The sequence below is a fragment of the Flavobacterium anhuiense genome, assembly GCF_001705175.1.
Classification (GTDB): Bacteria; Bacteroidota; Bacteroidia; order Flavobacteriales; family Flavobacteriaceae; genus Flavobacterium; species Flavobacterium anhuiense.
Window position 1 is genome coordinate 3,863,990 of sequence record NZ_CP016907.1, and the last position, 57,671, is coordinate 3,921,660.

Annotated in this window: 35 protein-coding genes; 26 read left to right on the forward strand and 9 right to left on the reverse strand. The window is 35.0% G+C overall.

From position 1 onward, the window contains the following. Positions 1–25: 25 nt before the first annotated feature. The 7 genes from BB050_RS16570 to nagB all read left to right on the forward strand — a co-directional run bounded on the left by BB050_RS16570 (position 26) and on the right by nagB (position 12,721). Positions 26–3,547 carry a malectin domain-containing carbohydrate-binding protein gene (locus BB050_RS16570; RefSeq protein WP_066034339.1) on the forward strand — a complete coding sequence of 1,174 codons (3,522 nt, stop codon included), beginning with the start codon at positions 26–28 and terminating at the stop codon, positions 3,545–3,547. Positions 3,548–3,760: 213 nt separating this feature from the next. Beyond that, positions 3,761–6,181, forward strand: coding sequence for a glycoside hydrolase family 2 TIM barrel-domain containing protein (locus BB050_RS16575; protein ID WP_066034340.1), 2,421 nt, complete (start codon positions 3,761–3,763; stop codon positions 6,179–6,181). Between the two features lie 108 nt (positions 6,182–6,289). After that, positions 6,290–7,069 carry a hypothetical protein gene (locus tag BB050_RS16580; RefSeq protein WP_066034341.1) on the forward strand — a complete coding sequence of 260 codons (780 nt, stop codon included), beginning with the start codon at positions 6,290–6,292 and terminating at the stop codon, positions 7,067–7,069. Positions 7,070–7,158: 89 nt separating this feature from the next. After that, a complete protein-coding gene (locus BB050_RS16585) occupies positions 7,159–7,716 on the forward strand; it encodes a YdeI/OmpD-associated family protein (RefSeq protein WP_066034342.1) in 558 nt (185 codons plus the stop codon). A 47-nt stretch (positions 7,717–7,763) separates the two neighbouring features. Further along, positions 7,764–8,408, forward strand: coding sequence for a Pr6Pr family membrane protein (locus tag BB050_RS16590; RefSeq protein ID WP_066034343.1), 645 nt, complete (start codon positions 7,764–7,766; stop codon positions 8,406–8,408). An 86-nt stretch (positions 8,409–8,494) separates the two neighbouring features. After that, positions 8,495–10,588, forward strand: a complete 2,094-nt coding sequence (locus tag BB050_RS16595) for an alpha-L-fucosidase (protein WP_066034344.1) — start codon at positions 8,495–8,497, stop codon at positions 10,586–10,588. Between the two features lie 219 nt (positions 10,589–10,807). After that, entirely contained in the window at positions 10,808–12,721 is a 1,914-nt protein-coding gene (nagB, locus tag BB050_RS16600; protein ID WP_066034345.1) for a glucosamine-6-phosphate deaminase, read from the forward strand. Between the two features lie 346 nt (positions 12,722–13,067). Here nagB and BB050_RS16605 read toward each other — a convergent pair whose 3' ends face one another. Together BB050_RS16605 and BB050_RS16610 are read right to left on the reverse strand one after the other, a co-directional pair. Continuing rightward, positions 13,068–13,781, reverse strand: coding sequence for a LytR/AlgR family response regulator transcription factor (locus tag BB050_RS16605; protein WP_008467437.1), 714 nt, complete (start codon positions 13,779–13,781; stop codon positions 13,068–13,070). A gap of 72 nt (positions 13,782–13,853) precedes the next feature. Continuing rightward, positions 13,854–14,912 (reverse strand): sensor histidine kinase, encoded by a 1,059-nt coding sequence (locus BB050_RS16610; protein WP_008467436.1) that lies wholly within the window; start codon positions 14,910–14,912, stop codon positions 13,854–13,856. A 130-nt stretch (positions 14,913–15,042) separates the two neighbouring features. Between BB050_RS16610 and BB050_RS16615 the strand changes: the two genes are divergently transcribed. From BB050_RS16615 to BB050_RS16685, 15 genes are all read left to right on the forward strand, one after another. Next, positions 15,043–17,283 (forward strand): GH92 family glycosyl hydrolase, encoded by a 2,241-nt coding sequence (locus BB050_RS16615; protein ID WP_066034346.1) that lies wholly within the window; start codon positions 15,043–15,045, stop codon positions 17,281–17,283. Positions 17,284–17,305: 22 nt separating this feature from the next. Then, positions 17,306–19,183, forward strand: coding sequence for a sodium:solute symporter family protein (locus tag BB050_RS16620; protein WP_066034347.1), 1,878 nt, complete (start codon positions 17,306–17,308; stop codon positions 19,181–19,183). 270 nt (positions 19,184–19,453) lie between these two features. Further along, positions 19,454–20,419, forward strand: a complete 966-nt coding sequence (locus BB050_RS16625) for a glycoside hydrolase family 130 protein (RefSeq protein ID WP_066034348.1) — start codon at positions 19,454–19,456, stop codon at positions 20,417–20,419. 7 nt (positions 20,420–20,426) lie between these two features. Beyond that, entirely contained in the window at positions 20,427–21,494 is a 1,068-nt protein-coding gene (locus BB050_RS16630) for a carbohydrate-binding family 9-like protein (RefSeq protein WP_066034349.1), read from the forward strand. Next, positions 21,469–22,587: a putative glycoside hydrolase gene (locus tag BB050_RS16635; protein ID WP_066034350.1), complete on the forward strand. Its 1,119-nt coding sequence runs from the start codon at positions 21,469–21,471 to the stop codon at positions 22,585–22,587. The genes BB050_RS16630 and BB050_RS16635 overlap by 26 nt, the downstream gene beginning before the upstream one ends. A gap of 91 nt (positions 22,588–22,678) precedes the next feature. After that, positions 22,679–23,701, forward strand: a complete 1,023-nt coding sequence (locus BB050_RS16640) for a glycosylasparaginase (RefSeq protein ID WP_091135044.1) — start codon at positions 22,679–22,681, stop codon at positions 23,699–23,701. Positions 23,702–23,972: 271 nt separating this feature from the next. Further along, positions 23,973–26,285: a beta-N-acetylhexosaminidase gene (locus tag BB050_RS16645; protein WP_066034351.1), complete on the forward strand. Its 2,313-nt coding sequence runs from the start codon at positions 23,973–23,975 to the stop codon at positions 26,283–26,285. Positions 26,286–26,297: 12 nt separating this feature from the next. Then, the gene (locus BB050_RS16650; RefSeq protein WP_066034352.1) at positions 26,298–28,151 is read left to right on the forward strand and encodes a glycoside hydrolase family 35 protein; all 1,854 of its coding nucleotides are present in this window, start codon (positions 26,298–26,300) and stop codon (positions 28,149–28,151) included. Between the two features lie 258 nt (positions 28,152–28,409). After that, complete coding sequence (locus BB050_RS16655) at positions 28,410–29,894, forward strand: alpha-L-fucosidase (RefSeq protein ID WP_066034353.1); 1,485 nt, start codon at positions 28,410–28,412, stop codon at positions 29,892–29,894. A gap of 11 nt (positions 29,895–29,905) precedes the next feature. Further along, positions 29,906–32,146, forward strand: coding sequence for a GH92 family glycosyl hydrolase (locus BB050_RS16660; RefSeq protein ID WP_066035207.1), 2,241 nt, complete (start codon positions 29,906–29,908; stop codon positions 32,144–32,146). 13 nt (positions 32,147–32,159) lie between these two features. Continuing rightward, entirely contained in the window at positions 32,160–34,820 is a 2,661-nt protein-coding gene (locus BB050_RS16665; protein WP_066034354.1) for a glycoside hydrolase family 3 protein, read from the forward strand. 263 nt (positions 34,821–35,083) lie between these two features. Beyond that, positions 35,084–38,170 (forward strand): SusC/RagA family TonB-linked outer membrane protein, encoded by a 3,087-nt coding sequence (locus tag BB050_RS16670; protein WP_066034355.1) that lies wholly within the window; start codon positions 35,084–35,086, stop codon positions 38,168–38,170. A 16-nt stretch (positions 38,171–38,186) separates the two neighbouring features. Next, positions 38,187–39,773 (forward strand): SusD/RagB family nutrient-binding outer membrane lipoprotein, encoded by a 1,587-nt coding sequence (locus BB050_RS16675; RefSeq protein WP_066034356.1) that lies wholly within the window; start codon positions 38,187–38,189, stop codon positions 39,771–39,773. Positions 39,774–40,084: 311 nt separating this feature from the next. Beyond that, positions 40,085–41,131 carry a sialidase family protein gene (locus BB050_RS16680; protein ID WP_066034357.1) on the forward strand — a complete coding sequence of 349 codons (1,047 nt, stop codon included), beginning with the start codon at positions 40,085–40,087 and terminating at the stop codon, positions 41,129–41,131. A gap of 284 nt (positions 41,132–41,415) precedes the next feature. Continuing rightward, positions 41,416–42,369 carry a M20/M25/M40 family metallo-hydrolase gene (locus BB050_RS16685; RefSeq protein ID WP_236940348.1) on the forward strand — a complete coding sequence of 318 codons (954 nt, stop codon included), beginning with the start codon at positions 41,416–41,418 and terminating at the stop codon, positions 42,367–42,369. A gap of 117 nt (positions 42,370–42,486) precedes the next feature. On the opposite strand, the gene BB050_RS16690 is transcribed toward BB050_RS16685, so the two are convergent. After that, positions 42,487–42,852: a winged helix-turn-helix transcriptional regulator gene (locus BB050_RS16690; RefSeq protein ID WP_066034358.1), complete on the reverse strand. Its 366-nt coding sequence runs from the start codon at positions 42,850–42,852 to the stop codon at positions 42,487–42,489. An 80-nt stretch (positions 42,853–42,932) separates the two neighbouring features. Between BB050_RS16690 and BB050_RS16695 the strand changes: the two genes are divergently transcribed. Beyond that, positions 42,933–43,808 (forward strand): NmrA family NAD(P)-binding protein, encoded by an 876-nt coding sequence (locus tag BB050_RS16695; protein WP_066034359.1) that lies wholly within the window; start codon positions 42,933–42,935, stop codon positions 43,806–43,808. A gap of 169 nt (positions 43,809–43,977) precedes the next feature. On the opposite strand, the gene BB050_RS16700 is transcribed toward BB050_RS16695, so the two are convergent. The 4 genes from BB050_RS16700 to BB050_RS16715 form a co-directional block, all read right to left on the reverse strand. Continuing rightward, positions 43,978–44,970, reverse strand: a complete 993-nt coding sequence (locus BB050_RS16700; protein WP_066034360.1) for an FAD:protein FMN transferase — start codon at positions 44,968–44,970, stop codon at positions 43,978–43,980. Positions 44,971–45,085: 115 nt separating this feature from the next. Beyond that, complete coding sequence (locus tag BB050_RS16705) at positions 45,086–47,269, reverse strand: PepSY domain-containing protein (protein WP_066034361.1); 2,184 nt, start codon at positions 47,267–47,269, stop codon at positions 45,086–45,088. A 132-nt stretch (positions 47,270–47,401) separates the two neighbouring features. Next, a complete protein-coding gene (locus tag BB050_RS16710) occupies positions 47,402–47,884 on the reverse strand; it encodes a DUF2271 domain-containing protein (protein WP_066034362.1) in 483 nt (160 codons plus the stop codon). A gap of 113 nt (positions 47,885–47,997) precedes the next feature. Continuing rightward, on the reverse strand, positions 47,998–49,488 hold the full coding sequence (locus BB050_RS16715) for an ankyrin repeat domain-containing protein (protein WP_066034363.1): 1,491 nt from the start codon (positions 49,486–49,488) through the stop codon (positions 47,998–48,000). Positions 49,489–50,226: 738 nt separating this feature from the next. On the opposite strand from BB050_RS16715, the gene BB050_RS16720 reads away from it, so the two are divergent. The 3 genes from BB050_RS16720 (at position 50,227) to BB050_RS16730 (ending at position 54,828) form a co-directional block, all read left to right on the forward strand. Continuing rightward, on the forward strand, positions 50,227–51,201 hold the full coding sequence (locus BB050_RS16720; RefSeq protein WP_066034364.1) for a ribonucleotide-diphosphate reductase subunit beta: 975 nt from the start codon (positions 50,227–50,229) through the stop codon (positions 51,199–51,201). A gap of 16 nt (positions 51,202–51,217) precedes the next feature. Then, positions 51,218–52,912 (forward strand): ribonucleoside-diphosphate reductase subunit alpha, encoded by a 1,695-nt coding sequence (locus BB050_RS16725; protein WP_066034365.1) that lies wholly within the window; start codon positions 51,218–51,220, stop codon positions 52,910–52,912. 311 nt (positions 52,913–53,223) lie between these two features. Then, positions 53,224–54,828 carry a Na+/H+ antiporter gene (locus BB050_RS16730; RefSeq protein ID WP_008467399.1) on the forward strand — a complete coding sequence of 535 codons (1,605 nt, stop codon included), beginning with the start codon at positions 53,224–53,226 and terminating at the stop codon, positions 54,826–54,828. 76 nt (positions 54,829–54,904) lie between these two features. Here BB050_RS16730 and BB050_RS16735 read toward each other — a convergent pair whose 3' ends face one another. Continuing rightward, on the reverse strand, positions 54,905–56,677 hold the full coding sequence (locus BB050_RS16735; protein ID WP_066034366.1) for a MutS-related protein: 1,773 nt from the start codon (positions 56,675–56,677) through the stop codon (positions 54,905–54,907). A 60-nt stretch (positions 56,678–56,737) separates the two neighbouring features. Further along, positions 56,738–57,571, reverse strand: coding sequence for a universal stress protein (locus tag BB050_RS16740; protein WP_066034367.1), 834 nt, complete (start codon positions 57,569–57,571; stop codon positions 56,738–56,740). Positions 57,572–57,671: the final 100 nt, after the last annotated feature.

A 57,671-nucleotide genomic window follows, 5' to 3' on the forward strand; every position in this document is an offset into this window, starting at 1 on the left:
ATATAGCTTATATGGTTTAGAAAATATGAATAAAATAGTTTTTTTTATTTTTTGTTTTTTCTCAAGTTTTTGCTCTGTTTGGAGTCAGAGCAAAGATTCGGGGAAGTTTCGTAAAGAAATTTCGCTGAATTCATCTTGGGAGACCGTAATACTGGATAATCTTCCGCTGAAAGAAGAAGATTTTGTAGAAAATCCAAAAACTGGTTCCAATTGGCAAAAGGTTAGTGTGCCTCACAATTGGGATCAGTATTATGGTTTCAGAAGAACAAAACATGGAAATTTGCACGGTACTGCTTGGTACAAAAAAACATTGAAACTCGACAAAACTGCTGCTGGAAAAAGACTTTTTTTGTTTTTTGAAGGCGTTAGTTCTTACGGAACAGTTTGGGTAAACGGCAAAAAAGTGGGCGAGCACAAAGGTGGGCGAACCACTTTTACGCTTGATATTACCAAAGCTGTTTCTTTAGAAAAAGAAAATCAGATTCTGGTAAAAGCATCGCATCCTTCCTTTATTGCCGATTTGCCTTGGGTTTGCGGAGGCTGTTCGGGTGAATGGGGATTTTCAGAAGGTTCTCAGCCAATGGGAATTTTTAGGCCAGTCACTTTGGTCATTACAAACGATGTTAGAATTGAGCCTTTTGGCATTCATATTTGGAATGATAAATCGGTTTCAAAACAAAAAGCAATTCTTAATACTACAACTGAAATAAAGAATTACGGTACTTCACAGCGAAATTTGACTATCGAAAATATTCTTTTGGATGCCTCAGGAAAGAAAGTTGCTATTATAAAAAGCGACAACAAAATCAATTCGGGAGAAACAAAAGAAATAGCACAGACACTTCCTGAGATTCAGAATCCAAAATTATGGTCGCCATCCAGTCCGTATTTGTATAAATTGGTTACTTCAGTTTATGAAAACGGAAAAATAATCGATCAGTTGACAACTTCTTATGGAATCCGTTGGGTGAGCTGGCCAGTAAGTCGTGATGGAAAAGACAATCGTTTTTTCATTAATGACGAGCCTGTTTTTATAAACGGAGTTTGCGAATACGAACATTTGATTGGAAAAAGCCATTCGTTTTCAGATGAAATGATTCATTCCAGAATCGAACAAATTAAAGCTGGCGGATTTAATGCTTTTAGAGAAGCACACCAGCCTCATAATTTATTATATCAAAAAGAATTAGACGAAAACGGAATCTTATTCTGGAGTCAGTTTTCAGCACATATTTGGTACGATACGCCCGAATTCAAAGAAAATTTTAAAACTCTGTTGCGAGAATGGATTAAAGAACGCAGAAACAGTCCATCTGTCGTAATGTGGGGATTACAGAACGAAAGTACAATTCCAAAGGAATTTGCGGAAGAATGCACACAGATAATTCGTGAAATGGATCCGTTATCAGCTTCACAAAGAATTGTAACGACTTGTAATGGAGGAGAAGGAACAGATTGGAATGTCGTTCAAAATTGGTCAGGAACGTATGGAGGAGATCCGTTAAAGTATCATTTGGAAATGACCACTCAATTGCTAAATGGTGAATACGGAGCATGGCGTTCTGCCGATTTGCATACAGAAGGCGAATTTGACCAAAAAGGAATTTTAAGCGAAAACCGTTTTTCTCAGCTAATGGAAATTAAAGTCCGTGAAGCCGAATCGGTAAAAGATAAAATTGCTGGTCAGTTCAACTGGCTTTTTGCTTCGCACGAAAATCCGGGACGTGTACAAAACGGAGAAGGTTTTAGAGATATTGATAAAGTTGGACCCGTAAATTACAAAGGGCTTTTTACGATTTGGGGCGAGCCTTTGGATGCGTTTTACATGTATCGAGCGAATTATGTTTCCAACAAAACGAATCCGATGGTTTATATCGTTTCGCATACTTGGCCAAGCCGTTGGGAAAAACCGGGAATCAAAAACGGAATCGATATTTACTCGAATTGCGACGAAGTAGAATTGTTCAACGATGTGAATAAAGTTTCACTTGGAAAACTTAAAAATCCAGGGATTGGACAGCATTTTCAATTTAATAATGTCAATGTTCAGTACAATGTTTTATATGCGGTTGGATATGTAAACGGAAAAGCGGTTGCAAAAGATTATATTGTTTTGAATAATCTGCCTAAAGCGCCAAATTTAGAATCTCTGGTTGCTGATAAAAATGATATTTTAAAACCCAATAAAAGTTACAATTACCTTTACCGAGTAAACTGTGGCGGTTCTGAATTGAGAGATAGTTCTGGAAATGTTTGGTCTGCAGATAGACATAAAAGCGGACAAAATACCTGGGGTTCGTTATCATGGACCGATAATTTTGAAAAATTGCCAGACTTTTTTGCAAGCCAAAGAAAAACTTTTGACCCAATAAACGGAACAAAAGATCAGGAATTATTTCAAAGTTTTAGATACGGAGTTGATAAACTGCGTTACGAATTTCCTGCGCCTGACGGAGAATATTTAGTAGAATTATACTTTACAGAGCCGTGGTACGGAACTGGTGGCGGAATGGACTGCAAAGGCTGGCGTTTGTTTGATGTAGCAATCAACAATAATGTAGTTTTAAAAGATTTTGATATTTGGGCAGAAGTTGGATACGACAATGCCTTGAAGAAAATATTCGTAGTAAAAAGCGTTAACGGAAAAATTGTGATTTCGTTTCCAAATGTAAAAGCTTCACAAGCGATAATTTCTGCGATTGCGATTGCTACGAAAGATAAAAATGTTAAACCTGTTACAGAATCTCCAAGCAATATTCAAAATGTGAGTTTAGATGCTAAAGATTTTAAAATTGCGTCTTGGTTAGATATTAATTCGAAGCAATATGCTGATTCAGAAGTGAGTTTTACCGAATTGCCTGCAGAAGTTTTTGGCGCGGATTATTTGCAGTTTTCAGTTAATTCAAAAAATAAAGGTTCATTTACTGCAAAAGAAGAATCGACGATTTATGTTTTACTTGACAGTAAAATCAAAACAGTAAACGGACTTTCGGATTATAAAAAAACAGAAGAAAAAGCGAAAAATAGCAACGGAGTTTTATTTAATGTTTTTATTAAAAAAGTAAATAAAGGCGAGAAAGTTCTTTTTGATAATGGAGAAACAATCTCTACCATTGTGGTCGTTCCAACTTACGATATGGGCGAGAAAGACGATTCAAGACCTGTCGTAATCATCGAAGCTGAAAAGACAAAAACGACCGGAGACGGAATCGAAAAAGGAAATTTCAAAAAAGCTGATTATGTCGAATTCACAAAAAAGACCAATAATAGCATCGAATTTGAAGTAAAACCTGGCGTTGCAGGAATCTATTTAATGCGTTTCCGTTTTATGAATCGGAATGAAGTGCCGATGAAAGTGAAATTCAAAATGGAAGATGCCTACGGAATTTTAATGCGAAATGATACTATTGAATTTTTCCCTTCACCTGAAAAATGGAAGATTTTGAACACAACATCAGGAGGTTATATCAATGCGGGAACTTATAAAATTACTTTAGAAGGAGATGATTTGAAAGGATTGATGTTGGATAATTTCGAATTTCAGTAGGTTTTTTTAGAGGGACAAAGTGACAGAGTAACAAAGTGACAAAGGTTTTCTCATTTTGCTATGTTCGCCTAGTTTGTCATTTCGAGGAACGAGAAATCACACGCGGGATTCTACAAAGATTGGAAATAACTGTACGGAGTTTCTAGTGTGATTTCTCCCTTCGGTCGAAATGACAAAACGATGAAAAATACGATTAGAATAAAAAACATATTTATGATAAAACATAAAAACATATTTCAAAAAATTACAATTGCCTTATTGTTTTCAGTATCAGTTTTTGCACAAAAACAGGCCAGAATTGTAGAAGACTTCAACAAAAACTGGAATTTTAAATTGGGTGAGCATCCAGAGGCTATAAACGCTAATTTTAATGCTTCGGATTGGAGAACACTTCAATTGCCTCATGATTGGAGTATTGAAGGCGTTTTTGATAAAGATGCTAAAACGAAACAAGCTCAAGGATTTTTGCCTGCAGGAAAAGGCTGGTATCGCAAAGTTTTTACAGTTCCTGCGAATTGGAGAAATAGAACGATTTCAATTGAATTTGATGGTGTTTTTAAGAATAGCGAAGTTTTCATTAATGGAAAATCGGTTGGAGTTCGTCCTAATGGATATATTTCTTTTGGTTATGATTTGACTCACTATTTAAACTTCGGAAAATCAAATACTATTGCTGTAAAAGTAGATAATGATTCACAACCTAATTCAAGATGGTACACAGGTTCTGGGATTTATAGAAATGTGCGTTTAGTTGCGAGTGAAAAACTGCATGTTGGAAAATGGGGAACTTTTGTAACTACTCCAGAAGTTTCAGCCGAAAAATCAAAAATACATTTAGAAGTTACCATTGATAATGATAATGCTTCTGCGAAAGAATTTAGACTAGTTACGTCGATCGTAGATTCAAAAAATATTGAAGTGGCAAATATGACTTCAACAGAAAAAATCGGAGCTAAAACCTCAGAAAAAAAGATACATAATCTAGAAGTAAAACAGCCAAAATTATGGAGTCCAGAAAATCCGTATTTGTATAAAGTCATTACAAAAATCTACGAAAAATCGAAGTTGGTTGACAATTATGAGACGCCGCTTGGATTTAGATTTTTTAATTTCGACTCAGAAAAAGGATTTTCATTAAATGGAGTTCCAACTAAAATATTAGGAGTTTGTCTGCACCATGATAATGGTGCTTTGGGCGCTGTTGAAAATATTCATGCGCTTCGCAGAAAGCTGACTTTGATGAAAGAAATGGGAGCTAATGCCATTAGAATGTCTCACAATCCGCATTCTTTAGAAATGATGCAATTATGCGACGAAATGGGATTCATCGTTCAGGATGAAGCTTTTGACGTTTGGAAAAAGAAAAAAGTAACCAACGATTACCATAAAGATTGGGATGCTTGGCATAAACAAGATTTAGAAGATTTTATCAAAAGAGACCGCAATCATCCGTCGGTTATGATGTGGAGTATTGGAAATGAAATCAGAGAACAGTTTGATTCGACAGGAATTGCAATTACTAGAGAATTGGCTAAAATTGTGAAATCATTAGATACGACACGTCCTGTAACTTCAGCTTTGACAGAGAATGTAATTGAGAAAAACTTTATTTATCAATCTGGAGCTTTAGATCTTTTAGGTTTCAATTACAAACATGAAGATTACAAAGATTTCCCAACTAAATTTAAAGGACAAAAAATCTTGGCTTCAGAAAGTGTTTCGGCTCTAGAAACTCGAGGGCATTACGACCAATCGGATGTTATAAAAGCTTGGCCTACCAAACATGGTGCTCCATTTGATGGAAATGCAGATTGGACGGTTTCGGCTTACGATCAGGTGAAATCATATTGGGGCGCAACGCACGAAGAAAACTGGAAGACGATTAAAAGTCAGGATTTTATGGCGGGAACGTTTATTTGGACGGGGTTTGATTACATTGGCGAACCAGATCCATATCCATATCCTGCGAGAAGTTCTTACTTCGGAATTGTAGATTTAGCCGGACTTCCAAAAGATGTGTATTATATGTACCAAAGCGAATGGTCGAACAAAACCGTTTTGCATATTTTACCTCATTGGAACTGGACAAAAGATCAGGAAATCAACATTTGGGCGTATTACAATAATGCCGATGAAGTAGAATTATTTTTAAATGGAAAATCGCTTGGCAAAAAATCAAAACAAAATGATGATCTGCATATTTCATGGAAAGTGAAGTTTGAGCCTGGGACATTAAAGGCCGTTTCCAGAAAGAACGGAAAGGTAGTTTTAGAAAAAGAAATCCGTACAGCAGGACAAGCTTCTAAAATTGATTTAAAAGTAGATAAAAATACAATCAAAAACGATACTTACGATTTGGTTTATGTAACCGTTTCAATGTTAGACAAAGATGGAAATTTGGTTCCAAATGCTATGGATTTAATTAATTTTGAAGTAACTGGCGGAGGAAAATTAGTGGGAGTTGATAATGGTTATCAGGCTAATCTAGATTCTTTTAAAGCGAATTCTTGTAAATTGTTTAATGGGAAATGTATTGTGATTATTCAATCGAATGGGGAGAAAGAGAATATTCAGTTGAAGGCAACGCCAGTGAATGGAATTTCAGGTTCGACTGTCAAAATTAAAATAAATTAAGCATTATGAAAACTTAAAATCTTTCATTACATATAGAGTTTTTTTTGAATTGTAATTCTTTAATTCATTCTTTTTTATAACTTTCTCATAATTAAGAAAAGATTGATTATGAGAAAAATATATTTTCTATTTTTTGCATTCTGTATTTCATGTACAAACAAAACTGATAACCAAATAATAGATAATTCATTTAGCCTTAAAGAAGTTAATGTGGCAATGATTTATTCAAAAAAACTAGATAATCTTCGATGTCTATTGTACAACGTAACAGATACTATAAAAGAACATAAAAAGCTTGGTGTTGTATTCACATTTGATATTAAAATCAATCATATTGCTAAATTTTCTAATTCTTCTGGCTGTGGTTGTGCTATTGAACCGGGGCTTGGAGGTTCCGCTGATAAAATAAAAAGTCTCAAAATTTTATTGAAGAATGATAAAAATGAAATCGATATTACTAATATGCTAGTTAATTCTGAAGAATCAGTTCTTTACAATTCATTTGAGAATTTTGACAAAAGGCGATTTGATAAAAATGATTTTAGTTGTGTTTGTTTAGATAAAAAAAGTAATCAATATGTTGAATATTTAAACAAAAATTATTTAGGAGGAAAAGTTTATCGAAAAGTCCACTCGAAAAGAGTTCCTATTTTAAAAAATCCAAAAGATTTCATTTCTTGGTTTAATAACTTTAATAATGATAAATTTCAAGTTGGATTTTCCTCTAAAAATATAACTTCGGGTAGAGGTTTTTTACACACTAATTTTCCATTTTGGCTTCCAGATCATTTTTTTAAGATATTAAAAAATTATAATGTCATAAAGATTGAGGTGGAATTGGAAAATGGATTGTTTTTAGAGAAAACTAGAGAATTGAAAATGATATAGGTTTATAAGATTAAAGAGAAAAATCCGTTTCAAACGTGAAGAGGATTTTTGTTTGGAATACTATTTATTTATATAAAAAATCAGAATAAATGACACCAACATTCTTTGCAGATCAAAAAGATTTTAGAAAATGGTTAGAGAAAAACCATCAGAAAGAAAAAGAGCTTTTGGTTGGTTTTTATAAAGTGACAAGTGGAAAACCTTCTATGACTTGGTCGGAATCTGTAGATCAGGCACTTTGTTTTGGCTGGATTGATGGTGTTCGCAAATCTATTGACAAGGATAGTTATACAATTCGTTTTACCCCGAGAAAATCCTCCAGTATTTGGAGTGCGATTAATATCCAAAAAATGGAAGATCTGACTAAAGCGGGTTTGATGACTGATGCTGGTTTGAAAGCTTTTAGTTTTAGAACTGAAAATAAATCCAAAATCTATTCTCACGAAAAAGAACCCGTTCCACTTTTGGAATCATATGAGGAGGAATTTAAAGGCAACAAAATTGCATGGGAGTTTTTTGAGAAACAAGCTCCTTCATACAAGAAAGTGATGATTCATTGGATTATGAGTGCCAAACAAGAAAAAACACAACTGTCAAGACTTGAAAAAACTATTTTGGAAAGTGAAAAACAAAAAAGGGTCGTGTAAATCTTTAGAATAAAATTGCTTACCTTAGTAAGCTGACTTTGAATAATATGGAAAAAGAAAATACCACAACAATTAAAGGGGAAATTTTGCTGGGTATTATTTTTGCCCTCGAATTGTACGCCTTGCCCATGCAGTTTTATTTATTGTTACAAGGTGATGGATTTACCTTTTTTAGCGCTGCAGTCCGCTTTTTTAGTTTCTTTACCATTACAACAAATTGTATAGTTTTCATTTGCACTGCCATGCTGCTGTTTGGCGGAAAAAACGCTATGAATGCTTTTTTTCGAAAATGTACAACCATTACTGCAATCACAGTTTATATTTTGATTGTTGGAATCGTGTTTAATCTCCTTCTGCGCTCCATTGTTGATTTACAAGGGCACCATAGTATAGTTAGTGAAATCTTTCATGTTGTTGTTCCCATTTTATTTTTCTTTTATTGGCTTTTTTTCGTTAGCCCAGAAAAAATATCATTTAAAACCATTTGGTTTTGGCTGTTATACCCTATTATTTACATGATTTATACCGTATTTCATGGTTTTATATCCAACTTTTATCCTTATCCTTTTATTGATGTTACAAAATTGGGATTAGAAACTGCGCTTACAAATGGGGTTTTTGTTCTAATTGCTTTTGCGGTTTTGTCTGTGATTTTGATTTCGATTTCGAAAATTAGAACCAAAACGGTTTAAAAATTGCTGTTGGTGGAAATTCTAAACGATGGATTTCAATTTATACTACATTTATGCTGTATAGACTATTTTAAAGCAAATCAGCAATGAAAAAAATATTCCTTTCCTTATGTCTTTTTGGCGTAATTTCTAATGCTTTGAGTCAAGAATTTACCAACGCGCCAAAGCCTTTTGGACCAGTTCCGACGCAAAAACAAATCGATTGGCAGGAAATGGAATTTTACGCTTTTGTGCATTTTTCGCTAAATACTTTTACCAATAAAGAATGGGGTTATGGAGATGAATCGCCAGAACTTTTTAATCCGTCACAATTAGATGTGCGTCAGTGGGCGCGCGTGGTGAAAGAGGCTGGAATGAAAGGGATTATTTTGGTTGCCAAACATCACGATGGATTTTGCCTTTGGCCTTCAGCTTATACAGAGCGTTCTGTAAAGAACTCGCCTTGGGAAAACGGAAAAGGTGATTTAGTAAAAGAACTAGCGGCAGCTTGCAAAGAATACGATTTAAAACTAGGATTATATCTCTCGCCTTGGGATAGAAATCATCCGCAATACGGAAAACCTGAATATATTACCTATTTCAGAAATCAGTTGAAAGAATTATTGACGAATTACGGAGATGTTTTCGAAATGTGGTTTGATGGCGCAAATGGTGGCGATGGCTATTATGGGGGCGCAAACGAAACTAGAAAAATCAATACACTTACGTATTATAATTGGGATGAAACGTACAAATTAATTTACGATATCGCACCAAAAACTTTAGTTTGGGGAGTTGGACCATCTGAAGCAAGATGGATTGGAAATGAAGAAGGACGTGCAGGAAAAACCAATTGGTCGTTACTTCGTCAGAAAGATGAATTGGCAGGAAAAGTACATTATACAGAGTTTATGTCTGGTCACGAAGACGGAGAAAAATGGGTTCCGGGAGAAGCCGATGTTTCCATTAGACCAGGATGGTTTTATCATTCAGTAGAGGATGATAAAGTGCGTTCGCTTGACGAAATGGTGGATATTTATTATGAATCGATTGGACGAAATGCGACTTTGTTGTTAAATCTTCCAGTGGATAGACGTGGTTTGGTTCATGAAAATGATGAAGCAAGATTAAAAGAACTCGTTGCTACAATCAAAGCCGATTTCAAAACAGAATTATTGGCAGGAACTCAGGTTCAGGCTTCAAACATTCGTGGAAACGATCCTAATTTTGGTCCGCAAAATGTTATCGACGGAAATAAAAATACCTATTGGGCAACAGATGATAAAGTAAAAGAGGCTTCGGTTGAATTTACTTTTAAAAAACCAACGACAATCAATAGAGTTTTACTTCAAGAATATATTAAATTGGGTCAGCGTGTAAAAGCATTTTCTATTGAAGTAAAAGTCGATGGACAGTGGAAAACCATTGCTAACGAAACTACAATTGGTTACAAAAGAATCTTGCGTTTAAATCGAGTTACTGCAACTGCACTTCGAGTTAATGTTTTAGATGCTAAAGCGGGATTTGTAATCAGTACAGTTGAGGCTTACAATGCACCGACTTTTGTAAAAGAACCGCAGATTTTTAGAGATAAAAATGGTTTGGTTACTATTAAATCGGAAGAAGGAAATGCGATCTATTACACTTTGGATGGAAAAGTGCCTACTGAAAAAAGTACTTTGTATAAAGCGCCATTCATATATAATAAGGAAGTAGAAATTAAAGCTATTTCAAGAAATACGAAAGAGAAAATCAATAGTGGCATAAAGTCGGCAAAATATGGAGTTTCTAAAGAAAAATGGAAAGTAACTTCGGTTTCGAGTGGTGACAGCAAATCTGTAGAACGAATAATTGATGGAAATCCAGACACAGATTGGGGATTTGGAAATGATGAAAACAAGCTGCCGCAAACTGTTGTTATAGATATGGGAGAATTGATTAGTATTAAAGGTTTTACTTATACGCCGCAACAGATTGGCAACAATTTAAATTTGATTTCAAATTATGAATTGTACACAAGTGTAGATAGTTTTTATTGGGACAAACAATCGGAAGGAGAATTTTCTAATATCAAACATAATCCAATTGAACAAGTTAAAAGTTTTGCTGCGGTTAAAGCAAGATTTTTGAAATTTGTCGCTACAGCTGCGGTAGGAAAAGCGCAAACAGTTTCGATTGCTGAAATTGGTGTTGTGGAATAAAAATCTTTTTTTGTTTTAAAAGATCAATGATTTTGTAGTCGTTGATGATTTTTTATAAATATTAAGCTTATCCGAAGCTTATAAAAAAAGAGTTGGTTTTTTGAACCTGCCTTATTTTGTTTTCTGACGAAGTTTAGCCGCTATTAGTCGAATTTTTACTACGAGAGGATAATTTAATTCTACTTTTATCTTGTGTTAATTAAAACAGCAAGCGCGAGCATGATTAAAGAAGATATAGGTTTTAGAGAAGCAGGAAAATTTGAAGAAACTCGTTTTGAGAAAATTCATAACGTTATTTTCGAATCGTCTCAGGAAGCTTCTTTATTGGTTGCTCGTGAAATTGCTAATTTAATTCAGAGAAAAAGTGAGCTGAACGAACCTTGCGTTTTAGGTTTGGCTACTGGATCTTCTCCTATCAAAGTTTACGAAGAACTGGTTAGAATGCACAAAGAGGAAGGACTTAGTTTTGCTGGTGTCGTGACCTTCAATTTGGACGAATATTATCCTATGGATAAAAATGATATTCAGAGTTATTATCATTTTATGCATGAACATCTATTTAATCATGTCAATATTCATCCAGAAAACATCAATATTCCAGACGGGCAGGTGAGTGCCGAGGAATTGCAGCAATATTGTATTGATTATGAGATGAAAATTATTTCTTACGGGGGATTAGATTTTCAGCTATTAGGAATAGGAAGAACGGGACATATTGGGTTTAATGAACCTGGTTCTCACGTAAACTCAGGAACCAGAAGCATTACATTAGATCATATCACAAGAGTTGATGCGGCCGCTTCTTTTTTAGGAATAGATAATGTTCCTAGAAAAGCCATTACAATGGGAATTGGAACCGTAAGAAATGCAAAACGAATTGTTTTACTGGGTTGGGGAATTAGTAAAGCAGGAATTATAAAAAAAACAATCGAAGGAGAAATTTCTTCGCAAGTACCGGCTACGTATTTACAAGAGCATCACAACACAACATTTGTTCTAGATACAGAAGCTTCGTCTGAATTGACAAGAGTTAAAACGCCTTGGCTAGTAAAGTCTTGTGTTTGGACAGATGAATTAAAATTAAAAGCGGTGGCTTGGTTAAGTGAGTTGACTAAAAAGCCGTTTTTGAAACTGACCGATAAAGATTATAACGACAATGGGATGTCAAGTCTTTTAACGGAAGAAGGAACTGCATACGATTTGAACATTAAGATGTTTAATAAAATGCAGCAAACGATTACGGGATGGCCAGGCGGGAAACCAAATGCTGATGATACGTATAGACCAGAACGTTCTGTGCCAGAAAAGAAAAGAGTAATCATTTTCAGTCCGCATCCTGATGACGATGTGATTTCGATGGGAGGAACTTTTGACCGTTTGATAGAGCAGGGACATGAAGTTCATGTCGCATACCAAACCTCTGGAAATATTGCCGTTTCTAATGAAGAAGCGTTGAAATTTGCTGAAATTTCGAAAGCATTGCATCCAGATTCTAGAATGTCTGATAAAATAATCGAATTTCTTCAGAATAGAACTGGAAATGAGATCGATTCATTAGAAGTAAGAAAATTAAAAGGATTAATTAGAAGAAGTGAATCTTTCGGAGCAACTCGCTATTTAGGTTTGCCAGATTCGAATGTACACTTTTTAGATCTTCCGTTTTACGAAACGGGAACGGTTAAAAAGAATAATCTTTCAGATGCAGATATCGATATTATGTCTGATATTATAGAAAGAATAAAACCGCATCAAATTTATGCCGCAGGAGATTTAGCAGATCCGCACGGAACTCATAAAGTGTGTTTAGACAGTTTGTTTGAAGCTTTGAAAAGATTAAAACACAAAGACTTTATGAACGATTGCTGGGTTTGGCTTTATAGAGGAGCTTGGCATGAATGGGAATCGTACCAAATTGACATGGCAGTACCAATGAGTCCTGATCAGGTTTTAAAGAAACGACATGCTATTTTTTATCACCAGTCTCAAAAAGATGGCGTTATGTTTCAAGGTGATGACAGCAGAGAGTTTTGGGTGCGAGTTGAAGACAGAAACAGATTGACTGCAGAAAAATACCACAGCTTAGGATTAGCAGATTATTCGGCTATTGAGGCGTTTAAACGTTATCATTTCTAAGTGCTTTTTGCAGCAATGAAGATAATAGACTATTTCATGGTTTATTTTGGTTAGTTACCTATAATTGAGAGAAAATGCGGTCGTGGTTGGCCGCATTTTCGTTTTTATTTTTTTACTGTAAAGTTTTTTTACCGCAAAGTTCGCAAAGTTTTTTTTACCGCAAAGTGCACAAAGGATACGCAAAGTTCGCTAAGAATATTTATTCAAGCGTATATATTTTGAGAATAAAAAAGTTCGCAAAGCTTAATCATTAAGCTTTGCGAACTTTTTTATTTTCTCTTTTAAATTAAGAAAAAAAAACTTTGCGAACTTTGCGTAAAATCTTTGTGTGCTTTGCGGTTAACCTTTAGATAGAAGAGTTTAGGATTTTTTGCTTTACTTCGTCTATGTAAGATCTTCCTATAACATATCTTAACCCTTCAATTTCGATACTGTTTCCTTCTACAGCGTCAATTTTATCAATGGCAATGGTGTATGATCTGTGTATTCTAATGAAATCTCTTTCGGGAAGTAAACTTGTGAAATCAGATAAAGTGCTGTGTATGATAAACTTTCCCGAAGTGGTACTGATTTTTAAATAATCTTTTAAGCTTTCGATAACTAATATTTCGTTCAGGAAAATCTTCTTCATTTTTTTCTTGTCGATTTTCACAAAAATAAAAGGATTCTCTTTGCTGTTTTCTTGCGGAATTTTACTGGTATTGTTAAGGCGTTTGTTGATTTTGTTTACCGCTTTCATCAAGCGTGGAAATTCAATTGGTTTAACCAAATAGTCCAAAACATCAAGCTCATAAGTTTCAATTGCAAATTGGTCGTAGGCACTTGTGATAATAAGCAAAGGAGGGTTTTCTAAACTTTTAATGAAATTAATACCGTCTAAAACAGGCATATTTATGTCTAGAAAAATTACATCTATAGTATTGTTTTTTAAGAAATTTAATCCTTCAATAGAATTACTGAAAGTGTTTACTAATTCTAAATCCTCAATCTGTTCAATATAATTTTTAATAACGTTTATTGCCAATGGCTCATCATCGATAATTAAACACTTTATTTTCATTTCTAAATAGTATTTTAGGCCGATATTTGGTTTTTTGTAGGTATAGTTTTCTAAACCGATAAAAGCTGGGGCTTAAGTGACTTTTATAACTAGTTTAACGACAAAAATATTCTTTTTATTTTTAAATGAAAGCTTATAGTCATTTTTATTATATCCTAATTCAAGTCTTTTTTTTACGTTTTCGATACCTATGCCACTTGCCTTGTTAAAATTATCTTTATGTACGGTAAATTCGGGCATTGGGTTTGAAACACTGAAATATAAAAAATCGCCTTTTACCTTAAACCTGATATCAATGAGAACATTGCCAGTGTTTTTGTTTACTCCATGTTTGAAGGCATTTTCGACGAAAGTCAAAAGTAAAACGGGAGAGATTTCTTTGTCGTGTATATCTCCCGAAATGGACATATCAACTTCTAAACGTTCTCCGTTTCTAATTCTTTCCAAGTCAAGATAATTCTGGATGCACATAATCTCATTTTCCAAAGTCTGCTTTTTGCCTTTTGTTTCATAAAGCATATAGCGCATTAGCTCAGAAAGTTTTAAAACTATTTTAGGCGTTTTATTTGATTTTTCTACCGAAAGAGAATAAATATTATTTAAGGTATTGAAGAAAAAGTGTGGAGAAATCTGTGATTTCAAAAACAATAATTCGGTTTCCAACTGTGATTTCTCAAGATCGGTTACACGTCTTTGTTCTTTTAAGAAATCCAAAGTGATTTTAATTGCTGTCACAAAAGTCATTACATACAATTCGCCCATCATCATATCGATAGTATAATTGAGCGTTAGCGTGTTTATGGTTTGCGGACCTTCAGGCCAGACATCGTGTGTGATCAGTAAATATGTTAGATTAAATTTTAGGACGACCATCACAAAAATTGCCGACAATACAGTTACTATATATAGGAAGTACTTTTTTTTGTAAACCAAATGAGGCATCAAAACCAAAATATTCAAATAACACAATGCCATGTGAATAGGAAATCCAAGCAAAGTAGTTTTTAAGGAATAAACATAATCGTTAAAATAACTTCCCCATCGGAATGTGTTAAACACAAAATACGTCAGCCAAAAGTAAACATGATAGCGTATAGGTAAACTATAAGGTTTGTTGGAGTTGAAAATCATAATCGTAGAAAAAAATGTCGTTTGTTACTATTTTTTGATGTTTAGGGCTGTTTAAATGTCGTCCGTCTAAAAATATTTTGGTAAAAATTGAATTTATCTAAATTTAAAGTTAAATTAATATTGTTTTGATATGAGGAAAATTACTCTGCTTTCTTTAACGGTAATTTTTACTGCAAGTTGCAAAATAAATGTAGATAAAAATACGCATCACAAAAGTTTTGCAGCAAATTATGTAGATCCTTTTATAGGTACTGGAGGCCACGGACACACATATCCAGGTGCGACAGTTCCGTTTGGGATGTTGCAAGTGAGTCCAGATAATGGAGTTTCTTGCTGGGACTGGTGTTCAGGTTATCATTATTCTGACTCAATAGTTTCTGGATTTAGTCATTTACACTTAAGCGGAACAGGAATCGGTGATTTGGCAGATATTTTATTTATGCCGACAAACAAAAAATTAGATTTAACCGCCAAAGCCGCTTCACGCGATTTCCTTCCGTATAAATCAAAATACAATCATGTACACGAAAAAGCAGTACCGGGTTATTACCAGGTTTTTCTTGAAGATCCTAAAATCAATGTAGAACTAACTTCTACGCAAAGAACCGCATACCATAAATATACCTATAATAATAACGACACACAATCTGTTGTTGTCGATTTAGGTTTTGCGATTAACTGGGATAAAGCGGTAAAAACTTCTGTTAAAATTGAAGATGCCAATACTATCAGTGGTTATCGCTACAGTACAGGCTGGGCAAAAAATCAAAAGGTGTTTTTTGTCGCCAAATTTTCGAAACCTATTACAGAATCTATTATCACTGCTGATAAAAAAGTAGTTTCTGGTCAAAACGCTGAAGGCGAAAATACCGCTTTACAGTTGTTTTTCGACTCTAAAAATTCTAAAGAATTAGGCGTAAAAGTGGCACTTTCTTCTGTAAGTGTTGAAAATGCAAAAAACAATTTAGATGCTGAAGGTCAGAGTTTTGAAAAAGCAAAATCGGATGCAGCTTCAGATTGGAACAAAGCTTTAAGCAAAATTACAGTTGAAACTCCTGTTGATTCTTTGAAAACTATTTTCTACACCGCTTTATATCATGCACAAGTTGCACCTGTAACGTACAGCGATAAAAACGGTCAGTTTAGAAGAGAAGATGATAAAATTATTACAGCGAAAGATTATACAGCATATTCTACATTATCACTTTGGGACACATTTAGAGCGGAAAATCCATTGTTGACGATATTAGAACCAACGAAAGTTTCAGATTTGATTAACTCGATGTTAGCGTATTATGAAACCAAAAAGATTCTTCCAGTTTGGACCTTATATGCTAATGAAACCAACACAATGACAGGATATCATTCGATTCCAGTTATTGCAGATGCTTATTTAAAAGGCATTAAAGGTTTTGATGCTGAAAAAGCTTTTGAGGCGATGAAAGCAACGATGATGCAAGATGAACGCGGATTGAATTTTTATAAAAAATACGGATACATTCCGTACAACTTATTAGACGAATCAGTTACGATTACTTTAGAATATACTTACGATGATTGGTGTGTAGCTCAAATGGCGAAAGCATTAGGCAAAACTGTTGATTATGAGTTTTTCTCAAAACGTTCAAAAGCTTACGAATATTTATTTGATGCGAAATCTGGTTTCATGAGAGGAAAATCGGAAGATGGAAAATCTTGGAACGAACCTTTCGACCCAAAACATTCGAACCACAGAGAACATACCGATTACACTGAAGGAAATGCTTGGCAGCACAGCTGGTTTGTGCCTCATAATGTGGATGATTTTATTAATCTTCACGGAGGAAATGCCACTTTCACAAAACGCTTAGAACAATTATTCACGGAGAGTTCTGAAATTACAGGAAATAATGTTTCGGCCGATATTTCTGGTTTGATCGGACAATACGCGCACGGAAACGAACCAAGCCATCATATTGCTTATATGTTTAACCACGCGGGACAGCCTTGGAGAACACAATATTGGGTGCGTCATATTTTGGATACTCAATATAATACAACAGCTAATGGTCTAAGCGGAAACGAAGACTGCGGCCAAATGTCGGCTTGGTATGTATTTAGTTCAATGGGATTATATCCAATGAATCCGGCTTCTGGCGAATATGAAATTGGAAGTCCGATTTTCGAAAAATCGACTTTAAATCTTCCAAACGGAAAAACTTTTGTAATCGAAGCAGAAAATGTTTCAGACAAAAATTTCTATATCCAATCGGCTACTTTAAACGGAAAGGCATTTAATAAAACAGCCATTTCTCACCAAGAAATATTAAAAGGCGGCGTACTTCATTTTGTAATGGGAGCGCAGCCAAATAAAAACTGGGGTCTAAACTAACTAATTCAAAATAAATAATTTAATGAACATAATAGACGTATCAATCATTTTAATCTATATCGTACTCTCGGTCGGTATTGGAATCTGGATTTCTAGAAAAGCATCAAAAGGTCTTGACGATTATTTCCTTGGCGGGAAATCAATCAAATGGTATTTTTTAGGATTGAGTAATGGCTCAGGAATGTTTGATGTTTCAGGTACTTCCTGGATGATTGGAGTTTTGTTTTTATATGGTGTAAAAAGTTTCATGTTTATGTGGCTTTGGCCTATATGGAATCAGATTTTTGTCATGATGTTCCTCGCCATTTGGATTAGACGATCAAAAGTAATGACGGGTTCTGAGTGGATTTTAACTCGTTTTGGAAGCGATCAGGCAGGAAAAGCATCCCATATTATTGTGGCGATTTTTGCGATTATTTCTACAATTGGTTTCATTGCTTATTTCTTCGTCGGAATCGGGAAATTTGTAACTATTATTCTTCCTTGGGATTTAACAGTTCATATGAATGGTGGAGTTTTTTTAACTTCTGAACAAGCTTATGCTTTGCTAATCATTTTCTTAACAACAATTTATACCGTTAAAGGCGGAATGTTTTCTGTTGTCGCAACAGAGGTTGTGCAATATTTAATTATGATTGTTGCTGGAGTTTTAATCGCTGGTTACGCATTCATTAATTATACTGATATTCAAATCAATTCGGTTATTACGCCAGAATGGAAGAATGTTTTCTTCGGATGGGAATTTGAAACACAGTGGAGCGATAAATTCGAAACATTCAACAGATTAATTGATACAGAAGGATATAAAATGTTTGGCGCTTTCATCGGAATGACTTTGTTCAAAGGTTTCTTTGCAAGTGTGGCTGGACCAACTCCAAGTTACGATTTACAGCGTGTTCTTTCTACAAAATCAGTAAAAGAAGCGGCTTATATGAGTGGTTTTACGAACTTGATTTTATTCATTCCTAGATATTTATTGATTACGGGAATTGTAGTGATTGCTTTAGTGAATTTAGCACCAGAATTAAATGCAAACGTTAATCTTACTGGAGCAGATTTAGAATTGTTGATGCCAAAAGTGATCAATCTTTATATTCCAGTTGGTATTAAAGGAATTCTTTTAGCGGGATTATTAGCAGCCTTTATGTCTGGATTCTCGGCTTTCGTAAATGCAGGACCAGCGTATATCGTAAATGATATTTATAAAAAATACTTCAAACCAGTTGCTTCAAACAAACATTATATCAAAGTAAGTCAGATTTCTTCTTTCTTGGTTGTTGGTTTAGGAGTTTTTATGGGATTCTTTGCTGATTCTATCAACTCTTTAACACTTTGGATTACAAGTGCTCTTTACGGAGGTTACGTTGCCGCAAACTTCTTAAAATGGATTTGGTGGCGTTTCAACGGATGGGGTTATTTCTGGGGAATGGTCGGCGGTTTAATTGCAGCTTCTCTTCAGTTTATTTTAGATCAGAATAAAGCAAATTTAACAGCTGGAACATTCTTGCATGATCTTTCGCAAGTACCATCGATTTACTTGTTCCCATTAATTTTCGGAATGTCAATTTTAGGCTGTCTTTTAGGAACTTATCTAAGCAAACCAACCGATATGGAAGTCCTAAAATCTTTCTACAGCAATGTAAGACCGTGGGGATTCTGGAATCCAGTTTACAAACAATTAAAAGCGGAAGATCAATCTTTCCAAAAAAATAATGATTTCTATTTAGATATGATGAATTGTGTAATTGGTATTATCTGGCAGTCAAGCATGATTCTGCTTCCGATTTACTTTATCATCAGAGATTATCCAAAAGCGGGTGTGGCTTTAGCGGTATTCTTAGTGACGACTACGGTATTGAAGTTTACTTGGTTGGATCGAGTTAGAAAGATTGAAGAGTAGAGACTTTGTAGATGCAAGATTAAAGAAGCAAGATTTTAGAGTAGAGAATTTCTCTAATGTTTGTCATTTCGACGAAGGAGAAATCTCCACGAGTAGCTCTACAAAGATTGGCAACTTACGAGATGGAGCTTGTTGCGAAGATTTGCTTCGCCTGTTCGCTATCGCTCGGGTCTCCTTCGGCGAAATGACAAAACTGTGCATGATAGTTCAAAACAACAGTCATAGACAAAAGAATAAAACAAAAAACTAATAAATAAAAAAAAACAAAAAATGAGTACTATTCCTTGGCAAGACAGACCCGAAAACAGTAAAGATGTAATGTGGAGATATTCTGAGAATCCAATTATCGACAGATATTCGATTCCTTCATCAAACAGTATATTCAATAGTGCAGTTGTACCTTTTGGAGATGGATATGCGGGGGTTTTCAGATGTGATAATAAATCAGTTCAAATGAACATTTTTGCTGGCTTCAGTAAAGATGGAATCAATTGGGACATCAATCATGAACCAATTGAGATGAAATCTGGAAATACAGAAATGATCGAATCTGCTTATAAATACGATCCTCGTGTAGTTTGGATCGAAGACCGTTATTGGATTACTTGGTGTAATGGTTACAACGGACCAACAATTGGTATTGGTTATACATTCGATTTTAAAGAATTTTTCCAATGCGAAAATGCCTTTTTGCCATTCAACAGAAACGGAGTTTTGTTTCCACAAAAAATCAACGGAAAATACGCGATGTTAAGCCGTCCAAGTGATAACGGACACACACCATTTGGAGATATCTGGATCAGCTATAGTCCAGATATGAAGTATTGGGGTGAACACAGATTGGTGATGAAACCAAGTCCATTTGAGCAAAGTGCTTGGCAGTGTACAAAAGTAGGAGCAGGACCAATTCCGATTTTAACTGACGAAGGTTGGTTAATGATTTACCACGGAGTTATCAATACTTGCAACGGTTTCCGTTATGCAATGGGTTCAGCACTTTTAGATGTTGATTCGCCAGATCAGGTCAAATACAGAACGCAGCCTTATTTATTAGGACCGGCAGAAACTTATGAAATGGTTGGAGATGTGCCAAACGTAGTTTTCCCATGCGCCGCTTTACACGATATTGAAGAAGATAAATTGGCGGTTTATTACGGTGCGGCAGATACTCACGTAGCAATCGCTTTCGGAAAACTGAGTGAAGTAATTGAATTTACAAAAAATAATAGTTTATAATATAAAGATGCATAGTAGAAGTAAATTATTGTCCCTTGCCGTTTTTTTTGTTGGATTGATGAGTTATGCGCAATCTGAAAAAGAGGTTACACCGAAAAGTTATATTGCGTATAAAACTTCAAAAGAAATTGTTATTGACGGCGATGAAGCAGACAAAGCTTGGGAAAAAGCATCTTGGACAACACCTTTTGTCGACATAGAAGGTGTTGAAACTCCAAAATATAAGACTCAGGTTAAAATGCTCTGGGACGATAATTACTACTATATTCTCGCTAAAATAGAAGAACCTCACGTTTGGGCAAATCTAAGACAGCGGGATACTATTATTTTCTACAATAATGATTTTGAAGTTTTTATCGATCCAGATAATGATACTCATAATTATTATGAATTAGAAATTAATGCGTTAAACACCGCTTGGGATTTATTTATCAATAAACCTTATAGAGAAAAAAATACTGTTCTAAACGATTGGAATATCGACGGTTTAAAATCGGCTGTAAAGGTTGACGGAACTTTAAATAATGCTTCAGACATAGATAAAGGCTGGACATTAGAAATTGCCATTCCGTGGTCAGTTTATAAAACGTCCTATTTCGATAATATTGTTCCGAGAGATAAATTCTGGAAAGTCAATTTTTCTAGAGTGAATTGGCAGCACTCAGTTGTTGACGGAAAATATGAACGAAAAAAAGATTCAGAAGGAAAGTTTCTCCCAGAATACAATTGGGTTTGGTCGCCTATGGGAGTGATAAATATGCATGAGCCCGAAAAATGGGCTTATGTATATTTTTCTTCAAAAGAAAGCGATGATAAATTTACAATTCCACAGGAAGAAAAAGTAAAATGGGAACTGTATACATTGTATCGCGCTCAAAAGAGATATTTCGATAAAAATAAATCTTGGGCAAAATCACTGCAAAGTATCAGTAAAAAAAATATAGTTGTTGATGGAAAAGTTTTAAAACCAGTTTTAGAAAATCATTCATCTGGATTTAATATCTTGGTAAATAGTCCTTTTTCAAACAAAACCTTAATAATTAAAGAAGATGGTAAAATTATTACGAACGAATAAGTTGCAAAAACTATCAAAAGTTTTAGTGTTAGCGCTTTCGCTGAGTTTATTCTCGTGCGGTCAAAAAGAAAATAAAGATCAGCAAAATGGAAAATTTACTTTTGGAGTTTGGACAACTGCTGACGCTAAAAAATCGGATGCAGATTATTCGAAAGAATTCAAAAAATACAAAGACGGCGGTATTGACGAAGTTTTAATAAACACGCAAACCAACCCAAAACTATTAGCAAGATTAGTTCCACTTGCAAAAAAAGAAGGACTAAAAGTTCACGCTTGGATTATGGCCATGAATCGTCCAAACGATTCAGTTGCGTTACAGCATCCAGATTGGTATCAAGTAAGCAAAGAGGGAAAATCTTGTTTTGATAATCGTCCATATGTAGATTATTACCAATGGCTTTGCCCAACTAAAGAAGAATCTAGAAACCACGTTTTAGGTTTAGTTGAAGGATTGGCAAAAGTTGAAGGAATCGAAAGCGTACATTTAGATTACATTCGTTTTCCAGATATTTTCCTGCCAATCAGTTTATTGCCAAAATACAACTTGGTTCAAGATGTAGAATTACCACAATTTGATTTTTGCTATTGCGATGCTTGCGTAAGCAAGTTCGAAAAAGAACATCACAAAAATCCAAAAAACAGCCACAATACTTCAATTGATATGGAGTGGAAAAACTTCAGATTAAATGCTGTAAAAGCAGTGGTTGATGATGCGTATAAAATCGCTCATAAACACAATAAAAAATTAACAGCAGCAGTATTTCCTTATCCAGAAATGGCAGATCATATGGTGCGCCAACGTTGGGATAAATGGAATATTGACGAAGTATATCCAATGATTTATCATAGTTTTTACGATGAAGAAATTGACTGGGTGGGTTATGCAACCAAACAAGGTGTAGCCGATTTAGAAGGAAAACAGACAAAAGTAAATACAGGAATTTATATTCCGGGATTAAAATCGGATGCTGAATTAAAAGAAGCGATTTTGCTAGCTAAGAAAAACGGTGCAACTGGAGTTTCGTTTTTTGACGGAAACGCCTTATCAGATAGTAATTTAAAAACAATTGCAGCCGTAAAATCAACCTTGTAGTCGATTTTTGTGGGATTAAAAATTATTACTGATTAATTTAGCAACATCAAGAACATTTTGTTTCTGAAAAGTTGAATTTAAACCAAAAGACATGTCAAATAGAAGAGATTTTATCAAGAAAACCACTTTAGGCACATTAGCCATAAGTTCTGTTTTGGGCGTAAGCGGATTTGCTGCGAATCATGAAAATGAACCAGAAACAGAAGAAAAAGAAAAAAAACAGACAAAACCAATTATTATTTCGACATGGAACCATGGTCTGCCTGCCAATAAAGAATCTTGGAAAAATTTAAAAGAAGGAAAATCGGCTTTGGATGCTATCGAAGCCGGCATGAAAATACCTGAAGCCGATCCGAATGTACGTAGTGTTGGTTATGGAGGATATCCGGATCGCGAAGGGAAAGTGACTCTTGATGCCTGTATTATGGATCACAACAGCAATTGCGGTTCAGTTTGTTTTTTGCAAGGAATCAAACACCCAATTTCTGTTGCAAAAAGAGTTTTACAAAATACACCTCACGTAATGTTAGCAGGGCAAGGTGCATTGCAGTTTGCTTTATCTGAAGGTTTTAAAGAGGAAAATTTATTAACTCCAGAATCAGAAAGAGATTGGAAAAAATGGCTGGAAGATTCTAAATACAAGCCAGTTATTAATATAGAAAATCACGATACCATAAGCATGCTAATGTTAGACCAAGAGGGCAATCTTTCTGGCGGCTGTACGACAAGTGGAGCAGCTTGGAAAATGCACGGACGCGTCGGTGACTCCCCAATAATCGGCGCGGGTCTTTTCTTGGATAACGAAGTGGGAGCCGCTGCGGCAACAGGTTTAGGAGAAGCCGTAATCAGAACTGCTGGAAGCGCCATGGTGGTTGAATTAATGCGTCAGGGAAAATCTCCTTTTGATGCTTGTAAAGAAATTACAGAACGTATTTACAACAAACATAAAAATCACAAGGATATGGAATACTTGCAAGTTGGTTTTATTGCTTTGAATAAAAACGGCGAATATGCAGGCTACAGTCTAAGATCTGGTTTTAATTACGCCGTTTCTGATGACGTGAAAGGCCACAGAATGGAAGACGCGAAATTTAAAATGTCTTGGGATAAATAATTATAACGTTTAGAACTTTGTCAAAGTTTAACGACACAGTCTTGTCATCCCGAGGAACGAGGAATCACACTCGGAATTCGACACAGAATATACGCAATATTTGTCATTTCGACTGAAAGGAGAAATCTCCGCAAGAAGCTCTACAAAGATTGGCTTTTCGTTACGGAGTTACTCACGGAGATTTCTCCTTTCAGTCGACAAACTAAACCTAAAAACCTAAATCTCTAAAAGTTACTCAAAAAGTACTTTTAAAGAAACCAAAAAACAAAGAATGAAAAAATTACTAGTCCTATTAACCCTAATCACTTCAGTGCTATCTGTTAATGCTCAGAAAGTGTACACAGAAAGTGATGTTCGTATCATTCCGAAACCGACTCAAACTCTTATCAAAACAGGTGTTTTTGAATTTACAAAAGATACAAAGTTTGTAGTAAACGGTGATTTTCAAAAAGATGCTGCTAATGCTTTGGCTTCAAGATTTGAAACTGCAGCAGGATGGAAACCAGAAGTAACTACAAAAGCTCCTGCCAGCAATTATGTTTTGCTCAAAACAGATTCAAACTTAAAAAATGAAGCTTACGTTTTAGATGTAAATCCTACCAATATTGTTATTTCTGCAAAAGGGAATAATGGTTTTTTATACGCTTTAGAAAGCATCAGACAATTACTTCCAGAAGCTATCGAAAGCAAATTTGCGATTACTTCTGCAAAATGGCAGATTCCAAGTTTGACCATTAATGACGAACCTCGTTTTAAATGGAGAGGTTTAATGCTAGATTTTTCACGTCATTTCTTTGATAAAAATTATGTTCTAGCGACAATCGATCGTTTGGAAGCGCATAAGATGAATGTTTTGCACATGCATTTAGTGGATGATCAAGGCTGGAGAATTGAAATCAAAAAATATCCAAAACTAACAGAAGTTGGTGCTTGGAGAGTAGATCAGGAAAATAGAAGCTGGAATGCAAGATTAACAACAAATCCTGACGAAAAAGGAACTTACGGCGGATTTTTTACGCAGGAAGAATTAAAAGAAATTGTAAAATATGCAGCAACAAAAGGAGTTGAAGTAATTCCGGAAATTGAAATGCCGGCACACGTAAGCAGTGCTATTGCTTCTTATCCTGAATTAGCATGTTTTAATCAGAGAATTGGTGTTCCGTCAGGAGGAGTTTGGCCCATTACCGACATTTATTGTGCTGGAAAAGAAACTACGTTTGAGTTTTTGCAAAATGTAATTGATGAAGTAATCACGATTTTCCCTTCAAAATACATTCATATTGGAGGCGATGAAGCTACTAAAACCAATTGGACAAAATGTCCTTACTGCCAAAAAAGAATTAAAGATGAGCGTTTAAAAAGTGTTGACGAATTGCAAAGCTACTTTGTAAAACGCATGGAAAAATATATCAACTCAAAAGGTAAAAAAGTTATCGGTTGGGATGAAATTTTAGAAGGTGGGTTAGCTCCAGATGCAACAGTAATGAGCTGGAGAGGAATGAAAGGCGGAATTGAAGCAGCAGATCAAGGCCACGATGTGATTATGACACCAGAAACACCTTGTTATTTCAACTTTTATCAAGGACCACAAAACGAAGAACCTCTAGCTTTTGATGCTTACAATCCGTTAAGTGAAGTGTACAAATTTGATCCTGTAGTTAATACAATGACGCCTCAGGAAGCTGCTCATGTTTTAGGAGGTCAAGCCAATTTATGGGCAGAATATATTACGGGACCAAAAGATTCTGAGTATATGATTTTCCCAAGATTGGCCGCTTTATCAGAAACATTATGGAGTCCGAAAGAAAAACGCAATTGGAATGATTTTACATCAAGATTGTTTTCAATGTTTAAACGTTACGATTATCAGGGATTGAATTATGCGAAAAGTGCTTATTTGGTAACGGCTTCATCAACAGCTGATTTGGCTAACAAACAAATCAAAGTAGAGCTGAAGAATGAGTTTCCTAATCCAGACATTAGATATGTTTTAGGAAATCAAAGCATTGAACATCATGCAATAAGATATACAAGTCCAATTGAAATCAAAGAAACAACAGTTTTAAAAGCTTCTTTATTTCAAGATGAAAAACCTGTTGGAAAAACATTTACAGATACTATTGTTTTCCATAAAGGATTTGCGAAAAAAGTGAAATACTTAACGCCTTACAACGATAATTATAAAGGAGATGCCAGTACGATGGTAAATACCATTCGCGGAAGCAAAAATTTCCACGACGGGCAATGGCAAGCTTGGCTGGTAAATGATATGGAATTGGTAATAGACTTAGAAAAAATAGAAAGCATCGAGCAAGTATCAGTTGGAGCTTTAGAAAGTCAAGGAGCTGGAGTTAATTTCCCAATTCAAATTAAAGTGTTGATTTCTACTGATGGAATTAAATATACGCAAGTTGGAAAAATAACACGTCCGTATGCGGCAAATCCGGTTCCGGAATTGAAAGATTTCAAAATTAATTTCCAAAAACAAAATGCACGTTTTGTGAAAGTAATCGGTGGTAACTTAAAGAAAAGTCCGAAAGGAGAAAGTTCTTGGTTGTTTGTGGATGAGATTTTGGTGAATTAAATATTTTAAAAAATGAATAAGATATTATTTAAGCTTGGAGTAGTATTGATTTGCTTGATGCCTTTTTTTACTAAGGCGCAAACAAAAGGATTTTCTATATCTAATGGAGAATTTCAGAAAGATGGGAAAATTATAAAAATACATTCAGGAGAAATGCATTATGAGCGTATTCCTAAAGAGTATTGGAGACATCGATTGCAGATGCTTAAAGCTATGGGATTGAATACTGTGGCAACTTATGTATTTTGGAATTATCACGAAATTGAGCCTGGTGTATGGGACTTTAAAACAGGAAATAAAGATTTGGCAGAGTTTTTACGTATTGCTAAAAGTGAGGGGCTGTATGTGATTCTTAGACCAGGTCCTTATGCTTGTGGTGAATGGGAATTTGGAGGTTATCCTTGGTGGCTGCAAAACAATCCAGATTTGGTAATTCGTACCAACAACAAAGCATTTTTAGACGCTTGTAAATCGTATCTGGAACATTTGTATGCGGTGGTAAAAGGAAATTTTGCTAACCAGGGAGGGCCAATTATTATGGTTCAGGCTGAAAATGAATTTGGTTCTTATGTTTCTCAAAGAACCGATATTAGTGCTGAAGATCATAAAGCATACAAAACAGCCATTTACAATATACTTAAAGAAACTGGGTTTCCAGAGCCTTTTTTTACTTCTGATGGTAGTTGGTTGTTTGAAGGCGGTATGGTTGAAGGGGTGTTGCCAACTGCAAATGGAGAATCAAATATAGAGAATTTAAAGAAACAAGTCGATAAATACCATAAAGGTCAAGGGCCTTATATGGTGGCAGAGTTTTATCCTGGCTGGTTGGATCATTGGGCAGAACCTTTTGTTAAAATTGGATCAGAGGAGATTGCAAGTCAAACTAAAAAGTATCTCGATGCAGGTGTTTCTTTTAATTATTATATGGCGCATGGCGGTACTAATTTTGGATTTACCTCTGGAGCAAATTATAATGAAGAAAGTGATATTCAGCCAGATATTACAAGCTACGATTATGATGCGCCTATTAGCGAAGCAGGTTGGACGACACCAAAATTTATGGCTATTCGTGACGTAATGCAAAAGTATTCTAAAACAAAATTAGCACCGATTCCAGATAAAATACCAGTTAAAAAATATCCTAATCAGCCTGTTAAATCGAGTATGGATGTTTTGAGTTGGATCAAAAAAGAAAAACCAGTCGTAAATGAGCAGCCATTAACATTTGAAAAATTAGGTCAAGGACACGGATATGTTCTATATCGTAAAAGATTTACGCAGCCAATTTCTTCTGGCAAATTGAAAATTGAGGGATTGAGAGACTTTGCTACCGTTTATGTAAATGGAGTTAAGGTGGGTGAATTGAATAGAGTTTTCAAAAATTACGAGTTGACGATTTCTATTCCTTTTAACGGTATTTTAGAAATTCTGGTTGAAAATATGGGACGTATTAATTACGGAGCCGAAATAGTGCATAATACTAAAGGTATTATTTCTCCAGTATTCATTAATGAATATGAAATTATTGGTGGATGGGAGATGTATAAAATGCCGATGAATGAAGTGCCAGTTCTTAAAAATGAAACGATAAAATCTGGACGACCAGTTTTATATGAGGCTACAGTTAGCATAGATAAACCAGCTGATACTTTTCTTGACATGACCAATTGGGGAAAAGGAATTGTATTTGTTAACGGACACAATCTTGGACGTTATTGGAAAGTAGGCCCACAACAAACACTTTACGTGCCTGGCTGTTGGTTGAAAGCGGGCGAGAATAAGTTTGTTGTATTCGAGCAGCTTAATGAAAATGCTCAAACAGAATTAACTTTTACAGATCAACCGATACTTGAAAAATTAAATTAAGATTAACCCGTTGGGTGTAATTAAAAAATAAAAACATTTTAACACATAGAAGCATAGTTTTTTGTGCTGAAAAAAAGAAAATGGAAGAAACAAGTTTCCACACATAGCTAAACTATGTGCATTTTAACTAGTGAAACGCCTTTTTTAAGTTTAGTTAAACTATGTTTCTATGTGTTGAAAATAATTTCAACCAACGAGTTAAGATTACCTATTAAACCAGAAAAAACAAAGAATAATAAATTATAAATTAGATTAAAGATGAAAAAAGGAATATTCATAATCGCCCTTTTATTTTCAGCTCAGATATTCGCGCAGGCGATTTATGAAGATGAAAGATACGTACCAGAAAATGATCCGTTAGTTTTAAAGAACTTAGACGAATGGCAAGGCAAAAAATTTGGTTTGCTAATGCACTGGGGAACTTACAGCCAGTGGGGTATTGTAGAATCTTGGTCTATCTGCCCTGAAGATTACGGATGGTGTGAACGTAAAAAAGGAAGTAATCCATCTAATTATAATGATTATATTAAAGATTACGAAGGTTTAAGAAAGACTTTTAATCCAGTAAAATTTGATCCTGCAAAATGGGCTAAAGCCGCTAAATATGCCGGAATGAAATACATGGTTTTTACCACCAAACACCATGACGGTTTCAATATGTATGATACGAAATATTCTGATTACAAGATTACTAGCAAAGATGTTCCTTTTCATACCAACCCAAAAGCAGATGTTTTAAAAGAAATTTTCAACTCTTTTAGAGGTGAAGGCATTTCAACTGGAGCTTATTTTTCTAAACCAGACTGGCATAACGAAAACTATTGGGATCCATATTTTCCTCCTTTCGACAGAAACGTAAACTACGATCCGTCATTATACCCAGAAAAATGGCAGAAATATGTTGATTTCACGCACAACCAAATCTTAGAAATTCTTTCTAATTACGGTAAAGTTGATATTTTATGGTTAGATGGTGGATGGGTTAGAAAAAGAGATCAAGTGAACATCAAAGAAAACTATGATGAGAAGTTTACAGAAAATGAATCTAAAAACGGTTTCATCAAACACAGAGTAGTTGATCAAGATCCTAAAATGGATGAATTGGTTGTAAAAGCACGTCAAAAACAGCCAGGTTTGATTGTTGTGGATAGAGCGGTTCACGGTAAAAACCAAAACTACTTAACTCCAGAAGGACGTGTTCCTGCTAAAACATTGCCTTATCCTTGGGAATCTTGCATTCCAGCTGGCGGTGGATGGTCTTATTCTCCAGGAGCTACTTACATGACAGGAAGACAAGGAATTCACTTATTGATTGATATTGTGGCGAAAGGCGGAAACTTATTATTAAATGTTGCTCCAAGTCCAGAAGGAGAATGGGATAAAGGGGCTTACGATTTATTGCAAGCTTACGGAGATTGGATGAAAGTAAACAGCACAGCGATTTACAACACAAAACCAATTGAACCTTACAAAGAAGAAAACATCTGTTTTACACAAAACAAAGCAGGAAATGTATTTGCATTTTATTTAGCTAAAGAAGGAGAAGACAAAATTCCTGCTGAAGTTACTGTAAAAGCTATTAGTCCGAAAAAAGGAACAAAAATTACGATGTTAGGTTCTAAAACTTCTTTAAAATGGACAAAAGAAGGAAACGGATTTAAAGTAATAATTCCGGAAAGCTTAAGAAATAATCTTCCAGCGAAAGAAGCTTGGACTTTAAAAATCGAAGCGATCAATAGATAAAAATGAAACCTATGGTTTTAAATACAAATAAATTTCAAACAGCATGTTTTTTCTACATGCTGTTTTTTAGCATAACGATTTTTGCGCAGGAACCTGCCGATTTTGTTAATCCGTTTATTGGGACTTCCAATTATGGCGCTGCTTTCCCAGGACCAATTGCACCACGCGGAATGGCAAGCATTAGTCCGTTTAACGTGGCTGGAGTAAAAAATACTCCAATGGAAAAAGACAGTCAGTGGCTTTCGAATCCATATGTGAATGAAAATACTTTCTTGACTGGATTTTCTCAAGTAAATTTAAGTGGAGTTGGCTGTCCAGACTTGGGTGTTATTTTATTGATGCCAACAACTGGAAATGTAGAAATCGATCATTTAAAATACGGATCTACTTATTCTAATGAAGTGGCTAAAGCTGCTTATTACAGTGTAAACATCGATAAGTACAAAGTCAAAGGAGAATTCACTGCTTCAAAACGAGTTGGGATTAGCAGATTCACTTTCCCGAAAGGGCAATCTAATATTTTACTAAATCTTGGATTGGGATTAACCAATGAAGAAGGCGCGATGATAAAAGTCGTTTCTTCTACAGAAATTGAAGGAATGCGTTCAGTTGGTTCATTTTGTTACAACAGTCCGGAAGATGCTTATCCGGTTTATTTTGTGGCTCAATTTTCTAAACCTGCCGAAAAGTTCGGAGTTTGGAAAAAACCTGCGAAATACAACGGTGTCGAAGCACAATGGATGGGCTACAACGGAAAAGCAAGAATGATGGAAAATACAATCAAAACCGTTGTGGGGGATAGTATTGGAAGTTATTTTACGTATAAATTCGACAAACAAGAAACGGTTGAAGTGAAGATCGGAATTTCGTACGTAAGTATTGAAAATGCCCGTGAAAACTTAGCAAAAGAAGTGGGTAACAGAACTTTTGACGCAATTTACAAAGAAACCTACAACGAATGGAACGAAGAATTGTCTAAAATTTTGGTTGAAGGTGGTACAAAAGAGGATAATACGATTTTCTACACAGCTTTGTATCACACTTTAATTCATCCAAATACTTTAAACGATATTAACGGACAATATCCCGTAATCAAAAGAACTAAAATTGCTAAAACCGATGACACCCGTTATACCGTATTTTCTTTATGGGATACGTACCGAAATGTACATCCATTGATGTCTTTGGTTTATCCAAAACAGCAATCCGATATGATAAAAAGCATGTTGACTATGTTTGATGAAAACGGCTGGTTACCAAAATGGGAACTGAATTCGACTGAAACCTTTACCATGGTTGGAGACCCTGCAAGTATTGTAATTACAGATACTTACATGAGAGGAATTCGTGATTATGATGTTAATAAAGCCTATTATGCGATGTTGAAAGGCGCAGATAATGTTGAAAATAATCCGCTTCGTCCAGGATTGAAAGATTATATCAAAAAAGGATATTTAACAACCGACAACAAAGGTCCTGTTTCGACGACTCAAGAATATAATATTTCAGATTATTCTATTTCGCTTATGGCCAACGAATTTGGAGACAAAGACAATGTAAAACGTTTTAAAGAACGTTCATTATCTTATAGAAAATTATTTGATAAAAACTTAAATCTGCTTCGTCCAAGAACGCCCGACGGAAAATGGTACGAACCTTTTGACCCAAATTCAGGAGCTAATTTTGAAGAAAATGTTGGTTTTATTGAAGGAAATGCGTGGCAATATAATTTTATGGTTCCTCATGATATTATTGGTTTGAAAAAACTAATGGGTGGAGATCAGGCATTTTCAGCACAATTGCAGAAAATTTTCGACACCAAACAATTTGATATGGCCAATGAGCCAGATATTGCCAATCCGTATTTATTTAATTATGTGAAAGGCGAAGAATATAAAGCTCAGGAAATGGTAAAAAAATTGGTTCGAGAATATTTCAAAAATGAACCAAAAGGATTACCAGGAAATGACGATACGGGAACTATGTCGGCTTGGTTAGTGTATTCGATGATGGGAATTTATCCAATTTCTCCAGGAGATCCAATTTACACGATTACAGCGCCAATGTTTCATAGAGTGACAATTAAATTAGATCCAAGATATTATAAAAAAGATAGCATTGTAATTGAAAGACAAATCAATAACGGTGGAAAAATCAACTCGATTGAGTTAAACGGAAAAACACTTAACAGCTTTTTTATTTCGCACGATGATTTTGTGAATGGAACAAAGCTTAAAGTGATTCAAAACTAAACACAACACAACTATGTTACAATTAAGAATGAAGAAAACGGCCATTATTTTTGTAATGGCTGTTGGTTTTTTAAACCAAATCCATGCCCAGAAAAAGTATCTGTACCAGGATGCGAAAGTGCCTGTTGAAGACAGAGTAAAAGACTTGTTAAGCCGTATGACGCTTGAAGAAAAAGTGCGTCAGATGGATATGTATAGAGGAGATTTTTTTAAAGATAAAGAAGATTTTGCTAAAGGTAAATCGGCAGAAAAAATCGGGAAATTAGGAATTGGAGCGATTCATGATTTGTATCCGCGTTCGGCGAAAATGATCAATGATTTACAAACGAATGTAATCAAAGGAAACCGTTGGGGAATTCCGGCGCTGATTATGTGTGAAATGCTTCACGGATATTTAGACGAAGGAAGTACTGCTTTCCCTATGAATATTGGTCTTGGCGCAACTTGGGATATTGCCACAATGGACAAAGTGGGTAAAGTTATTGGTATGGAAGCCAGAGCGCATGGTGTTCATTTTGGTTTTGGACCGAACTTAGATTTAGGACGCGAGCCACGTTGGGGTAGAGTTGCCGAAACTTTTGGTGAAGATGCTTATTTAAATAGCGAAATTGGTTTGGCGTTTATTAAAGGAATGCAGGGAGAAGACTTAAAATCAGATCGTTCTATTATTGCTGAACCAAAACATTTTGCCGTTCACGGTATTCCGCAGGCTGGAGGAAATTCTTCTCCGATTTTGGTTGGAGAACGTTCTGCAAGAGAAGATCATTTGCCATCTTTTGAAAAAGCATTCAGAAAAGGCGGTGCTTTAGGAACCATGTGTGCGTATTCAGAGTTGGACGGAATTCCTTGTGCAGCCAATCATTGGTTATTGACGGATGTTTTGAGAAACGAATGGGGTTTTAAAGGACTTGTAGTTTCAGATTTAGGAGCTATCAAATACATTCAGACAACTCACAAGGTGGCTGATTCTCCAAAAGACGCGATTAGAGAAGCGGTTTCAGCTGGTGTTGATATGCAATTCTACGATTTTTCAAATGAATTCTGGCAGAATACTGTTATCGAATTGGTAAACGAAAAGAAATTGACAATGGAAAACATCGACCGTGCAGCGGGAGCAGTTTTACGTTTGAAATTCTTATTGGGATTATTTGAAAATCCGTACACAGATAAAAATCTGATTAAAGAGCGTTTTCATACTCCCGAAAACCAAGCAGTTGCATTAGAAGCAGCTCAGAAATCTATGGTTTTATTGAAAAATGATAACAACACATTGCCTTTAAGCAAAAACTTAAAAAACATTGCAGTTATCGGACCAAATGCAAATGCTTCAAGATTGGGAGGTTATGCTCCTAAAAACAGTGTAGGAATGACGGTTTATGAAGGAGTTAAGGAACTAGTTGGAAAGACTGCAAATGTGGTTTATGAAGAAGGAGTTCCGTTGATTGTAAAAGGACAGATTATTCCATCTAAATATTTATTTACTCCGGACGAATCTCAAAACGGATTAAAAGGTGAATATTTCAATAACAGAAATCTCGAAGGAACCCCAGCGCTGACTCGCATCGACAGTCAGTTAGAGTTTGACTGGCCTTGGGCGCCTGGAGATGGTGTGAATGTGGATGATTTTTCTATCAGATGGACAGGATTCTTAAAATCAGATCAAGCTCTTGACGGATGGTTAGGTTTAAGTTCTGATGATGGAATCAGAATGTATATCGATGACCAATTGGTAATCGACAACTGGACAAAAGGAGCGACAAGCATGGTTACAACTCCAAAAATTATCGAGAAAGGCAAAAAATATAAAGTACGCATTGAAATGTGGGAAGGGGGCTGGGGAGCCAGAGCTCATTTCCGTTGGAATTTAGAAAAAGTAAACTTACAGCCAGCAATTGAAGCCGCTAAAAAAGCAGATGTTGCTATTGTGGTTTTAGGAGAATCTAATGAATTGGTTGAAGAAAACAGAGATGTGGCTTCTTTAGACTTATTCGGAATTCAACAGCAATTGATTGAAGAGATTCACAAAACAGGAACTCCTGTAGTTTGTGTACTATTAAACGGTCGTCCGCTTTCTACAAATTGGATTGCTGAAAATATTCCTGCAGTCTTAGAAGGATGGTTCCCAGGTGAATTAGGAGGTAGAGCAGTTGCTGATGTATTATTTGGAGATTATAATCCAGGAGGAAGATTGCCAATCACGGTTCCAAAATCAGTTGGGCAGTTACCTATATATTATAACCAAAAACCATCTGCAATACATAAATACGTAGCAGAAAGCGAACATCCGTTATATACATTCGGTTACGGATTGAGTTATACGAAGTTTGAATATTCTAATTTAAAATTGAATACTACTGAAATTAAACCAAACGGAGAAGTAAAAGTATCTGTTGATGTTAAAAATGTTGGAGACAGAGACGGAGACGAAGTAGTTCAATTGTATATTAATGATGTTTACAGCAGTACAACTACACCAGAAAAAACATTAAAAGGTTTCAAAAGATTGAATATTAAAAAAGGCGAAACAAAAAATGTTGAATTTACACTTACACCAGACGAGCTATCTCTTTGGAACAGAGAAATGAAGCGTGTTGTAGAGCCCGGAGATTTCGAAGTGATGGTCGGCGGAAATTCGACCGATTTGCTTAAAACTAAATTCAAGGTTTTGAACTAAAAACCTAAAAACGCCGAAGATTTTTCGGCGTTTTTGCTTTAAAAAAATGAATACAGTTATAAAAGGCTAAAATCTATTCGATAATAGTGTTTTTGCCTTTTTTTATAAGGCAGAGTAGGATTACAAATGAAAACGTTTTCTTTCAATAAAACACCAAAGATTTACCAACACCTTTTCAAAATTGTCATTTGTCGAAATTATATTTTGTTAACAAAATGTATTCTTAAGTTTAACATGTTATTAACTCTAAAAAAACAACTAATATGATTAAAAACGTACTAAAATTACTGTTGGTCATATGCCTTTTTGGGTTCCAGAACCTTCAAGCGCAGACAACAGTAAAAGGAACGATAACAGATGCTCAAAGCGGGATTCCGATTCCTGGAGCAAATATTATTGTTAAAGGAACTAAAACAAGTGCTTCATCAGATTTTGATGGTAAGTACAGCATTAGTGTTCCTAATCAATCAGCAGTTTTAGTTTTTACTTATGTAGGCTCTGCTACAAAGGAAGTTGCTGTGGGATCACAATCTACCATTAACGTAACTCTTGGCCCAGATACGCAGCAGTTGGGAGAGGTAGTGGTTACAGCTCTTGGTATTAAGAGAGAGAAAAAAGCTATTACGTATTCTGCACAAAACGTTTCTGTAGATGAGTTATCAGAAGCAAGATCATTAAACGTTGCCAACTCACTTTCGGGTAAAGTGGCAGGTCTTAACTTCTCTACAACTTCAAATGGTGTTGGTTCTTCTTCTAGAATTACTTTAAGAGGTAACAGATCTCTTAACGGAAACAACCAGCCTCTTTATGTAGTAGATGGTGTGCCAATTAGTAACGGAACAACCACAACTAACCCTGATATTGATACAGGGGGAACTACACAGCCGGATGGTATTTCTAACATTAACCCAGAAGATATTGCTTCGATGACTGTTCTTAAAGGACCATCTGCAGCGGCTCTTTACGGTTCTAGAGCATCAAATGGTGTAATCGTTATTACTACTAAATCTGGTAAATCTGGAAAAACTTCAGTTTCGTTATCATCTAACTTTATGGCTTCTTCAGCTTATAATTTGATGAATTTACAAAACGAGTACGGTCAAGGAACAAACGGAAATTATGTTTCTAACTCAAGCTCAAGCTGGGGAGCACCTTTAGACGGACGTCAGGTATCTGCTTGGCAGTTGGTTCGTAATCCAAATTATGCTGGGCCAGCTACACAAAGCTATTCCCCACAGCCAAACAACGTTATTGATTTCTACAAAACAGGTTATAACTTGGCAAACACTTTGACAGTTACTGCTGGTAACGAAAAAGCGCAAGGTTATTTCTCTTATACTAACACACGTGCTGAAGGTATTGTTGGAGGAAACCAAATGGACAGACACAATCTTAACTTAAGATTGACGAGCAAGATTTCTGATAAATTATCTTTGGATGTAAAAACAAACTACATTGTTCAGGATATCGATAACTTATTGAGAACAGGAGAAGAGTCTATCGGAACATCTGCTTATTTATTGCCTCGTAGTATCGCTTACAACGATTATAAAGATTTCGAATATTTTGATGCTGCAGGACAAAGACAAGTGAACTATTTCCTTGATGAAACGGGAGCGCCAGGCGGAAACCCATTCTGGTCTGCTTTAAGAGATGATGCCCGTACAGATAAAAGAAATAGATTTATTGGTTTAGCTTCTCTTAAATATGAGTTTACAAAAACATTAAGTTTACAAGGTAGAGCTGGTTTAGACCAAATGACAAACAAAAACGTAAGAAACAGATACGCAACTGCAGCTTTCAACAGCAACTTAGGTTCTTATAGCGAATCTTATGAAACAGTAAGCGAATTAAACGTAGATGCTTTGCTTTCTTACAATGAAAAATTCGGAGATTTCTCTGTTGGTCTTAATGCTGGTGCGAGTTCATTGCAGCAAAATAGTTCAGCTTTAACTTCTGGAGGAGTTTTAAGCAAAAGAAACTTCTTTGCTTTATCAAACGTTCAGACAGTTCAATCTACTTCTACAGCTTCAGAAAAAAGAATTAATTCTATTTACGGATTTGGTCAAATTGGTTTCAGAAACTACTTATTCTTAGATTTAACAGCTAGAAATGACTGGTCTTCTACATTGCCAACAGATTATTTCTACCCATCTTTCGGACTTTCAGCTGTTCTTTCTGATATGTTTACATTGCCAGAAGTAATTAGTTTTGCAAAATTAAGAGCTTCTTATGCAGAAGTGGGTAACGATACAGATCCTTATCAGACACAACAAAGATATTCATACATCGGAGGAAACGGTGGTATGTTATACGGACAAAGCACAAAAGCAAATCCAAACTTAAAACCAGAGATTTCTTCTTCTTCTGAGTTTGGTGCCGATGTTAGATTTTTCAACAACCGTTTAGGTTTAGATTTCACATACTTTAAAACGTTAACGAACAACCAAATTTTCTATATCAACACTCCTGAGTCTTCTGGATATTCTAGAGCAATCGTAAACGGTGGAGATATCGAGAATAAAGGTATCGAGTTCACGCTTACTGCTACGCCAGTTCAAACAGAAAACTTTACATGGGATGTTACAGCTAATTACGCTTCTTATAAGTCAAAAGTAAAATCTATCTTTGAAGGAAGAGATGAGTTAGTTCTTGGTGAAGGGCGTTTAGTGAGAAGTAAAGTGGTTCAAGGTGGTGAGTATGGTGATTTATACATCAAAGGTTTCCAAAGAAATGATGCTGGACAAATTCTTGTAAACAGTGCTGGTATTCCTTTAGCGACAAATGGTTTTGATGTTCGTGCTGGTAACTTTAATCCAGATTGGACTGCAGGTTTCAAAAACAACTTCAAATACAAAGATTTCTCTTTAAGCTTCTTAGTTGATTTCAGAATTGGAGGTGAAGTGATTTCATACACTCAAGCGAGACAAGCTGGTTTAGGGGTAAGCGATATTACTTTAGCAGGAAGAAATGGCGGAATCATTGTGGATGGTGTGGTAGATAACGGAAACGGAACTTACTCTCCAAACACAACAAGCATCAATGCTGAGCAATACTGGACAGCAATCGGTCAAAGAACTCCAATTGCAGAACCATTTGTTTATGATGCTACAAACATCAGATTAAGAGAACTTGTTTTTGGTTATTCAATGCCAAAACGTTTATTAGGTAACTCAGGATTTACAAGCATCGATTTCTCATTAGTAGGTAGAAACTTGTTCTTCTTCTTAAACAAAGCGAAGTACTTTGATCCAGAAGCAGGAGCAGGTACAGGAAACCTACAAGGGATAGAATCTTTCAACATTCCTTCAACGAGAGATTATGGAGTTAATGTTAAATTCGGATTTTAATTAAAAAAGAGATATCATGAAATATAGTTTTAAAATAAAAACACTAGGACTTGCTATAGCGATGCTGTCTACTTTTGCTAGTTGTACAAAAGACTTCGAGGAAATAAATACAGATCCTAATTCGCTTACAGAAAGTCAATTAGATCCAACGTTGGCAGGGCCAGCATTTGCATCTGCACTTTATGCAGGTATCCACAATGGGTCTTATTCGTCTCCAGGTGTAGATGATCAAGGTACTTGGGGTATCGCGACAGGTATTTTATCGTCAACATTCATCCACTACTTAAACTGTGGGTATGGAACAGAAAGAAATGCTTTCGTAAACGGATACGAAGGTAGAGGATGGACAAGATTTTACACCGTTGCGGCTCCAGCTTTAGCAAATGCTTTTAAAGCATCTGAAGGAAATGCAGAAGCGACTGCAGTATTAAAAATCTGGAAAGTTTTCATGTACAACCAAATGGTTGATGCTTACGGACCAATTCCTTACACTGAAGCAGGAAACGGAAAAGAAAAAGTTCCTTATGACAGTGTAGAATTTATCTATGCAGATTTCTTTAAATTATTAGACGAAGCAAATGCAACACTAACTTCTACTTCTGCAACTTCAGTTGCCTCTCTTGCCCCAAATGATAGAGTTTATGCAGGAAGTGTTGACAAATGGAGAATCTTTGGAAACAGTATGAGATTACGTTTGGCTTTAAGAATTTCTGATAAAGAACCTGCAACTGCAAAAACTCAAGCTGAAGCGGCAGTAGCTGCTGGAGTTATGCAGACAAACGATCAGAGCGCATTCTTTAAAGCAAGTAACATTACACCAAACAATTTAAACATGATTGTTAATAGCTGGGGTTATGTAATGACAGCTTCTATGGAAAGTATCTTAGTAGGTTACAACGATCCACGTTTATCAAAATGGTTTGCCCCAGTTTCTACAGGTGCTTATAGAGGAAATCCAGTTGGAGGCCTAGAAGATCAATTTGGAACTACTGAGTTCTCTAAATTTAACAATGATGTTTTAGGAAATGGTGCAGCTAATACACTTAGCGAAACTAAAAATATTGAAATCTTTATGGCTTCTGAAAACTACTTAAGTAGAGCAGAAGGAGCTTTAAATGGATGGAACATGGGCGGAGATGCTAAGACTTTGTATGAAACAGGTATTAGATTATCTCTTGCACAATGGGGAATCACTGATCCTACAACTGTTAATGCTTACATCAATGGTTCTACATTGCCAACATTGCCAAACATTTTGACATTGTACCCAACTTTAGATTTGCAAGACGTTCCTGTGAAATTGCCAGTTGCTTGGTCTGCATCTACTGCTAATCAGAGAACTCAAATTGCAGTTCAGAAATACTTAGCCATTTTCCCAGAATCTTGGGAGGCTTGGGCAGATTTAAGAAGAAGCGACGCTAAAGTAATCTATCCAGTTTTAAACACTGATAATCCAGATGCTGGAGTTGGTAAATCTTTGATGAAAAGAATTATTTACACTACAAATGAGTACTCATCAAACAAAGCTGCTGTAGAAGATGGAGTTTCTAAATTAGGAGGTCCAGATTCAGGTGGAACAAGACTTTGGTGGGACACAAAATAATTAATTTGGTAAAGTAAAAGATCAATCGATTTGTTACTTGAGCAGAAGGAGAGGCAACTCTCCTTTTGTTTTTTATGAAGCTCTGTGAATTTTTGCCCCAACTTTAATTCATAATTAGCAATTTCCCTTTGTGTGAAAGTGAGCAAGTTTAATTTTAACACATAGAAACATAGGTTCTGTGTCTAAAAAGAAAAGCAAAGAGAAAAATTTTTCTTTAACATAGCTATGTGTTAGAAACTAGTTTCTTTCTTTATTCTTTTCGTAAAAACAAAAAATCTATGTTTCTATGTGTTTAATAATTTTAAAATAAAATGATTTTAAAGACAAAATATACTGTTGCAGCATTGTTTGCTTTATTTCTTTTTTCTAATGAAACAAAGGCACAATTAAAGGCTGTAAATATCGAAAGCAGTTATATTGTAGATCCGACTGTTACAGCTAGTAGTCATGCCTCAACTTTGGTGGAATATAAGCCCAACGAAATTTTAGCCGCTTGGTTTGGTGGAAAATATGAAGGAGCAAAAGATGTCGGAATTTACATCTCGGCTTATAAAGACAAAAAATGGTCTACACCTAAAGAGCTGATTCAGCCCTTAATTAAAAACGGAGATACGCTTCCTTGTTGGAATCCAGTTTTATTTAAAAGCAAAAGTCAGAATTTGTATTTGTTTTATAAAATTGGAAAAAATCCGAGGGAATGGTTTGGTGCTATGAAGGTTTCAAAAGATAATGGAACAACATGGGGAGAACCAAAATATCTTCCAGACGGAATTTTAGGCCCAATACGAAACAAACCTATCGAAACTGCTCCAGGCGTAATTTTATGCGGAAGCAGTACCGAAAGTGTCAACACAGACCAATGGCGTGTGCATGTGGAAGAATACACAGAAGCGACAGATTCTTGGAAGAAAATAGCGGTAGAAAACAATCAAAATTTTGATATTATTCAGCCGACATTTTTGATTCATAGTTCTACTGATCTTCAGATGCTGTCTAGAAGCAAGCATAATAAAGTGGTTTCTAGCTGGTCGGGAGATAATGGCAAAAGCTGGATTAGAACTAATACCATAAATGTGATTAATTCTAATTCTGGAATTGATGCCTTAACAGTTAATAAAAATCTGTTTTTACTCGTAAACAATCCACTTCCGATGGGAAAAGACTGGTTTAACGGACGAAATATTCTGGATGTTGAATATTCTAAAGATGGTTTAAAATGGACGAAACTATTTGATCTGGAAAAACAGGAAAAAGGAGAATTCAGCTATCCAGCCATAATCCAGACCGCAGACAAGAGAATACACGTTTTGTATACTTATGATCGAAAATATATTAAACATACTTCTTTTGATTTATAAGATAATAGAACGCTGATAAAACGGATTCACTTCGTGAAAACGCGGATAAACACAGATATTTAATTTTAACACATAGAAACATAGATTTTTATTGCTTCAGTTTAAGATTATAGAAAAAGCTAGCTTTAACACATAGCTATGTGTATTTAAATTAGTGAAACGCCTTTTTAGAGTTATTGTAAGCTATGTTTCTATGTGTTAAAAAAATAATTTAAATCAGTAAAAATCAGCGTTTTTGCAAAGCAAATCCGTTTCATCCGCGTCTCATTTATAGATAATTAAATATGAAATTAAAACTTCTTTTTACAACTTTATTTTTTTGCTACACTTTCGTGAATGCACAAATGGCTAAGACTTTTTACAAACATGACAAATATCTTTCATCTGATAAATTGGAAGGTCGTTTTGTGGGAACTAAAGGAAATAACAATGCAGCTGCATATATCAAAAAGTATTTTAAGAAATATGGTTTACGGCAATTCAATGATAGTTATTATCAGCCTTTTAAAGTATTTGTCAAAGAAGGCATCAATAAAATGAAATCGGATAGCGTAGCAACGCAAAACGTTGTAGGCTATATTAAAGGTTCAGATGCTGCTTTGAAAAACGAATACATCGTAATCGGTGCGCATTACGATCATTGGGGTTGGGGCGGACAAGGTTCTGGTAGTAAAAAGAAAGAAGCTTTTGCCATTCATAACGGTGCCGATGATAATGCGTCTGGAGTTTCGGCTTTGCTTTGCATCTTAGAAGAAATTTCAAAGCAAAAAGTAAAACCTAAACGAAGCATCATTTTTATTTCGTTTAGCGGAGAAGAAGAAGGATTGCTTGGTTCCAAATATTTTGTAAATCATCTTCCCGTTCCAAAAGAAGCTGTAAAAGTAATGCTTAATATGGATATGGTCGGAAGATTGAACGATAAAAAAGAGCTTTATATGGGCGGAGCAGGAACTTTTCCGAATGGAGTTGAATTAATGAAAAAACTGCAAGAAAACTCAGGATTAAATCCCGTCATTCACGCAGGAGACGTTGGTGGTTCAGATCATGTTTCTTTCTACAAAGAATCTATTTCGGCAGTTGGGTTTCATACAGGCGGACATCCGCAATACCACACGCCAGATGATGATATTGAACTGATTAATTCAGATGGTGGAGCATTGGTGTCAAAATACATTTACAATGCTCTTATACAAATTGCCAATTACGAAGAAGCTTTGGTTTTTATTAAACAGAATTAAAACTAAGCAATATTCAATACAAATAAATTAAGTCGACTAGTGAAATTGATGCCTGATCAATTTCATATTTAAAAAGTTAAGTTAATTAGTTTTTGTTTTTTGAAAAGACGGTGTCTATTAAATGTTATAGAGACCGTCTTTCATTTTAAAAGCCCATGAAGCCATAGCATCAATAACAGGCATTAAACCAGTTCCTGCAATGCTTAATCTGTACGTTACAAATGGCGGTACAACAGGTTTTGCCTCGCGAATAACCAATCCATCTGCTTCTAATTGTTTTAAATGCTGAATAAGCATTTTTTCTGTTACGGCCGGAATAGCTCTTTTTAATTCGCTATAACGTTTATCTCCAGTCGATAAATGATATAAAATAATAGGTTTCCAGTAGCCTCCAATTTTTTCCATAACAAAAGTCACGGGACATTTTTCCAATGCATACTGCTTGTTTTCCTGAATAGTAGACGATTCTTTAATTGCGGTCATAATACATACTTTAGGGTAAGTACTTGTATAAAAGTAAGCACAAAGATACCTTTGTCTTGTTAATAAAAAAATATTTAAAGATGAAAATTATAATCTCAGGTTCATTAGGAAACATAGGAAAGCCATTAACGGCACAATTGGTACAATCAGGACACGATGTAACCGTTATCAGTAGTAATGCAGACAGAAAATCTGCTATTGAAGATTTAGGCGCAAAAGCCGCAATCGGATCAGTTAATGATGCCGATTTTCTTTCTAAAACTTTTGCAGGTGCAGATGCTCTTTTTGCCATGACACCTCCAAATATGGGCGGAGTAAATATTGTTAAGAATACTACAGATGCTGGTGCCGCTTTCGCGAAAGCAATGCAAACAGCCAATATTAAAAGAGTGGTTATGTTAAGCAGTATTGGTGCCGATTTGCCAACAGGAAACGGACCCATTGCAGGATTGCATAACATTGAGAAGATTTATGAAAAATTAGACGCTTCAATTACCTTTTTAAGAGCTGGATATTTCTACATCAATTTCTTTAATGATATTCCGATGATAAAAGGAGCAGGAATTATGGGAGCAAATTTCCCAGCGTCAAACCGTATTCCGTTAGTTCATCCAGAAGATATTGCAAACGCAGCTGCCGAAGAATTACAAAAAACTACAGAAGCTAAAAACATCCGTTACATTATTAGTGATGTAAAAACACCTTCAGAAATTGTAAAAGCATTTGGAACGGCTATTGGAAAACCAGAACTTCCTTGGATTGAATTTACAGACGAACAATATTTTGGCGGAATGACTCAAGCCGGAGTTCCAGAAGAAATGGCAGGTTTATATACCGAAATGGGAACTGGATTAAGAAACGAAACCATTGCATCCGATTTTCTAAAAAATGACGGAAATGCAACAGGTAAAATCAAATTAGAAGATTTTGCAAAAGAATTTGCTTCAAAATTCTAATTGTAAAAAAATCAAGTGAGGAATTTTTCGCAGACTGTTTACGCAAAGCGTTCTATTGCTAATGTAGTCAAAATAATCTCGTAATGCCAATAACTATCGGTAGCTAAGAGTAAAAGCTTATTTATGAATTGCCTCCAGCTTTAGCTGGAAGTAATTCATAAATCACGATTCATAACTTATAAGGAAAGTTTTTAGACTTTACAATTTTCCCTTTATCCGTAATCAGAATACAGCTGTAATCGGGAAATTTCTGAAGTAGAAGCAAACCTTCTTTCTGACCTAAAACCATCATCGAAGTGCTTAATCCGTTAGCGGTTTCTGCATTTGGGCCAAAGACAGTTACACTACATAACCCAGTGGCAGGATAACCCGTTGCTGGATTTATAATATGCGAATAACGTTTTCCGTTAAAAACAACAAACTTCTCATAACTGCCCGAGGTTGTGACAGCACCTTCTTTAAGCGGAATTGCGACCAAAATCTTTTCAGGTTTAAACGGATTTGTAATTCCGATTTTCCAGTCTTTTCCATTGGGTTGTTTTCCCCAAGTGCTCATATCTCCAGAACCATTTATAATTCCAGCTTGAACGCCTTTTGCAATCATCATGGCGCGGCATTTATCAGTTGCGTAACCTTCTCCCAAAGCGCCAAAACCAATTTTCATCCCTTTCAATTTCAAGAAAATGGTCGATTCTGTACTGTCTAAGATAATGTTTTTATAGCCCACTTTTTCAACCGATTTTTTTATGGCGTCCCCCGAAGGCATTTCGGTCATCGAGCCGTCAAATTTCCAGATTCGATCCATTGCCGCAAAACTGATGTCAAAACCGCCATTGGTAATTTCAGAAAGTTTGATGGCTCTTTTAGTCAATTCAAATACTTCGCGATCCACTTTTACAGGTTTTATTCCAGCATTCTGATTGACTTCAGAAACCTGAGAAGTTGGTTTCCAATCGGAGATTAGATTTTCAATTCGTGTAATTTCAGCAATAACTTCATCTATATTTTTTTCTGCTGAGATAGAATCTTTGTCTACAATCGAAATATCAAAACGTCCTCCCATCAAAAGCGTAGTTCTTTTTCGCAATACCTGTGAATGTGCAGACAAACAGCAAGCAATTAGAAAAAACAATGAAATTTTATATGAGAATAGTTTATGCATAAAAATTTAGTCAAAAGTCAAAAGTCAAAAGTCAAAAGTCAAAAGTTGAAAATTAGAAATCAAAAATCAAGAATCAGAAATCTAAAATCTAAAATCTAAAATCTAAAATCAACAATCAATAACAGTCCGTCACAAATTGTTTATTGGCTTTGTATTCAGAGAGTGTTTTTAATCCTTTTGATAAACATAATTCACTTAGAACATTTTCTACATCTTTTTGCATTGCAAGAGAACCGCAAATCATAATGACACCATCTTTTTTCAATACATTCACGAAGAAATTAGCATCTCTTTTAATCAAATCCATTACATAAATATGCTCTGCTTCGCGAGATAATGCAATATGGAAATTTTCCAGATGTTCTTTCTGTATCATGATCGCAGAAAACTTTTTATAAGCCATTAGTGTTGGCGTTTCCATTCTGAATCCGCTGTAGAGATGAAGCTCTTGTTTTGTTTTATTCTGTTCAATCATACCTAAGAAAGGAGCAATTCCAGTTCCGTTAGAAATAAAAGCCACTTTTGGAGCTTTTTTTGGAAGATGAAAAGCAGGATTTTTAATAATCTGAGCTTTAATTACATTTCCAGGTTCTAAAGCATTCAAAAATCCAGAACCCAATCCGTTTGGATGCAATTTTACAACTAGCTGAATATTGCCAGAATGATTTCCGATAGAGTAGAGGCGTTCTCTAGAATCATTGGCAGGATAAATTGCCAGTAAATCGCCTGAGCTAAATTTAGTTCTGGCATTAGATTTTAAAGTCAGGATAAAAGTATGTTCGGTTTCAGAAATTGGTGTTTTATCCAAAACCATAAATTTTTGTAAACCTTTTGGAACGTGGTTATATAATGACGGAGTTGTCGCCAACGGAATTCCCGTTTTTTCGCTCCATAATTTTACCCATTCTACAAATTCAACAGCAGATTTATCATTTACAGTTTTCAGATCTAAATAGCGGTCTGCCCACTTTTGTTTTCCTAAAAGCTGATCTATTTCAATAGCAAACTGGCAAAAATCTGGATATGATTTTGAACCAAAACCAACGACAGAGAAATTAATATTCTGCTCTTGATTTTGTTTTTCTAGTAATGTTTTGAATTGCGTTCCGTTTGAAGGCGCATCTCCCAAACCGTGAGTTGAAGTAAAAACGATAATATGTTCTGCTTTCGGATAAACTGAAAATTTATTCAATTCGCTTACAAAAACCTTTTGGCCATGATCAATTAATTGTTTCTGAATGGCATTGGCAAATCGGAAAGTGCTTCCATTTTCTGAGCCTACCAAAATAATAAAAGTACTTTCTTCAGCTTTATATTTATTTTTAATTCGGCTTGACCTTCTTTTTAAAGTAATAGCAAAACCTGAATAAATAAAGAATAAAATATTAATGCAGGCAATTGCCAAAATAACAGCCCAAATTCCGTTAATTCTTCCTGTATGAAGATCAAGACTTAATGCTGCAAATTGCGCCGTCATTGGCGAACGTTTTTCAGAAATTACAGCTCCTGTAACCTGATTTACTTCAATTTCTCGGTCTTTCAATTCAATGATGTAATATTCTTCAGGATCATCTGTAAAAGGAAATTCGATTTTCTTTACATCAGATAATAAAGTGGTAGTGAAAATTGAAACTGTTTTTGCTTTTTCTGAAAGTTCTGCTTTTACAGGTTTTGCTTTTTCTTCGCCCATAAAAAAGTTGAATCTTTCCAACGATAAATAAGTTCCCGTTAGTGCAATAATTAAAATCGGAATTAAAGCCAATCTTCCTAAAAGTACATGATAATATTGAGCGAAATATTCTTTTATTATTTTAGAAAAGAAATTTCGAATGCCACGCTGTCTTTTTAAAACCAGCACAAAACCCGAAATGGAAATTAGCAATAAGCAAAAAGAGATTACACCCACAAAAAAACGACCTGCTTCATGAAGAAATAGCGAACGATGCAAACTCGTTATCCAGTTTATGAATTCGGATTTCTTTGCAGGAGTTCCTAGTGCCTTTCCCGTTTTGGGATCAATGTATGCTTTAACGTCGTTTCCGTCTGCATCAATTGCCTGAAGTGTTACAAATTGATTGTAATCTACACTCAATTCTGTGATTTCTGGATATGCTTTCTTTAGAATTGGCAACGTTTCGCCCAGAGTTATTTCATTAAAATTTTCAGCTTTATACGGAACTGTTTTTTCCTGAATCGCATCGATCGCTAGAATAATTCCGGTTACCGAAGCCAAAAGCAAAAAAATAGAAGAAAATAAGGCTAGAGCCAAGTGTGCGTAACGCCAGAAAGAAAGAGTCATGGAGTGTATTCTATTATAAAAACGTTTAAAGCTTTGCCAAAGTTTACAACAATGACAAAGCTCAGATTTTAATTCTAAGCACAAAAATAAAATTTGTGCCCATTATAAGGTTAAAAAATAATGTGCTAAAGATTATATTTTGTTTAATCTTACATATTTAATGTAGCCTTTACCATCTGTTTTTTCAGCCAAACCTTCAGTTGTAAGCGGCACTTCAAGATCGCTTACATAGTATTTCTGATCTTCTACAGCCGATTCAAAACGCAATTTATACCCTTTATTGATTTTAGAATTTTCTATTTCGATTGTCGTTACACTGCGATCTCCGCCAGTCACAGAAGCACCTGTTTTAGCACTTATGTCTTCGTTTTTCTTAGAATGGAATTTATTCCATTCTTTTAATGATTTGTACCATTTTTTGTCATCGCCCATTACATAAAGCGTTTTTTCGTATTCACCAGCCGAATTGACTAAAGAAACGACAATATAAGCACCTTCTCCCATGTAGTTATTCATTTGAAGCATAACCTTGTATTTGCTAGATTGTGCCTGAGATTGGAAAGAAACTAAAAAGATAAAAGCGCTTGTAAGAGCAATTTTTAATATTGATTTCATGAAAATAAGTTATGAATTATGAATTATAGGTTATGAGTATTGCGTTTTGAATTATTTATGAGCTTCATTTTTAACTCATAATTTATAACTCAAAACTCATAACGATCTAAAAGTTATTTTAAAAACTCAACAGAGATATTATTTTTGGTAAGTACTTCGTTTTCTTTAGCCAAAGCGTAAGCCGTTTCGTCAAATTCTGTGCTGATGTCTTTTTTAGCTCCTGCAGAAACTAAATATTTTAAAATAGCATCATCTTTAGAAGTCATTGCCGCTCTGTGTAAAGCTGTTAAGCCGTCTTTATTTTTAGCATTAATGTCTACTTTTAAATCGGTAATTTTTTTAAGAATCGAAACATCATTTTTAGTAATGGCTAAATGATATAAAGTGTTTCCATCTTTTTGAGGAGCTGCTAAGTCCAAACCTTTATCTTGAAGTAATTTTGCCTTAGCATCAAAAGGATCTATTGCAGCTTTTTCTCTTCCTGCCGGGCGATAAGATTGTACTAAATAAACGCCTAAGTTGTTTCCGTCTTTGTCTTTTACATTTACATCAGCACCTTTGTCCAAAAGTAAATTTACAGCTTCTGGAGATCCGTTTCTAACAGCAAAAGTCAAAGCCGATTCTCCTTTCAGATTCTGAGCATTGATGTTTTTAACTTTTGGAAGGAAAAGTTCTAAAACTCCCGTTTCTCTTGCAGATGCAGCAGCCATTAATGGAGTATTTCCTTCTTTGTCGGCTTTGTTTAGATCAACTCCTTTTGCTAAGAAATATTGAATAATCTCTGTCTGATTTGGTTTTCCAGCCAAAATATGCAATACGTTTTGTCCTGCTTTGTTTTGAGCTGTAGCCTTAATTTTTACTTCTTCAACCAAATATTTATAAGTTTCAAGAGTATTTGTCTCTCTTCGGCTTCCTTGTGCAGCAAATAAAAGAGCGGTGTCTGTTGGTTTAATTCCTTTTTCTAAAAGTTTTTTCAGAAGAGCAATATTTCCAGATCTCGCGGCATAAGAGAAAGCTGTGTTTCCATCATTATCAACATCCTTTAAAGACATTCCTTTAGTAGAAAAATATTCTGCAGCTTTTAAATCTTTGTCAGAGGCTATAGCTAAAAGCAAAAGGTTTGCACCATTAGCATATTTTTTCGTCGGATTAAGACCAGCTTTAAAAAAAGAATCATACAGAGCCGGATTTGATTGTCCGTTTGAAGCAGCAAAATCAGCAGGAGCTGTTCCGTGGCTATCTTCAAAATTTACATCAGAACCTTTGTCTATTAAATATTGTACCAATTCGGCATTGCCTCTATAAGCAGCCCAATGCAGATAAATACGATTGTCGTGAGTTAATTTTGTGACTGAGTTTCCAGGCTGTTCAACTAAGAATTTGATAGTTGCAAAAGGAGCATCGTTATTAATCGCTAATGTCGTAACATCAAATGCATTGGCATTGGCTTCAGCTGGATTATTTTCTTTAGCGATTTCTGCCTGAACCGTTTCAACAGTTGGTGAAGTTTTCCAGAAAGCTGCGTCTAAAAGCGAGTTTTTTTGCTGAGCACTAACAAACAATGAAGCAGCAAATGCAAAAGAAACAAAAAGGCTCTTTTTCATATTTGGATAATTTATAGTTATTGAATTGTACAAGATCAATTTATTTTTGAGAATATTTTCACTCTATTTAGAATAAATAAAAATAAAAGCAAATGTAAAAATTAATATTCTTAATGCAAGAATAATTTACAGTAAAAAAGATTTACGATTGAGTTTTATTAATACTCAAGGATCGTAAAAGTAAAAGTAGGTTTTTGCAATCTTTTTTCTTTAAAGCGTAAACGCAATCATATTTATTGCCGTTCTGATATTTTTAGGCAGCATTCTGTGTATGATTACTTTTTTTATAGCCTGTTTTAGTGATAAGTATTTGTAATAAAGGTGATTGTGTTTTTTGCCGAATAATAGTTATTTAGAATAATTATTAATAAATAGCGTTTTTTTCAATTGGAATTGTCTTTCAAATTTCTATTTCCAAAATGAGAATGTTGATAACTGTTTTGGTTTCCAACCCCGAAAAACTCAATTTTTCATGTTGATAACCCCACCTTAATTTTAGGGAAAATGCTAGTTCATTGCGAATTACAGATTAAGATTTTCATGTTGATAAAATTTATAAAATCACAAATTTTTGAAGTTTTAAAACTGTTGATAATTGGACAGATTTTTAACATCTAAAACTAGACAAAAGAATAACTGTGGGCTAAATTTGTAATTATAGAAATCACGCTAATACCACTCCCCAACTTGAGCGCTCGCATTCCTATCTCAAAATAGTCACTTAAAACTCTATATATTATGTCAATTTTCGATAAAAGAATCAATTATAAACCTTTTGAATATCCTGAGGTTCTGCAATTTACCGAAGCGATTAATAAAGCTTACTGGGTACACACTGAAGTAGATTTTACTGCCGATACGCAAGACTTTCATGCACATTTAAATCTGGCTGAAAAAACAGCGATCAAAAATAGTTTGTTGGCAATCGCGCAGATTGAGGTAGCTGTAAAAAGTTTTTGGGGTAATATATATGAGCATTTTCCAAAACCAGAATTCAACGGTTTAGGAACTACTTTTGCAGAATGTGAGTTTAGACATTCAGAAGCGTATTCCCGTTTGCTGGAAGTTTTAGGCTATAATGACGAATTCGAAAAATTATTGGATGTTCCTGTAATACGCAGACGTGTAGATTATCTTTCAAATGTGCTGAAAGACACTAAATCTCAGGACAACAGAAAATATATGGTTTCTTTGATTCTGTTCAGTATTTTAATTGAAAACGTTTCATTATTCAGTCAGTTTGCCATTTTGTTGTCATTTACCAGATTCAAAGGATATATGAAAAACGTGAGCAATATTATTGCTTGGACTTCAATCGATGAGCAGATTCATGCCAATGGAGGAATTTATATCATCAATAAAATCCGTGAAGAATTCCCAGAATATTTTGATTCAGAAACTCTGGAATTGGTAAGAGAAACAGTTAAAGAATCAATTGGCGTTGAAGCTGATATTTTAGACTGGATTTTCGAGAATGGTGCTGTTGAGACCATAAACAAAGAAGATTTGGTAAACTTCATGAAATTTAGAATTGACGAGAGCTTGAAACAAATCAATATCGAAACTATTTTTAATGTTTCTCCAGAAGAATATTCAAAAATGACCTGGTTTGAAGAAGAGGTTTTTGCAAACAGTCTAGATGATTTCTTTGCGAAACGTCCTGTAGAATATACAAAACACGATAAGAGCATCACAGCAAACGATCTTTTCTAATACAAGCCCATTATATATGAATACAATAGACACAAACCCAGCAAATAATTTTGAACCACAAAACGACAGTAAAATGTGGTGGAAAAATTCTGAAAGTGAACAGATTTTAAACCGCGGTTATCTTTTAAAAGGAGAAACTGTAGAAGGAGCAATTGATAGAATTTGTACAGCTGCGGCTAGAAGACTGTACAAACCTGAGTTGAAAGAATCTTTCATGGAAATGATCGAAAGAGGCTGGATGAGTATTAGTTCGCCAGTTTGGGCCAATATGGGAACTGAAAGAGGTTTGCCAATTTCTTGTTTTAATGTGCACGTTCCTGATAAAATTGAAGGCATCACTCATAAATTAGGTGAGGTGATCATGCAGACCAAAATTGGAGGTGGAACTTCTGGTTATTTTGGCGAATTGCGCGAACGTGGAAGCGCTGTAACGGATAACGGAAAAAGTAGTGGGGCAGTTAGCTTTATGAAACTTTTTGATACAGCAATGGACACCATTTCGCAAGGCGGAGTTCGTCGCGGTGCGTTTGCTGCTTATTTAGATGTAGACCACCCAGATATAGAAGAATTTTTAAAAATCAAAAGTATTGGAAATCCAATTCAGAATTTATTTACCGGAATTTGCGTACCAGATTATTGGATGCAGGAAATGATTGATGGAGATGTTGACAAAAGACAAATTTGGGCAAAAGTATTAGAAAGCCGTCAGCAGAAAGGATTGCCTTATATCTTTTTTAGTGATAACGTAAATAAAAGTAAACCGCAAGTTTATAAGGATCAAAATCTTCGCATTAATGCAAGTAATTTATGCAGTGAGATTATGCTTCCGTCAACTCAAGACGAATCATTTATCTGTTGTTTGTCTTCAATGAATTTAGAATTGTATGAAGAATGGAAAGATACTGAAGCGGTTAAACTGGCGATCTTTTTCTTGGATGCCGTTTTACAGGAATTTATAGAAAAAACAGAAGGCAATTATTATCTTGCTGCAGCTAATAAATTTGCTAAAAGACACCGTGCGCTTGGTTTAGGCGTTTTAGGATGGCATTCTTATTTGCAGAAAAACATGATTCCGTTTGAAGGTTTGGAAGCTAAAATGAAAACCACTGAAATTTTCAAACATATAAGTGATAAAGCCGATAAAGCAACGCAGGAATTGGCTAGAATTTATGGTGAACCAGAATTGTTAAAGGGCTACGGCAGACGTAATACCACTACAATGGCAATTGCGCCGACAACCTCTTCTTCAGCAATTTTAGGACAGACTTCACCAGGTATTGAGCCTTTCAGCAGCAACTATTACAAGGCCGGATTGAGCAAAGGAAATTTCATGCGTAAAAATAAATACCTGAAAAAATTGCTTGAAGAAAAAGGTTTGGATAATGAGGAAATATGGAGAGGAATTATGCTAAATGGCGGAAGTGTGCAGCATATTTCACAGCTTTCTCAGACCGAAAAAGATGTATTTAAAACATTCAAAGAAATAAGCCAGTTGGAGATTGTACAGCAAGCGGCAATTCGCCAGAAATTTGTTGACCAAGGGCAGAGTTTAAATCTTAATATTCCAGCCGAACTTCCAATTAAAGAGGTAAATCGCTTAATGATTGAAGCTTGGCAGTTAGGAATCAAAAGTTTGTATTACCAAAGAAGCCAAAGTGTTTCTAAAGAATTGGTTACAAGTCTTGTTTCTTGCAGCAGTTGTGAATCATAAAAATCAAAAGCCGAATCTTAATTAAGATTCGGCTTTTTTAATGCGTCTAAAAGTTTCAAGCAGATTTTACAGATTTAAGCGGATTTTTAAGTAGATCCAAATTGCACTAACGGACTTAATTCTGTACTTATCATATTTTTTTTTGTTGAAATAATAGAAAGCAAATCTAAAGCGGTTTAAAAGTAAAAAGTTTGATATAAGTCAATAAATTGAAGTTCTATTTTTTTAATCTTAATCTAATTTAGTTGTTATAAAATCTTAATTTAGTGGCCAAATTCCATATACCAAAAATCAATAAATACCGCGAATAAATGGAGAATATTACCGTAATCATCATGCTGCTTTTCGGTGTAGCTTTTCTTAGTCTTGTTAGTAAAAGATATAATTTTCCGATACCAATTGTTTTGGTTTTGTGCGGTGTTGTGATTAGTATTTTTCCTGGACTTCCCGTAATTGCTTTGAGTCCAGAAATCGTATTTATTATATTCTTACCGCCGCTTTTGTATCACGCCGCGTGGCACACCAGTTGGTCCGACTTTAAGCAATCGATTCGGCCTATAACTTTTGCTGCTGTTGGTTTGGTCTTTTTTACTACAGGTTTAGTTGCTGTATTTGCGCACTGGCTTATTGATGATATGTCTTGGCCGTTAGCTTTTTTGCTTGGCGCTATTGTTTCGCCTCCTGATGCAGTTTCGGCAACAGCCATTACAAAAGGTTTGGGGCTTAATCCGAGATTAATAGCAATTTTAGAAGGAGAAAGTTTGGTGAACGATGCTAGTGGTCTTGTAGCCTATAAGTATGCCCTTACGGCAATTACAGCAGGAAATTTTGTTCTATGGCAAGCGGGATTAAATTTTGTTTTAATGTCGGCTCTCGGTATAGCTATAGGTCTGACTGTTGGTTACATTATGTTTTATATTCATAAAAGATTTGTTTGCGATGATATTATTGAGGTGACATTGACATTATTAACGCCATTTGCTTCGTATCTGCTTGCAGAGCATTTTGAAGGCTCAGGAGTTTTGGCTGTAGTAACAACAGGTCTTTTTCTGGCGGCGAGATCAGGAACAATCTTTTCTCACGAAAGCCGAATTATGACCAATACCATTTGGGATGTCTTAAATAATATTCTGAACGGCTTGATTTTTATTTTAATCGGACTTCAATTGAGACAGATTATTGCGGGAATTAGCAATTATTCTGGCAATTCTTTATTTATCTGGGGCGCTGTTATAAGTATCGTAGTGATTTTGGTGCGTTTCTTATGGGTTGTTCCTGCAACGATGATTCCGAGAATGATTAGTAAAAGGATTCGTGAAAAAGAAGCTTTTGATTATCGAAACATGATCATTTTTGGCTGGTCAGGAATGCGTGGAGTCGTTTCTATGGCTGCTGCGTTGGCGCTTCCGCTAATGTTGAATAAAACAGAAGCATTTCCGCTTCGAAATTTAATTATATACTTAGTTTTTTGTGTTATTCTGTCGACTTTAGTTATACAAGGTCTTACGCTTCCATGGTTGATTAAAAAGCTGAAAATTGAGCGTTATTCAATACTTGCAGAAGAATATAATGTTCGAAATGTAATTGTTTCAGAAACTATTGCCCATATAGAAGATAATTTCTCGTTGCTGAATGACGAACTGTTGCATAACATTAAAAGTAAATATGAGGTAAAGTTCAACCGACTTCAAAAGACTGAACTTCCTGCTAACTTCTTTGGAAACGGAAAACTTCTTGGGGGCGAAATTTTTAATGATTTCACTAAAATTCAAATCGATTTGCTGAATGTAGAACGAGCCAAATTAGAATCAATGCATAAATCAGGTTCTGTAAACGAAGAAATCTTCCGCAAAATAGAAAAAGAATTGGATTTGGAAGAAACTCGTTTGTGGATGGAAATGTACGAAGAAAATTAATTGTTAATGGTGAATGGTAAATTGTAAATGATTTTGTTCCTAAAGAAAATAAGAATTAACAATTCACCATTTACAATTAAATAACTCCCATTTTCTGCATTAGGAAAGTTGCGCTTTTGTTTTTGCAGATTCCGTTTCGTAGTTTATAATCGAAATGTAAATCGTTGTTTTGAATTTCAACTTCAAAACATTGATTGGTTAAAATTTCGGGATAGTCATTTGTAGTCAGACAAACTTCAATGTCGTGAGTTGCAATGGCTCCGATGGCTTTTTTAGAAATTATCTTTTTCACTACTTCAATTGTTCCATTTCTTTTATCGTCGGAGTTTGTACCTCTTAAAATCTCGTCCAATAAAACAAATGCAGGCTGATTTTCAAGTGCATCCATAATCTGTTTTAAACGTTTAATTTCGGCAAAGAAATAAGACTCACTATCCGATAAAGAGTCAGATAATCGCATTGAAACCAATACTGGAAGTGGATGTACTTTAGCTTTAGAAGCACACACAACTGAGCCAATTCCGGTAAGCACCATATTGATGCCTAAACTTCTCAAAAACGTACTTTTTCCAGACATATTAGACCCGGTCAAAATCACAAAAGATTGTGGAAAAAATTGAGTGTCATTTCCAATTCTTGTTGCTGGATTGAGTAAAGGGTGGCTTAGATTTGTAAATTCGATTTTATATTCTGAATTGATTTCAGGAAACACAAAATCTTCATTATTGTAAGCGAGATTGGCTAAACTGTTTAAAGCTTCGATTTCGCCAATTATGGCAATCCAATGATTCATTTCTGAAGCATAATCTTCTTTCCATTTTAATAATGCTTTTAAAACATGCAGATTGAATAAGAATGTTCCGTTGAATAAAATAGCTGTCACAAAATTGCTTATGGTGTCCATTCTCGAAAACAACTCAGAAAGCTGTTTTAAATGCTGGCTCGCTTTTGCATTTTTAAAATTTAACTGTTCCTGTAAATGAAGTAGCTTTTTGGACTGGAAAGATTCTTTTTCAATTTTTTCAATCAATAAACTGTATTGCTTTACGATTTTATCGATGTTGTCTGCTTTTGCTATTTCCGATTGAATTCTTTTCAGAGATCTTCCTAAAACTATCAAATTAGCGATAAAAACATACGTTAAATATGAAAGTAAAATCGTTTTAGACGTAATGAAATAAGCTGTCAAGAATCCAAAAAACGTTACAGGAAGAATAATTGACAATGCAATTAAAACTTTCGGAAGTGAATTGTTTTTAAAAGAAGTCCAGTGTTTTATCGCTTCATAAGATTGTTTGGAATCTTCGCCTATGATTGCCAAAGCCTGAAATTCTTGCCTCCAATCGATTTTGCTTTTTAATTCCTTTACAGCTTCTTGATTTTCTAGAATTTCTCTCTGAGGAAGGGTATTTAGCAACAATTCAGCAAGTGTTTTTTTTCCGATAAAGGAAGCTGTTCGGTTTAGGTTTTGAAATAAAGAATGATCTCCAAAAATATCTAGATCGTAAGCGTATGGATGATGAAAATCGATAAACTCGGCTCCATTTTCAAAAGGTGTTTTTTCTCTTTTTAAGAAAGCAATTTCATTCTGATTGATTTTTAGCAATGTTTTTGCCAACAATTTTTGAAATGACAATCGCGAATGTATTCTCATTAAAACAATAAAACCAGCAAAAGATAAAACAGCTAGAATGACATAAAGTATTTGATCTGTTTTGATGTAGTAAAACATAAAAAACAAGAAAAGAGCAATACTTAATAGCCTCAATAGGCTTAGGCTGTTGTATTTTTTGTTGGTCTTATTATAGAGTTCTGTGTATTTTGCAACGTTGTCTGGATATGCTTTCATTCTATTATTTTGCTTGAATACAAATATAGCTTTTAAGTCATAAAATCATCAACATTGTTATTAATCTTCGTGCATAACCAAAATCGGAATAGGAACTTCCTTGGCTATTTTTTTTGAAAAGCTAGAATCGAAAAGGCTCTCAAAGAAAGAGCGTTTGTGCGTTATAGTCGTTAGAATATCAATGTCTTTATACAGCACAAAATCAAGAATGGTTTCTTTTACATCATCACTTGGCAGAACTAAAAATTCAACATTTTCTCCAGCGAATTCTTTTTCAAATTCTTTTCGTGTTTCTTCGGAAACATCAGAATTCGATGTCTTTACATATAAACTTTTAACCTTGGCGTCAGTCTTTTTTGCAATCTTCAAGACTTTTTTCAGTTCTTTTTTGTCTTTCTCTCTGTAACGTGTGGTAAAACCTATTGTTTTGACCTTTTTGTATTTAGCATCAATAGGAATACATAAAACGGGCACTTCAACCCCTGAAATCACAGATTCAGTATTAGATCCCGTGAAGAATTTCGTCCAATCAGAAACGCTGTTCGTTCCCATAATGACAAAATCGATGTTATCTTCTTCAACTGCGTTTTTTAGATTATAAATAAGGTCACCATCCATTAGGCGGTGTTTGATCACAATATCTTCTAAATTACGTTCAGCGGCAATAGTTCTTAGTTTCGGAATTTCATCCTTAAACATTTCAAATTTTGCTAGTTCGATGGAACTGTATATAGAAGCATAATTCTCTGGAAAGAATTGGCTGTCGTAAACAGGAATCTCGAATGTATGAAGTAAGATTAATTCGGCGTTTACCACTTTAGCAAATTCTAAAGCATGGACAAATGCATTGGTAGCAGCATCAGAGAAATCGGTTGGGAATAATATCTTTTTCATAGTACGTAAGATTAAGGTTTGTCTCTCAAATTTACTCATTCTGCAAAGAAAACAACCTGATATTTATCAGTATTTTAACAATTAATAATTTATTAATCTT

Excerpts from the sequence above, each read along its gene's own strand:
- BB050_RS16570 (WP_066034339.1), top strand. The coding sequence starts at position 26 with ATGAATAAAATAGTTTTTTTTATTTTTTGTTTTTTCTCAAGTTTTTGC.
- BB050_RS16575 (WP_066034340.1), top strand. The coding sequence starts at position 3,761 with ATGATAAAACATAAAAACATATTTCAAAAAATTACAATTGCCTTATTG.
- BB050_RS16580 (WP_066034341.1), top strand. The coding sequence starts at position 6,290 with ATGAGAAAAATATATTTTCTATTTTTTGCATTCTGTATTTCATGTACA.
- BB050_RS16585 (WP_066034342.1), top strand. The coding sequence starts at position 7,159 with ATGACACCAACATTCTTTGCAGATCAAAAAGATTTTAGAAAATGGTTA.
- BB050_RS16590 (WP_066034343.1), top strand. The coding sequence starts at position 7,764 with ATGGAAAAAGAAAATACCACAACAATTAAAGGGGAAATTTTGCTGGGT.
- BB050_RS16595 (WP_066034344.1), top strand. The coding sequence starts at position 8,495 with ATGAAAAAAATATTCCTTTCCTTATGTCTTTTTGGCGTAATTTCTAAT.
- nagB (WP_066034345.1), top strand. The coding sequence starts at position 10,808 with ATGATTAAAGAAGATATAGGTTTTAGAGAAGCAGGAAAATTTGAAGAA.
- BB050_RS16605 (WP_008467437.1), bottom strand. The coding sequence starts at position 13,781 with ATGAAAATAAAGTGTTTAATTATCGATGATGAGCCATTGGCAATAAAC.
- BB050_RS16610 (WP_008467436.1), bottom strand. The coding sequence starts at position 14,912 with ATGATTTTCAACTCCAACAAACCTTATAGTTTACCTATACGCTATCAT.
- BB050_RS16615 (WP_066034346.1), top strand. The coding sequence starts at position 15,043 with ATGAGGAAAATTACTCTGCTTTCTTTAACGGTAATTTTTACTGCAAGT.
- BB050_RS16620 (WP_066034347.1), top strand. The coding sequence starts at position 17,306 with ATGAACATAATAGACGTATCAATCATTTTAATCTATATCGTACTCTCG.
- BB050_RS16625 (WP_066034348.1), top strand. The coding sequence starts at position 19,454 with ATGAGTACTATTCCTTGGCAAGACAGACCCGAAAACAGTAAAGATGTA.
- BB050_RS16630 (WP_066034349.1), top strand. The coding sequence starts at position 20,427 with ATGCATAGTAGAAGTAAATTATTGTCCCTTGCCGTTTTTTTTGTTGGA.
- BB050_RS16635 (WP_066034350.1), top strand. The coding sequence starts at position 21,469 with ATGGTAAAATTATTACGAACGAATAAGTTGCAAAAACTATCAAAAGTT.
- BB050_RS16640 (WP_091135044.1), top strand. The coding sequence starts at position 22,679 with ATGTCAAATAGAAGAGATTTTATCAAGAAAACCACTTTAGGCACATTA.
- BB050_RS16645 (WP_066034351.1), top strand. The coding sequence starts at position 23,973 with ATGAAAAAATTACTAGTCCTATTAACCCTAATCACTTCAGTGCTATCT.
- BB050_RS16650 (WP_066034352.1), top strand. The coding sequence starts at position 26,298 with ATGAATAAGATATTATTTAAGCTTGGAGTAGTATTGATTTGCTTGATG.
- BB050_RS16655 (WP_066034353.1), top strand. The coding sequence starts at position 28,410 with ATGAAAAAAGGAATATTCATAATCGCCCTTTTATTTTCAGCTCAGATA.
- BB050_RS16660 (WP_066035207.1), top strand. The coding sequence starts at position 29,906 with ATGGTTTTAAATACAAATAAATTTCAAACAGCATGTTTTTTCTACATG.
- BB050_RS16665 (WP_066034354.1), top strand. The coding sequence starts at position 32,160 with ATGTTACAATTAAGAATGAAGAAAACGGCCATTATTTTTGTAATGGCT.
- BB050_RS16670 (WP_066034355.1), top strand. The coding sequence starts at position 35,084 with ATGATTAAAAACGTACTAAAATTACTGTTGGTCATATGCCTTTTTGGG.
- BB050_RS16675 (WP_066034356.1), top strand. The coding sequence starts at position 38,187 with ATGAAATATAGTTTTAAAATAAAAACACTAGGACTTGCTATAGCGATG.
- BB050_RS16680 (WP_066034357.1), top strand. The coding sequence starts at position 40,085 with ATGATTTTAAAGACAAAATATACTGTTGCAGCATTGTTTGCTTTATTT.
- BB050_RS16685 (WP_236940348.1), top strand. The coding sequence starts at position 41,416 with ATGAAATTAAAACTTCTTTTTACAACTTTATTTTTTTGCTACACTTTC.
- BB050_RS16690 (WP_066034358.1), bottom strand. The coding sequence starts at position 42,852 with ATGACCGCAATTAAAGAATCGTCTACTATTCAGGAAAACAAGCAGTAT.
- BB050_RS16695 (WP_066034359.1), top strand. The coding sequence starts at position 42,933 with ATGAAAATTATAATCTCAGGTTCATTAGGAAACATAGGAAAGCCATTA.
- BB050_RS16700 (WP_066034360.1), bottom strand. The coding sequence starts at position 44,970 with ATGCATAAACTATTCTCATATAAAATTTCATTGTTTTTTCTAATTGCT.
- BB050_RS16705 (WP_066034361.1), bottom strand. The coding sequence starts at position 47,269 with ATGACTCTTTCTTTCTGGCGTTACGCACACTTGGCTCTAGCCTTATTT.
- BB050_RS16710 (WP_066034362.1), bottom strand. The coding sequence starts at position 47,884 with ATGAAATCAATATTAAAAATTGCTCTTACAAGCGCTTTTATCTTTTTA.
- BB050_RS16715 (WP_066034363.1), bottom strand. The coding sequence starts at position 49,488 with ATGAAAAAGAGCCTTTTTGTTTCTTTTGCATTTGCTGCTTCATTGTTT.
- BB050_RS16720 (WP_066034364.1), top strand. The coding sequence starts at position 50,227 with ATGTCAATTTTCGATAAAAGAATCAATTATAAACCTTTTGAATATCCT.
- BB050_RS16725 (WP_066034365.1), top strand. The coding sequence starts at position 51,218 with ATGAATACAATAGACACAAACCCAGCAAATAATTTTGAACCACAAAAC.
- BB050_RS16730 (WP_008467399.1), top strand. The coding sequence starts at position 53,224 with ATGGAGAATATTACCGTAATCATCATGCTGCTTTTCGGTGTAGCTTTT.
- BB050_RS16735 (WP_066034366.1), bottom strand. The coding sequence starts at position 56,677 with ATGAAAGCATATCCAGACAACGTTGCAAAATACACAGAACTCTATAAT.
- BB050_RS16740 (WP_066034367.1), bottom strand. The coding sequence starts at position 57,571 with ATGAAAAAGATATTATTCCCAACCGATTTCTCTGATGCTGCTACCAAT.